Source organism: Pseudomonas arvensis (assembly GCF_056688935.1).
In genome coordinates, this window is sequence record NZ_CP162038.1 from 2,452,018 (window position 1) to 2,509,688 (window position 57,671).

The window sequence follows — 57,671 nt, forward strand, 5'->3', positions numbered from 1 at the left end:
GCCGCGACCACCTGGAGCGAGTACAAACAGTATTTTGAGCGCGACGCCGCCCTGGAACGGCGCTTCCAAAGGGTCAAGGTTGAGGAGCCGGATGACGCGAATGCTTGCCTGATGCTGCGAGGCCTGAAGGCGAGTTACGCCAACCATCACGGTGTGCACATCCAGGATACGGCGGTGCAGGCGGCTGTCAGCCTGTCGCGACGCTACCTGACCGGCCGGCAACTGCCCGACAAAGCGGTCGACCTGCTGGACACCGCCAGTGCCCGCGTGCGCATGAGCCTGGACTGCGAGCCGCAGGCGCTGGCCCACCTGGTCTCCCGGCAAGTGGCCCTGGAACTGGAGCGGCAAGCGCTGGAGCAGGATCAGCGCATGGGCGGCCAGGAGGCTGATGCGCGCCTGGCAGTGATCGCCGCACAACACGCCGAGCTGCAACGCCAGTACCTCGATCTGGAGCAGCAATACCGACAGGAACTCGACGTCACCCAACAGCTGATTGATGCACGTCAGGCCCAGCCACCGCAGCGTGAGACCTGCGAGCAACTACAGCAGCAGTTGAGCGAGATCCAGGGCAACCAACCGCTGCTGTCGCTGGATGTGGACGCGCGCAGCGTTGCGCACGTGATTGCCGATTGGACTGGCGTGCCGCTGGGCATTCTGCTCAAGGACGAACAGGCCAACCTGCTGATGCTGGAACAGCGACTGGCAGAACGTGTGATCGGGCAGGCTTCGGCACTGAACGCCATGGCGCAGCGCCTGCGGGCGGCCAAAACCGGGCTCACCGATGACAAGGCGCCGCTGGGTGTGTTCCTGCTGGTCGGCACCAGCGGCGTGGGCAAGACCGAAACGGCCCTGGCCTTGGCCGATAGCCTGTTCGGTGGCGAAAAATCGCTGATCACCCTCAACTTTTCCGAGTACCAGGAAGCCCACACCGTCAGCCAGCTCAAAGGTTCGCCACCCGGCTACGTCGGTTATGGCCAAGGCGGGGTTTTAACCGAAGCGGTGCGGCAAAGGCCCTACAGCGTCGTGCTGCTCGACGAAGTGGAAAAGGCTCATCGCGACGTGCTCAATCTGTTTTATCAGGTCTTTGATCGCGGCTTCATGCGCGATGGCGAAGGCCGTGAGATCGACTTTCGCAACACCGTCATTCTCATGACCTCCAACCTCGGCAGCGAGCTGTTGCACCGCTGTGTGCAGGCGCAACCCGACGCACCGGACAGCATGCTGTACGAACGACTGCGGCCGATCCTGAGCGACCACTTCCAGCCGGCGCTGCTGGCGCGCTTCCAGACCCTCATCTATCGCCCGCTCCAAGCCGATGCGCTCAAGCGCATCGTCGCCATCAAGCTGGCCCAGGTTGCCAAACGCCTGCAACGCCATTACGGCCTGGAGTGCCGGAGCGACGACGCCCTGAGCGACGCGCTGGTTGCCGCCTGCCTGCTGCCTGATTCGGGTGCACGCAATATCGACAGCCTGCTCAACGAGCAAATCCTGCCGGTACTCAGCCAGCAACTGTTGGAGCGTCGAGCAGCACAGCAACGCACCCAGGGTGTGCGCTTCGGTTATAGCGCCGAAGACGGTATCAGCCTGCACTTCGACGATCTTCCAGGCACGGTTCAGGCCGTCGCCTCGCAGGTGTGAACATGCTGACTTTCTTTGACCACAGCCGCCACACCCTGAGCGTTCGCAACGTCAACGCCCACCTCGACGTCCTGGCCTTCAACAGCCAGGAACGGCTAAGCGAACCCTTCGCCTACCACATCGAATTCACCAGCACCGAACGTGACCTCGCCGCCGAAACCCTGCTCGGCCAGCACGCCCGCTTCAGCCTGCACGCCCCGGCGCAAAAACTGCCCTTGCTGGGGCTGACGCCGCCCCCCATCAAGCCCCTGCGTACCCTGCGCGGCGTGGTCACCGGCTTCAGGCGCCAGTGCGGCTCCAACGACCAGGCCAGCTATGAAATCACCCTGCAGCCACGCCTGGCCCTGCTCGCGCGCGGTCGGCAGTTTCGCATCTACCAGCACCAATCGGTGCCGCAGATCGTCGACAGTCTCCTGCGCAGCCGCCACGACTTTGAAGGCCAGGACTTTCTGTTCAGCCTCAAACGCGACTACCCCAAGCGCGAACAGGTCATGCAATACGGCGAAAGCGACCTGGCGTTCATCACCCGCCTGTTGGCCGAAGTGGGCATCTGGTACCGCTTCAGCAGCGACGAGCGCCTGGGCATCGATGTGGTCGAGTTCTGCGACGACCAACGCTTGTACCAGTTCAACGTTGAGCTCCCATACCGCCCGCAGTCGGGCCTCGGCAGCACTGCCCAGGACGGCGTGTGGAACCTGCAATCGAACCACCAGGTGGTCGAGCAACAGGTGCATGTTCGCGCCTACCACCACCGCGAAGCCCACGCGCACCTGAGCGGCGAGATTGACCAGACTCGCGGCGCCAAAACCACCTACGGCGAGGCCTACCACTACGCCGAACCCTACACAGCGCTCGGCGACCGGCTGGATCAGGACGAAGACCTGCTCAGCGAAAGCGGCCACTTCTACGCACGCCTGCGCCACGAGCGCTACCTCAACGAGCAGACCCACCTCGCCGGCATCACCAGCAGCGCCACCCTGGCCCCAGGCCAGGTGCTCAACGTTACCGACGGCGCCCCACAGGCCTTCAAACCTGGGGCAGTCATCACCGGCCTGACCACCGTCGCCGCCCGTGACAGCAGCTTCATCGCCACCTTCGAGGCCATCCCTTATTCGCAAAGCGTGTGCTTTCGCCCAGAACTCAAGAACAAACCCCTGATCGCCGGCACTATCCCCGCGCGCGTAACCAGCAACCAGGCCAACGATGCCTACGCCCATATCGACCTGGAGGGGCGCTACCGAGTGAACTTCCTGTTTGACCGCGACACCTGGACGCTCGGTCAGGAAAGCCTCTGGCTGCGCCTGGCCCGGCCCTACGCGGGCGATACCCACGGCCTGCACCTGCCGCTGATCGCCGGCACCGAAGTGGCGGTGGCCTTCGAACAAGGCGACCCCGACCGCCCCTACATCGCCCACGCCTTGCACGACAGCCAGCACGTCGACCACGTGACCTTGCGCAACTACAAACGCAACGTCCTGCGCACCCCAACCAATAACAAACTGCGCCTGGACGACACGCGGGGGCAGGAGCACGTCAAGCTGAGTACTGAGCACAGTGGCAAGAGCCAGTTGAATCTTGGGCATTTGGTGGATGGCAAGAAGAAAAAGCGCGGGGAGGGGTTTGAGTTGCGCACCGATGGTTGGGGCGCGATTCGGGGGGGCAAGGGGGTGTTTATCAGTGCTGATGAACAGAGACAAGCTCAAGGTAATCAGTTGGATATGGCGGCAGCCATTACACAACTGGAGGGGGCGTTGTCGCTTGCGCGCTCCATGGCACAGGCAGCCAGCAGCGCCGAAGTGAACCCCGCAGACATCGATAGCCAGTTGGGTCTGCAGCAGCGGCTTAAAGGACTCGTACAGCCCTGTGTCCTGCTCCATGCGCCGGCAGGTATTGGCGTGCTCACCCCGAAGGCCCTGTGCCTGTCTTCCGGCGGCGAGAGCGTGGGCATTATGGCGGCACGCAACACCGATATCACCGCTGGTCACGACATAACCGCAGTCGCCGAGGCCAGCGTGAGCGTGTTCGCTCAACGTGGTGAGCTGCAACTCAAAGCAGATAAAGGCAAGGTCGAACTGCATGCTCGGGGCAATAGCCTTCACGCCCTGGCAAAGTCCGACCTCAAAATCGAAAGCGTTGAAGGACGTGTGGAAATCAGTGCGCCACGGGAGGTAGTGATCAATTGCGGTGGGGCCTATATCCGCCTCAAGGGCGGCGATATCGAGCTGGGTGCGCCCGGCAATATTTACCTCAAGGCCGCCCACGTGCAAAAACTTGGCAGCGCCAGTCTTCAGACGCCGGCATCAGTGTTGCCCACCGGATACGCCGGTGGCTATACCTTGAAAGACGCCACCCAGGCGGCGCTCCGATTCACTCGCTACCGAATAACCACTCAGCAGGGAGAGGTATTCAGCGGTGTGACTGACAAGGACGGCAAGACCATGAGCGTCCATACCTGGATGCCGGGTAGCTTGAAAATCGAACTGCAGCAGACCGAGAAGTGGATCAGCTTCTGTGCCCCTCCGGGATCAAATTACCAAGGCATGAAATGCACCGCGACGATGGACGATGGCGAGGTCTTGCAGGGTGAGTTCGATCGCGAAAGCAAAGTCAGTTTTTATGCTTTTACGGGTAACTCCTGTGTCGGGTTCAACGTGCAGAACCTGGAACTTCAGGAAGAATTACCCAGCGGCGCAGAACAACTATTAAGCGAATTGACGGAGTAACCGGTATGGATGCTTTTTATCGGAACTACCTGGCCCGACAAAGCCATCAGATTGATGATGATACGTTGGAGCGTGCTCTTGAGAGTTTTGAGGGGGCGGCGCTCAAATTCTCTTCGGACTTTATAAGTGATGCGAGGCTGCGTGATAACTACAACAGTAATGTCAAGCGGGTAAAAGCCCAGGTGCTGTCGCAAGTAACTGCGGGGAATATCTCAGTAAAGGAGGCCGCTGAGTTTTGCTATGAAGCACGCAATAAAATCATGGCGGAAACTCGGAAGAAAACCTCGGTGCCCGGACGGGCGATTGCCGAAAAAAGAAAGATTGTTTCTCCCGGTTTGGAAAAACTGCTGGATGAAAAAGCCGCCAGGAAGTTCGGCAAGACCTTCGTTGCGCTAAATCCTGAACAAAAGAATGCCATGTATTACGAGATTGTAGAGTCTTCGGCCAGGCCTAATGCCGGATTCAATACGTTAAACAAAGTGCTCAAGGTGTCAGGCAAGGTGTTGATCGTGGTAACGATCGTTTATGCAACTTACGAAATCGCCAATGCTGAGAATAAGAAGAAAGAGGCTATCAAGCAGGGCATTACGATAAGCGGCGGGGTCGCCGGTACTGCGCTGGCCAGCCTGGCCGTCTCTGCCGTCTGCGGGCCGGGCGCACCGTTTTGTGCAATCGGCTTAATGCTCGCGGGCGGGGCTGCTTCGGGCTGGGTTGCATCGAAACTTGCAGACTCTCTGGATGATGAGATTGAGGAATTTACCCAGTGGCAAATCAACTAGAACAACACCAGCTCTGGTCGGCGCTCTCTAGTTTGTTTGTAGGCAGTGAGGTTGACTATGAGTACGTTGCGAGGGTTGCAAAAAACTACTCCATCAGCGACGTGGAGTTTGCTCTGTTTGAGAGAGTGGCGCCGGTATGTATCAGTAACATGTTGGCGCCCGTACCACCGGTGTGGTGGTACTTCGATGAAGAGCAGTTAGTCGCGGATATTGAATGCCTGATCAAGAAGAGAGCCAGGCAGGGGTTGGCGGGTAAATGTTTATCCGCCATGGCCGGCCGCTTGATACGACTTGTCAGCGCCAGCGTCTGGTCTGAACTAAAGGCTGAAATTGAGTCGGCCAAGAGACACGGCTAGAGCCGGTTCAACTCGATCAATCTGATAATGACCTGAAAATATAATTTTTTATTGAGGCATGACATGAACGATCCAATGCACCGTACAGATACCCTTAATCCGTACAAGGATTTCATTGGCGGTGAACAGATAAAGCATTGGATTGAGTTCCAGTTGCTGGACGAGCAGGGCGAGCCCTTGGCAAACCTGCCCTATTACGCGAGGAATGAAGCCACTCGCGAGGGTTTTGTACCCGAGTTTGTTGGCTACAGCGATGCCGAGGGCGTGATTCGCATTGAAGGCCTGCATCCGCTGGCCATTACGCTTCTGATGCAGGCCAACCCGCTGGCCGAGCAACTGAAGAACCGTCGCTTGCGTGCCGAACGTGCCGAGCCCCCCCGGCCGGGTGTTGGAGACTGCACACCGATGTACGGCCCGCAACGCTCGGGCTTCTCGCCCGTCGAGCAGCAGGCGCTCGCTGCCGGGCATGGCTATCACTATTTGCGTATCGGCCAACTCTGCGACAAGTTGCCGACTCTTGACCCGCCTGTGCCAGATCCCGAGCGGCCCCCGGCCTTTCACTTTCCTGATCCAGGCTGGCGCGGCTTCACCGTCAGCGATGAGGAACTGGACCGTCGCCATGTGCTGGAAGTCTGCCCTTTTCGCGCCTGGTCTCTGGTGTTGCATCACCAGCCTGAGTACAGCCTGGTCAATGCCTACAACTTGGGGTTGATGAGTATTTTGTCGTATAGCAATCGGGATGAGCACGAACTGGGGTCCGTGAATCAGTTCTTCGAGCAGCAATGCCTGGATCTGTCTCGTACACCTCGGGTCTGGGATAACGGCCAGGCTTGGCCCTGTGTCGTGACGGATGTGCCTTTTAGTGATTGTTATGTCACGGTTGAACCCTTGGATACTGGTAAGGCAGATCCACCGGAAGGTCACACTCAGCTGTTTTACGCTATCAGTGCTTCTCAGGTTTTGGTGGCTTGGCGCGGTACTGAAATGGAAGGGGTCGCAGATTTAATTACTGATGCGACCTTTCGTCCCGTGAAGCCTGAAATCGCTGCGGTTTGCGAGCCGAAGGTTCCTTGTCCTAACCTTACTTCTGTGGGCAGTGTGCATCTTGGGTTTCGTGATGCCTTTGAGGTGGCGAGAAGAGTTTTTGATACGGATTTGGGCAAGACGATTCCTGGAGGCGCTCGTGCTAAAAAATTATTCATCTGTGGCCATAGTCTCGGCGGTGCTCTAGGCCTCATCCATGCTGCTTCGCTGAGAGACTACAATCCTCTGCTCTACACCTACGGCATGCCCCGCACTTTCACTCTCCACGCCGTGCAATTCCTGGGCGACCTCTGGCACTTTCGCCATGTCAACGACATGGACGCCATTCCTCGCGTGCCCCCCGAGGCCGCGCTGGACAACTACCTGTATGACATCTACGGCCCTATGGGCCTGCTGGCCGGGTTTAGTTGGTCGCTACGTCAAGCTGTTACCAGCGCCCTGTTCAAGCATGAAGACCCATACAGCCATCACGGTGAGATCGCCCTGTTTCTCCGTACCGAACAACACCAGCAACAAGAATTCACCCCATACCCCGCTTACCGCAGACCTGACGGCTCGCCTTATCGCAGCACGCTCACTTATGAACTGCCGATAAAAGCCAAGTTGTATTTGGTGCCAAGCTTGAGCGAGGACAGTGATCAGCAGGCTGAGCAGGCCACGCAGCGCCTCAATACCTCCCTGACTGCAGAAAGCCGGGCCCGGTTCTTCCCGCGCTACAGCCTCCCGACGACGTGGCGAATGCCGCGTATTGGCGATCATTACATGTCGCAATACCAACCCTATATCCACAACCAATTACTGGAATCGATTGACGCCGAGCGCGATCCGTTACTGGAGCGGCAGATAGAGAGGCACAAGTTCGAACAGCAGATAAAGGACTACTACGGGAGCATTCATGAAGACGAATTGGCCCGCAGTCGCATTTTTCTCGACTTGCAGGCCCTGGTAGACCAGGCCCTGCATGTCACCCAGCAAATGGAGGGCGGAGCGGAAGCGCTGCAACGCTTTAATGCCATTGCCGACCCCAAAGCGTATTACGAGAAAATTTATGGTTAAGCCTATCAGTTCGCTAAAGGTCGAAACCGGGTTTACCCGACTGCTCAGTTTCGCGTGCGTGATGTTTTTCAGCCTCAGCGGCTGTCGCCAGGACTACAGCCTGGCACCGCCGGCCAACAGCGAAACAATAACCGTCACCGTGAAACTGCCCAAGGAACTGAAAACCGAAACCATGTGGGTGATGTATCGCTCGCCCATCTGTAAGAGCATCAGACGCGGCCCCAGCGGCCAACGCATGGAACGGGATGGGCATCAGTCGGTTTACAAGGAGCTGGAGCGTCAGGGAGAGAGCGATCTTTACCAGGTTGAGCTGCCAAAAGATGGTGGAGGGGCGTGTCGCTGGCATTTGGCGAATGTGACCTTCGGTGTGGAGTATGCCGATCCAACGCGTTTTGGCGAGAACGTGACCGCTGGAGGCGGCGGCGGTGTGGTCGTGATATTTGACTACAACGACTCTCCACAGGGAGGAGCTGATATCAAGGCCGAAGGGGATTTGACAATCAAGAAGGAGTATTACCCTTGGTTACATGAGAATTTTTTAAGTGGCTACAGTAAACGTATTAGTTTGGCAGGTGAGGGCAGTACTTATCTCATGTATCAGGCGTTACAAGCTCGCTATGTGTATTTCGAACCCACACTGTATTCGAATTTTGTGGTGAGCTCAGAGGGGGCAAAGGTACATAAACTTGGAAATTTCATTAAATTCACCTACCCCGACGGCAGTGTCGTAGCCGACGGCCAATCGAAGCCAGACTTCTGGAAACTACAAAGCCTGCGCACAGGACGCGCCCGTGAATGTTTATCGGTTTGGCAATACGAAAGATGTCCAGACCGTCGCCCACGGTTATTACCCGAGTGGATTCCGTCCCCTGAAAAGCCTGGTTTCGGGCAGTACCTCATTGTGGATGAGTGGGGTAATGCGCTGCCGATATATGACTATCGACTGGTCGGTGCTGACGGGCGGATTTCCCGTGAAAGGACAACGAATAAGGGGCTCACGCAACCCTTGCCGAGCAGCGTTCATCCCTTGCGCGAAGTTGTTTTCCCTGTTGTATGGAAGTGATGAGGTCGACCATGCCAAGTTCGATTGTCGAGTCCGTGGGTGCCGCCAAGCGCAGGCCCATATTGCAGCGCCGGTTAATGGTTTTGTGCGTGATGTTTTTCAGCGTCAGCGGCTGCCGCCAGGACTACAGCCTGGCACCGCCGGCCAACAGCGAAACAATAACCGTCACGGTGAAACTGCCCAAGGAACTGAAAACCGAAACCATGTGGGTGATGTATCGCTCGCCCATCTGTAAGAGCATCAGACGCGGCCCCAGCGGCCAACGCATGGAACGGGATGGGCATCAGTCGGTTTACAAGGAACTGGAGCGTCAAGGAGAGAGCGATCTTTACCAGGTGGAGCTGCCAAAAGATGGTGGAGGGGCGTGTCGCTGGCATTTGGCGAATGTGACCTTCGGTGTGGAGTATGCCGATCCAACGCGTTTTGGCGAGAACGTGAGCGCTGGAGGTGGTGGCGGTGTGGTCGTGATATTTGACTACAACGACTCACCACGGGGAGGAGCTGATTTCAAGGTTGATGGTGATCTGACGATCAAGAAGGATTACTACCCTTGGGTCGATGAAGAGTTTTTGGGACCTTATAAAAAAACTGTGGGCTTGACCGGCGAGGGCAGCATCTACCTTAGTTATCGGGCTTTACAGGCGCGGCAAGTATATTTCGAACCGGTCATACACCCGGATTTCGTCGTCTATTCGGCGGGGCCAAAGGAAAAAAAAGAGGGAAACTACACCGTTTTCACCTATCCCGACGGCAGCGTCGTAGCCGACGGCCAATCGAAGCCAGACTTCTGGAAACTACAAAGCCTGCGCACAGGGCGCGCCCGTGAATGTTTATCGGTTTGGCAATACGAAAGATGTCCAGACCGTCGCCCACGGTTATTACCCGAGTGGATTCCGTCCCCTGAAAAGCCTGGTTTCGGGCAGTACCTCATTGTGGATGAGTGGGGTAATGCGCTGCCGATATATGACTATCGACTGGTCGGCGCTGACGGGCGGATTTCCCGCGAAAGAACAACGAATAAGGGGCTCACGCAACCCTTGCCGAGCAGCGTTCATCCCTTGCGCGAAGTTGTTTTCCCTGTTGTATGGAAGTGATGAGGTCGACCATGCCAAGTTCGATTGTCGAGTCCGTGGATGCCGCCAAGCGCAGGCCCATATTGCAGCGCCGGTTAATGGTTTTGTGCGCGATGTTTTTCAGCGTCAGCGGCTGCCGCCAGGACTATAGCCTGGCGCCGCCGGCCAACAGCGAAACAATAACCGTCACGGTGAAACTGCCCAAGGAACTGAAAACCGAAACCATGTGGGTGATGTATCGCTCGCCCATCTGTAAGAGCATCAGACGCGGCCCCAGCGGCCAACGCATGGAACGGGATGGGCATCAGTCGGTTTACAAGGAACTGGAGCGTCAAGGAGAGAGCGATCTTTACCAGGTGGAGCTGCCAAAAGATGGTGGAGGGGCGTGTCGCTGGCATTTGGCGAATGTGACCTTTGGTGTGGAGTATGCCGATCCAACGCGTTTTGGCGAGAACGTGAGCGCTGGAGGAGGTGGCGGTGTGGTCGTGATATTTGATTACAACGACTCACCACGGGGAGGAGCTGATTTCAAGGTTGATGGTGATCTGACGATCAAGAAAGAGTATTACCCTTGGATAAAAGAAGCCTTTTTGGGTGGATATAAGAAGCGAATTAGTCTTGTAGGTGAGGGCGATATCTATCTCACGTATCAAGCCTTACAAGCTCGGCGTGTCCATTTTGAACCCGTTCTGCATTCGGACTTTGCTGTTTACTCCACTGAACCAAAAGAGAAAAAAGAGGGTAACCACACCCAATTCACCTATCCCGACGGGAGCGTAGTGGAGGAACGTCAGTCGCAACCAGACTTCTGGAAACTACAAAGCCTGCGCACAGGGCGCGCCCGTGAATGTTTATCGGTTTGGCAATACGAAAGATGTCCAGACCGTCGCCCACGGTTATTACCCGAGTGGATTCCGTCCCCTGAAAAGCCTGGTTTCGGGCAGTACCTCATTGTGGATGAGTGGGGTAATGCGCTGCCGATATATGACTATCGACTGGTCGGCGCTGACGGGCGGATTTCCCGTGAAAGGACAACGAATAAGGGGCTCACGCAACCCTTGCCGAGCAGCGTTCATCCCTTGCGCGAAGTTGTTTTCCCTGTTGTATGGAAGTGATGAGGTCGACCATGCCAAGTTCGATTGTCGAGTCCGTGGATGCCGCCAAGCGCAGGCCCATATTGCAGCGCCGGTTAATGGTTTTGTGCGTGATGTTTTTCAGCGTCAGCGGCTGCCGCCAGGACTACAGCCTGGCACCGCCGGCCAACAGCGAAACAATAACCGTCACGGTGAAACTGCCCAAGGAACTGAAAACCGAAACCATGTGGGTGATGTATCGCTCGCCCATCTGTAAGAGCATCAGACGCGGCCCCAGCGGCCAACGCATGGAACGGGATGGGCATCAGTCGGTTTACAAGGAACTGGAGCGTCAAGGAGAGAGCGATCTTTACCAGGTGGAGCTGCCAAAGGATGGTGGAGGGGCGTGTCGCTGGCATTTGGCGAATGTGACCTTTGGTGTGGAGTATGCCGATCCAACGCGTTTTGGCGAGAACGTGAGCGCTGGAGGAGGTGGCGGTGTGGTCGTGATATTTGACTACAACGACTCACCACGGGGAGGAGCTGATTTCAAGGTTGATGGTGATCTGACGATCAAGAAGGATTACTACCCGTGGATAAGTGAGTCTTTTCTTGGTGGCTATAAGAAATACATCAGCTTGGCTGGTGAGGGACATATATATCTCAAGTATCAAGCGTTACAAGCTCGGCGTGTCCATTTTGAACCCGTTCTGCATTCGGGCTTTGCTGTTTACTCCACTGAGCCAAAAGAGAAAAAAGAGGGTAACCACACCCAATTCACCTATCCCGACGGGAGCGTAGTGGAGGAACGTCAGTCGCAACCAGACTTCTGGAAACTACAAAGCCTGCGCACAGGACGCGCCCGTGAATGTTTATCGGTTTGGCAATACGAAAGATGTCCAGACCGTCGCCCACGGTTATTACCCGAGTGGATTCCGTCCCCTGAAAAGCCTGGTTTCGGGCAGTACCTTATTGTGGATGAGTGGGGTAATGCGCTGCCGATATATGACTATCGACTGGTCGGCGCTGACGGGCGAATTTCCCGTGAAAGAACAACGAATAAGGGGCTCACGCAACCCTTGCCGAGCAGCGTTCATCCCTTGCGCGAAGTTGAGTTCCCTGTATGGAAGCCGTGATCTTTTTCACGCGCTTTCGGTGTCGACGATTACGCATTCAAGTTGTGTTTGCTTCGTTATAAGAAGTTGGCCCATTGCTTTTTAATTGGTGGCGACGTTCACCGAGTCAAGCGTTGAAGAAAGTTTGAGTGCATGGGGCACTTGAACACATGACCCATGGAGCGAAATGTTGATGTCCCAAGGCTTTGTTTTATTAGGTGATCAAACCACCCATGGTGGTGAGGTCATATCGGCCTCATCCACGACCATCGTTAATGGCAAACGGGTTGCATTGGTAGGCGATGAGGTGCGCTGCCCGCTGCCGGGGCATGGCGTCAACCGGATTGTTGACGGCAGCCCGGATTGGTCTGAGGGGGGGCGGGCGATGGTGGTCAATGGCTGTCGTTGTGAGTGCGGTTGCCAACTGATTTCCAGCGCTCCCGATTGCGGGGTGGGTTAGTCATGGGCTGGAATCGTCAGCCATCCGCGTTGGCGGATGTGCCGAAGCCACCCTTGTTGGGGCGTTGGTTATGGGCGGCCGTCGTCGCGTTGCTGGCGTGTGTGCTGTTGTTTTTTTTGCACTCCTCCGAACGTGTGTCGTTGCTGCATGCGCTCGATGTCCGGGTACTGTCCGGTATGCCGTTGTTGGTGTGGCTCTTGGCGTTCGGTGCCCGTGCCCATGTCTATGGCAGAGCGCTAAGCCATCACCAGCTTCTTGAGGAAAGCGCACACGAAGCGCAGCAATCCTGGCAAGGCTGGGCCCGGCGTCACATGGCGATTTGCGCCAGTTGTGTACTGCTGCCGGATCAGGTGTCTGCGCGTGTATTGACTCAAGCTCCTTCCGGCTTGCCTTCCCGTACCGGGCAAGCACGGCGTATTGCTGTCTTGCCTGTGGAAACGGAGCGAGCCCAGGCCGGGTTACAGATGCTGATCCACGCTGTGGCGTCGGCAATTAAAGCGCTGCCTTCAGGGCAGAAGTTGCGGGTGACACTGCTCAGCGATGTCGATCCCGGTTATTACGATGGCCTGAGCGATAGGTTACGGCGGGTCTGGAGTGACGCGATAAACCGAACGCCTCCCGCGATGATCTGCACGGCTGATGAATTGTCGTACAGCTGGATCGACGAAACCCTAAAGACCGGCAGCACGGTCATCGAGCTCATTCTGGTGCTACAGGTGCATGGCAAAGGTGCTTACTCCGACGGGCTCGCAGCCTTGCTCCTATGTCCGGACAGGCTGGCAATCGCTCTTGAACTTCCCATCACGGCGGGTCTGTCAAGGCCTATGCCATTGGATATCGGTGCGCTGGACAGCGAGCTACCGCTGTTGCTGCAAACCCAGGCAACTGCCTGCAAGGCAACCGGTCTGCTGGCCGACAGCGCGGCCTGGCAACCATTGACTGGTGAAATACTTGCTGTCGCTGGCGCCCATGGCGCTTCGCTGAGCGTCGAGCAGCAATGGATTCAGGAGGATTTAAGCGGGCTGCCGGGGCCGCTCGGTCACTGGCTGGTGAGCGCGCTTGCGGTGGAGGTGGCCCAGCATCAGCGCGCGCCTTTGTTGGTATTGGCCCGGGAACAATCAGGGCACTGGGTTAGTACCGTTACTACGGGAGAGTTGGCATGAACGCTTGGAGTCACTCGTGGCGATACGTGGGCGCAGCAATATGGGGCACCGCGTTTTTGCTACTGCTGGGCTGGCTGATCTGGACGTTCGGTGAGCGGGTCGGGTTGATTGAACATGCGCACAAGGTATTGGCTTTTTTATTGATCATCCTCCTCGCGCTGGCGGGTTATAACCTACCAAGGCTAGTGGCATTTTTAGAACGTCAGAATCGCCGGCGATATGGGCAAGCGAACAATGTCTATGCCCCGTCAGATGCACCGATGATGGCGCCTCGCCAAAAGAATCTTCATTTTTCAGAGTTGCGCGCCCGCCTGCGCACTCAATACGGCCTCTTCTGGCGCCAAAAAACCCGCCTGCTACTGGTCATCGGCGAGCCCGCTGAAATCGAAGCCCTCGCCCCAACCCTGACCAAGCACTTCTGGCTGGAAGGCCAACGTACCGTTCTGCTCTGGGGCGGCAGCGCCCAGGCGGCGTTGGATCAATCATTCTCCGAGCGCTGGAAAGGCCTGAGCCGCGGGCGGGCGCTGGATGGGGTGGTCTGGGCGCTGGATAAAAACCAGGCCGCCGACGATGCGGCAATGGGCGCGGGTGTGCGGCAGTCGCAACGCCTGGCCAAACGCGTTGGCTGGCAGTTGCCGCTGTACTTGTGGCAGGTCTGCGACAGCCAATGGCGTCAGGCCGGGCGCATGGCGCAACCGGTCGGCTGTCATTTGCCTGCTCGCTTTACGCCGGCGGTGTTGGAAAATGCGTTGACACGTCTGGTGGAACCCTTGCGCCGCGAGGGCCTGGCGCAGATGAACGCGGTCATGAACCATGACTTCCTGCTGCGCCTGTCGCGGGATCTGCAGGACGAGGGCATTGCGCGTTGGTGTCACACCCTGGCGCCCCTGGCTGGCGAGTTGGCCCCCGGTGTGCCGTTGCGTGGGGTGTGGTTCAGTCTGCCGGTGTTGCCGATCAACAACATGCCCGAACATTTCTGGCCGGTGGATGGCGCCTGGCAGGGTGTGCTCGATGACAAGCCCCTCAATCATCGTCGATTCGGCTGGAGTGTGCCGCGAATCGGGTATGTGCTGGCCCTCGGCGTGGCCATGCTGTGGAGCGCAGGGCTGCTGTTGGCCTTTATCAGCAATCGCGCCCAGATCCAGCAGGTTCGAGCCTCGGTTGAGGCCTTGCAGCACGCTTCCCAGGCTGACGAACAGCTCCAGGCCCTCAACGAACTGGTCCGCGAATTGGCGCGCTTGGATGATCGCGTTCAACACGGTGCACCGTGGTACCAGCGCTTCGGCCTGAATCAAAACCCGGCGCTGCTGGAAACGGTGTGGCCGCGCTACGTCGAGGCCAACAACCGCCTGATCCGCGACCCGGCCGCCGCAAGCCTTCGTCAGCAACTCAGCGCGCTGGTCCGGCTGCAAGCGGATAACCCAGAGCGTGCCGAGCGCGCCCGCGAGGCCTATGACCCGCTCAAGGCCTACCTGATGATGGCGCGTCCGGACAAAGCTGATGCCGACTTGTTGGTCAAAACCCTGGGCAGCGTTGAGCCCTCCCGCCCAGGAGTTACGCCAGGTCTTTTGCAAACCTTGTCGCCCGCGCTTTGGCGATTCTATGCCGAGCACCTGGCCGCCAACCCGACCTGGCGCATCGAACCTGACGCGCGGCTGATCGCGCACGTACGACAGATCCTGCTGGGCCAACTGGGCCAGCGTAATGCCGAGGCCAACCTGTACCAGCAACTGCTCGATGACGCCGCCACTCACTATCCGGCCCTTGACCTGCACCAACTGGTCGGCGACACCGATGCCTTTGCGCTGTTTTCCAGCGACGCCAGCGTGCCCGGCGTCTTTACCCGGCAAGCGTGGGAGGGGCAGGTGCGCCAAGCCATCGATGACATCGCCGACGCCCGTCGTGAGGAAATCGACTGGGTACTCAGCGACAAACCCGCCGACGTCGACACCCGATTACGCCCCGACCAATTACGCGAGCGCCTTGCCGAGCGCTACTTCCAGGACTATGCCAGCGCCTGGCTGGACCTGCTCAACAGCCTGCGCTGGCAACCGGCGGCGAGCCTTGACGAGTCCATCGACCAGTTGACGCTGATGAGCGATGTGCGCCAGTCACCGCTGATTGCGCTGATGAATACCGTGGCCTATCACGCGCAGGCTGGCACTCGCACCGAGGCCTTGGTCGATTCGCTGGCGGCATCCGCACACAGGCTGATTGGCCAGGACAAGGTCCCTGTGCGCGAAATCAAGGACCCGCTGTCGGCGACCTTCGGCCCGTTGTTGGCGCTGCTGGACAAGAACAACACGGACGGCCTGAGCCTCCAGGCGTTCCTGACCCAGGTGACGCGGGTGCGCTTGAAACTCCAGCAAGTCAGCACCGCGCCCGACCCGTTGGAAATGACGCAGGCGCTGGCGCAAACCGTGTTTCAAGGCCGCCGTGTAGACCTGACCGACACCCAGGCCTACGGCAGCCTGCTCGCCGCCAGCCTGGGCGCGCAGTGGAGCGGGGCGGCGCAGACGCTGTTCGTGCAGCCGCTGGAGCAGGCCTGGCAGCGGGTCTTGCAACCGTCGGCCGCCGGCCTGAACAGCCAATGGCAGCGCTCCATCGTCAATCCGTGGAACGCGGCCTTCGCCAGTCGCTACCCGTTTGCGGCCACGGCCAGCGATGCCTCGTTGCCGATGCTGGGGCAGATGATCCGCGCGGATTCGGGGCGCATCGAGCAGTTTCTACAGCGGCAACTGAGCGGTGTATTGCGCAAGGAGGGCAGCCAGTGGGTCGCCGATCCACGCCACAGTCAGGGGCTGCGTTTCAATCCGCAGTTTCTCGGCGCCATCAACCACCTCAGCAACCTCGCCGATTTGCTCTACACCGACGGCGGCATGGGGCTGAGCTTCGAGCTGCAAGGCAAAGCCGTGCGCGATGTGGTGCAGACCACGTTCATCCTTAACGGCGACCGGCATCAGTACTTCAACCAGAAGGAAAGCTGGCAGCGTTTTCAATGGCCCGGCCACAGCGACTATCCCGGCGTAAGCCTGAGCTGGACCAGCGTGCATGCCGGCGAGCGCCTGTTCGGCGATTACCCCGGCACCTGGGGCCTGATCCGCTGGCTGGAAAACGCCCAGGTCACGCCGCTGGACGACGCTGACAGTCGTTATCGCCTGCTGCTCACGGCGCCCGATGGCGTAAGCCTGACCTGGCACCTGCGCACCGAATTTGACGCAGGGCCGTTGGCGTTGCTCACGTTGAGAGGCTTCACGTTGCCCGCGCAGATATTTCTCAGCGAGCCCGACAGCCAGGCAGCCTACGCACAAAACGGGAGTTTCCCATGAGCCTTCGCACCTTGATCACCCGCTGCCTGGGCACCCGCGATGCCCTCTGCGTCGCCCACGAACAGGCCGACCACTGGCAACCCTGGCTGCAACCCATCAGCGCCGAGTTTCCCGTCGGCAAAGACCCTGGCTACGACGATGACTTCCAGCGCATGCGCGACGAAGTCAGCAAGCTCTCCGGTGCCGATGCCGGGCAGGTCGCCCAACTGGCGCAAAAGCTGCTGCACCAGAGCTGCAAAGATCTGCGTGTCGCCACTTACTACCTATGGGCGCGCTTGCACAAGGAGGGCGAAGCCGGATTGGCCGACGGCCTCAGCCTGTTGGCCGCGTTGATTGAGCGCTTTGCCGAAACGGTGCTGCCAGCCCGGCCCCAAAGCCGCAGGATGGCCCTGGAATGGTTGGCCAGCAGCAAGGTGCTGGACACACTGCTGCTGTACCCGGAGGTGGTCAAGGCCGAAGCCGAGCGTACCGCGGCGGCGCTTGCCTGGCTTGAGCGTGGTTTGAGTACATGGCCGCAGGGGCAAAGGCCAAACCTGGAACCGCTGTATACCGCCTTGTCCGCGCGGTTGGCACAGTCCGGCGGGACGGAGGCGCTGGTGCCGCAGAACACCGCCAGCCACGAGTCCTCGGCGCAAGCCAATGCCTTGCCCGTCACGTCGATCAAATCCGGACGCGACCTGCTCGACAGCGGTCGGGCCCTGGCTGTTTACCTGCGCGAGCAACCCTTGGGATGGCTGGCGGCTCATCGCCTGATGAAGAGCCTGCGCTGGGACACGGTGCATCAGGCGCCGCCTCAAGAGGAGAACAACCACACGCGGCTGGCACCGCCGAGAGGGGACTATCGGGCACAGCTCAAGCGCTTGTACCTGCAACAGAACTGGGCCGAGTTGATTGATCAGGTCGAGCGGATTTATGCCGAAGGTGTGAACCATTTCTGGCTCGATCTGCAGTGGTACCTGTACCAGGCCTTGAGCAAACAACCTGCGCCCCAGAACGGTTGGGGCGATATCACCAAGCGCGACCTGGGCATGTTTCTCGAACGCCTGCCGGGGCTGGAGGTGTTGTGCTGGAGCGACGGGAGTCCCTTCGCGGACGAAACCACCCGCGAATGGATCGTCCAGCATGTCAGCGGCAACCGACCCCAGCCGTGGCTGCCCGTTACCTCGGTGGCTGCGGCGGCAGACAACGGCGACGTCCTGTCGCTGGAAGGCGAGGCCATCGCCCAGGCTGACAGTGACGGCGTGGACCATGCGCTCGCCTGGCTGGCCGCGCGCCCTGGTATCCACACCGGTCGCCAGCGCTGGCTGCTGCGCCTGCTGATGGCGCGGGTGGCCGAACAGTATGGCAAGAGCGACTTGGCCGTCCACCTGCTCGGGGAGTTGGACGCCACCGCGCAACGCCAGGCGTTGGGCGAGTGGGAGCCCGAGCTGAATTTCGAGGTCAAGGCGCGCCTGCTCAAGCTCTTGCGCGTGAAAGCCCAGCGCAACGACGCCGACAAACCCACCCTGGCGCGGCGCATGGAAACATTGCTGGCGGCGCTCGTGGCCATCGACCCGGTACGCGCCGCAGTGCTCTGCGGCTGACCCTCATACACCAGGAGTTTTTCTGTGAGCATGGACAATCTGACGCTGCACTACTTCGACGCCGAAATGCGCTACCTGCGCGAGGCCGGCAAGGAGTTCGCAGAGGCGTTCCCGGATCGGGCCGCACAGCTCAACCTCGACAAACCAGGCGCGCAGGACCCTTACGTGGAACGCCTGTTCGAAGGTTTTGCGTTCCTCATGGGCCGCCTGCGGGAGAAACTCGACGATGACCTGCCGGAGCTGACCGAAGGGTTGGTCAGCCTGCTGTGGCCGCATTACCTGCGCACCATTGCGTCGCTGTCGGTGGTCGAGTTGGTGCCGGAACTGGCGCAGATGAAAGGCAGCGAGTTGATCGCCCAGGGTTTCGAAGTGCTGTCACAACCCATCGGGCCACACCGTACACGCTGCCGCTACACCACCACCCAGGACCTGACCCTGCGGCCACTGGCTCTGGTCGCGGTTGGGCGGGGCTTTGAGCCGGACGGCCGCTCAGTGTTGCGCCTACGTTTTTCCTGCGGAGCGTTGACCGACTGGAGCCAGATCGACCTCAGCCGACTGCCTCTGTACCTCAACGCCGATGCGCCCCTGGCCAGTGCGTTGCATCAGGCGCTCACCCTCAACACCCAGGCGATGTATGTGCGCTGGGCCGGCCACACCGAGCGCCAGCCCGTCACCGCGCATTTTGCGCCCAAGGGCTTTGCTGAAGAGGACCGGCTGTGGCCCAAGGGTGACAGCGCCTTCAGCGGCTATCAGTTATTGCTGGAGTATTTCAGCTTCCGCGAAAAGTTCATGTTCGTGACCCTGTGTGGTCTGGAGCACTTGCAGCTTGCCCCCGACACCGAGTGGTTCGAGCTTGAGGTGGTGCTGCGTGAACCCTGGCCCTCGACCTTCGAGCTGACCCGCGAGCACATCCGCCTGCACGCCGTGCCGGTGATCAACCTGTTCCCGCTGGAGGCCGACCCGCTGACCCTGGCGCCGTTGCAAACCGACTACCTGCTGCGCCCCATGCGCTTGCAGGATGGCCATATGGAGATTTATTCAGTGGACCGCGTGACCGCGTCGAGAAACGGCGAGCGCCAGGACTATGTGCCATTCACCAGTTTTCGGCACAAGGGCGGCATGCTGCGCGATGAAGCGCCGGAGCGCTACTTCCATACGCGTCTCAAGCGCGCGGCGAATGGCCTGCACGACACCTGGTTGGTCCTGGGTGGCGAAGGCTTCGACAAAGACCGCCTGCTTGAGCAGGAAAATCTCTCGTTGCGCCTGACCGGGACTCACGGTCAGTTACCGCGCAAGGCCCTGCAAAGCACGCTGCTCGATACCGCAGTGCAGTCCACTCAAACTGCTTTACGCGTGCGCAACCTGTGTGCGCCGACCTTGCCGTGCTATCCGCCGAATCGTGACCGCTTTCACTGGCGGGTGCTGAGCCACCTGGGGTCGAACTTCCTGCCGATGCTGGGCGATGCCGAGGTACTGAGGGGCACGCTCGCGCTTTATGACTGGACTGGCAGTGAGCTGAATCGGCGTCGCCTGGCCGCGATTGTCGAGGTCAGGCATCACCTGGTGCAGCGGTTCGAGAAAGGCTTTTTGCTGCGCGGGGTTGATATCGAAATCACCCTGGACGCCCATGGCTTTTCGGGGGAGGGCGACATCAGCCTGTTCGGCGAAATGCTCAACCGTTTCTTTGCTCTGTATGCCGATATTCATGTGTTCACCCAGCTCACGCTGATCCTGCAACCTACTGGAAAGTGCCTGCGATGGAACGAGAACCACAGTCAGCGTATTCCCGGCTGAAAGCCGTCGGTTTGCTGGACGCCCTGCAACCGCGAGTGGCCGAGGCCAATCTGTATCGGTTTTGCCAGTTGTTGGAGCAGGCGTTACCGGGGCAACCACCTTTGGGCAGCACCGCGCATCCCGCCGACGATGCCGTGCGCTTTCGGCCTGATCCGGGCATGGGATTTCCGGCCAGCGAGTTGAAGGCGATCGAAATCGATGACGTATGCCCTGAGCGGCCAGCGACGGTACGCACACGCTTGCTCGGTTTGTACGGGGTCGACTCGCCGATGCCGACGGCATTTCTGGATGACATCGCGCAACGCCGGGAAGGTCATGCTGCGCTGCAAGCGTTCCTGGACATGTTCAATCACCGGCTGTTCACCCAGCTCTACCGGATCTGGCGCAAGTATTCCTACCCGGCAACGTTCGAAGCCGGCGGCACCGATGCAACTTCGCAATGCCTGTTGGGCCTGATCGGCCTGGGCATTCCCGGCACTGCGCGACAGATCGCTACGCCGGTCTCGCGTTTCCTGGCATTGCTCAGTGTGATGCGCCTGCCCACGCGCAATGCCGAAGGCATCATGGCATTGGTCAAGTTGCTGGCCCCCGACACCCAGGCGCAGGTGACTGCGCACTGGGCGCAACGCATTACGTTGGCGCACCCGGCCAGCCTTTCCCGACAACGTCCGGTGAGCTTGTCCCAGGGTATGCCGCTGGGCAGCGTCGGCCAGGACGCCAACAGCCAGCTGCGCCTGGCGCTCTATACCGACGACCACCTGCAAGCCCGTGGTTGGTTGCCGGATGGCGAGTTGTATCGCGATTTGCTGGTACTGCTACGTGTCTACCTGGGTTGGCGATGCACGGTGAAATTGCAGTTGTCACTGCCGGTGCGCAGCCTGCCTTTACCGGTGCTGGGGCACGCGCCGATCCGGCTAGGCATGAACGGTGTGCTCGGGTGGCGCGGCGATGCCTGGCAGGCGCCGGTTGATGACAGCCTTTCGATCAACCTTGGCCGCTACCAGGGCCTTTCGATTAACCCGTGCAATAGGGAGACGCAGCATGTCGCGTACCGTTTCTAAGTCATTGATGCTGACGGCGACTGCGCTGGCGCTCGCGGGGTGTGGCCTGGCGCAGACGGTGTCGGACGGCACGGCGTCGACTGCCAGGGCGATCTTCTACAAGCAGGTCAAAACCCTGCACCTGGATTTCAGCGCGCGCACCGCGTTGAACACCCAGACCCGCGACATGAGTGGGTTGTCGGTGCCGACTCTGATACGGGTTTACCAACTGCGCGACAACAAGGCGGTGGAGCTGGCCACCTACGAAGGTTTGCTGGCCGATGATGATCAACTTCTGGCGAGCGCGTTGCTGGACAAACGCTCGGTAGTGCTGAGACCGGAGGAGGGGACGCAACTGAATGTGCCTATGGATGCGGACACACGGTTCGTCACGGTAGTGGCCTTGTTCCGAGACCCCGATACCCGGCTCAACACGTGGCGCCTGACCTTGGCGCGCGACGACCTGGACCCGGATCGGGCGCGGGTGATCGAGCTGGGAGACAACCGCCTGACGCTGCGGCCCCTGGGGAAGGACTGAGCCATGACCGAGCCCAACCCTTCGCTTTACGAACTGCTGCTGCAAAATTTCGAGGGTGAGCTCGAACTGCATCGCGTGAGCGAGCAGGACCAGCACACCCTGTCCGTACTGGATAACGTGCAACGCATCCTAAACAGCCGCGCGGGTGCGCTCAGCCATCTGCCGGATTACGGGTTGCCGGACATGGGCCTGATCCTGCAAGGGTTGCCCGCCACCGCCCATGGATTGATCAACACCATGACCGCCACTTTGCTGAAGTACGAACCGCGTCTGGCGGCGGTGGCGGTCGAACTGCTGCCCCAGACGTTGCCGGGGCATCTTGAATATGCCCTGGACCTGCAATTGAAAGACGGGCACCGCGTGAGCTTCGGCACCACCCTGGGCCCCGAGGGCAAAGTGCTGGTGCGTCACTTGAAGCGCGAGCAGTACCTGTCCAGGTCTTGAAGCGATAACGCAAGGGTAACTCGATGACGACAGTGTTTGGGATGGGTATTCAAGTGGGCGGTGATCCGCGCAGTTTCAGCGAATTCACGGACGTGCGCGATGAGCTGGCCAAGCTCGGCCATCCCGCCTGTCCGGATGTGGATTGGGTGAAGATCGAGCGGTGGTGCATGAGGCTGTTCGAGCGCAACGGCGCAGACCTGCAAACCGCGTGCAACTACACCCTGGCGTGCGCCCAGCGTCAGGGTATGGAGGGGATGGCCCACGGCATTGCAATTATCCAGGCGTTGGTCAGCGAGTGGCCACATGTATGGCCGCCAATGGAGTCCTCCCGGCTCGACCTGTTGGGGTGGCTGTTCGATCAACTGCACGTGCTGCTGCGCCGCGCGACAATTACGCCGTACAGCGTGCCTGTCCTGGCCCACCTGCACGCCGAGCTGGGCCGGTTGCAGCCACGCTTTTCGCCCCACGGCACGTTGCCGTCGCTCCAGGCGCTGCGTCAACAGGTCGGCCAGCGCTTGGAACAGCTCGGCTCATCCAGTGAAGCGCTACCGGTGCCATTGAGGGTGATAAGTCCGGCATTGATGACACCTGTCGTGATCCTGCCGCCTCCTGAAGCGCCGCTGCGGCGCCACTCACTAGTGCCCTGGCTGTTGGTATCGGGGCTTATCCTTGCCTTGTTTTCGATGTTCGCCTGGCGGACGTGGCTGGTGGTGCCTGAGCCTGAAACCCACCTGCCCGAACCGGTGCGACTGGACAGCCTGGCGCTGTTCGATGCCGGCAGTGCAACGCTGAAACCGGATTCCACCAACGTGTTGATCAACGCCTTGGTCGGCATCAAAGCCCGGCCGGGCTGGCTGATCGTGATTGCCGGGCACACCGATGCAACCGGTTCTGTCGAGCAGAACCAGGCCCTGTCCCAGGCGCGCGCATCCGCTGTGCGTGACTGGATGCAACGCATGGGGAGCATTGCCGACAGCTGCTTTGCCGTGCAGGGTGTTGGGGCCAGTCAGCCAATCGCCAGCAACGGCACCGAGGTCGGGCGTGCTGCCAACCGGCGTGTCGATATTCATCTGGTGCCGCAGAGGGGGGCCTGTAAAGATGTCACGTTGGCGCTGGAATAAACTGAACCCTCGTCGATTCCCCTTGTCCCCGCTTCCCATGTCACCCCCCACCCGCCAAATCCCTTAATTTCCCACCCCTACCGGAAGCCTCTCCAGGCCCCCGGCTGTGCCCGCTTTTTTCAAGGCGAGGCGCCCAGCGCATCCGATGCAAACGGCAGCTGAAAACGGACTTTTCTCCTTCACCGTGACTTACCAGGCAGGTTACCCCCATGCAGTTCAGCGAATTATTGGCAGCGATTTCCACCCATGCGATCCGTCTGCAACTGGAGGAGGGCGACCTGATCATCCTCGGTGACGACGAGGCATTGGATGATCGGCTGTGGGATCAGTTGATCGCCCACAAGCCCCGACTGCTGGCACTGGTGGCGGAGCATGGCGGTGACTGGCTCAGCCCGGCCTACCGCATCACGCCTGAGATGTTGCCGTTGGTGAGCCTCGACCAGGCGGCCATCGACCGTATCGTCGCGGCCATCCCCGGTGGTGCGGCGAATGTGCAGGACATCTACCCGTTGGCGCCGTTGCAGGAGGGCATGCTGTATCACCACCTCTCGGCCGGGCAGGGCGATCCTTACGTGCTGCATGCGCAGTTTGCGTTCGACAGCCGTGTGCGCCTGCATGCCTTTGCCGAGGCGCTGCAATGGGTGATCGACCGTCACGATATTCTGCGCACGTCCATGGTCTGGGAGCGCTTGGACGAGCCACTGCAAGTGGTGTGGCGCAAGGCAAGCCTGGCCTGTGAGGAAGCGCACTTTGACGGTGGCGACGTACTTGCACAGCTGCAACAACGCTACGACGCCCGCAGCTATCGCATGGACCTCGGCCAGGCGCCGCTGTTGCGCCTGGTGTTTGCCGACGATCGCGCCAACCAGCGTGTCGTGGCCATGCTGTTGTTCCACCACACCATCCTCGACCACACCGCCCTGGATGTGGTGCGTCATGAGATCCAGCTGTACCTGGCCGGCCAGCAAGCCCAGGCCGCTGAGCCGGTGGCGTTTCGCAGCTATATCGCCCAGGTGCGCCATGGCGTCAGCGAGCAGGTTCATGAAGGGTTTTTCCGCGAGATGCTCGCGGATATCGATGAGCCGACCCTGCCATTTGGCTTGCAGGATGTGCAGGGCGATGGCCAGGGGATCGACGAGGCGCGCCTGCCGGTCGACGCTGAGCTGAGCCGCCGCCTGCGCAGCCTGGCGCGGCCATTGGGGGTGAGCGTGGCAAGCATGATGCACCTGGCGCTGGCTCGGGTATTGGGCGTGGTCTCGGGCCGTGAGGCGGTGGTGTTCGGCACGGTGATGCTCGGCCGCATGGGCGCGGGCGAGGGCGGTGAGCGGGCGCTCGGGATGTTCATCAACACCTTGCCGTTGCGCGTGGACGTGGGCGAGCAGGGCGTGCGCGCCGGGGTCAAGGCCACCCACGCGCGGCTCACCACGTTGCTCAACCATGAGCATGCCTCCCTGGCGCTGGCCCAGCGGTGCAGCGGGGTTGCCGCGCCGACGCCGCTGTTCAGCGCAATGCTCAACTATCGCCACAGTGCCGCCACGGATATGGCCGAGGTGATCGAGGTCGCCGAAGGCATCCAGGTGCTGGGCGCCGAGGAGCGCACCAACTACCCGCTGACGGTGAATGTGGATGACCTGGGCGAAGGCTTCGCGCTGACGGTGATGGTCGACGCCTCCATCGGCGCAGCGCGCGTGGCGAACTACCTGCACACGGCGCTCCACAGCCTGGCCGACGCCCTTGAGCAGCGACCGGAGATGCCGCTGAGCGGCCTGAATATCCTGCCTGAGACCGAGCGTCATCACCTGCTGCACAGCCTCAACCACACCCCGCATACCTACGCCGACACCGCGCTGATCCACCAGCAAGTCGAAGCCCACGCCGCCGTCCACCCCGAAGCCATCGCCCTGCGCTATGAGCAACAACGCCTCACCTATCGCCAACTCAACGAACGCGCCAACCAGGTCGCCCATCGCCTGCTGGCCCAGGGCGTGCGCCCCGATGACCGCGTGGCGATCTGCGTGGAGCGCGGCCCGGAGATGATCATCGGCCTGCTGGGCATCCTCAAGGCCGGCGCGGGGTATGTGCCGATCGACCCGGCGTATCCGCTGGAGCGCATCGCCTACACCCTGCACGACAGCCAACCGCTGGCGGTACTGGTGCAAGCCAACACCCGTCACTTGGTGGGCGAACTGGCGCAGGTCGACCTCAATGGCCTGCGCGGCGAGTCCCTGGTCAATCCGCGTGTCGTGGTCAGCCCGCAGCACCTGGCCTATGTGATCTACACCTCCGGCTCTACCGGCCAGCCCAAGGGTGTGATGATCGAGCATCGCCAGGTGGCGCGACTGTTCAGCGCCACCGAGCAGTGGTTCGGCTTCAATCACACGGATGTGTGGGCACTGTTTCATTCCTTTGCGTTCGACTTCTCGGTGTGGGAAATCTGGGGGGCATTGATGCACGGCGGTCAGTTGCTGATCGTGCCGCAACTGGTCAGCCGCTCGCCGGACGAGTGCTACACGTTGCTGTGCGAAGCCGGTGTGAGCATCCTCAACCAGACGCCCAGCGCCTTCCGCCAGTTGATTGCGGCCCAGGGCAACAGCCCCCAGGCCCACTCGCTGCGCCAGGTGATTTTCGGCGGCGAAGCCCTGGAACCGGGCATGCTCAAACCGTGGTACGCCCGTGCGATCAATGCCGGTACGCAACTGGTGAACATGTATGGCATCACCGAAACCACCGTGCATGTGACTTATCGCCCGTTGGAAGCGGCGGATGCGCAGTTGGTGGGCGTGAGCCCGATTGGCGTGCGCATTCCCGACCTGCAACTGTATGTGCTGGACGCGCACCGCGAGCCGCTGCCATTGGGTGTGGTCGGCGAGTTGTACGTCGGCGGCGCCGGGGTGGCGCGAGGGTATCTGAACCGCGCCGAACTGACTGCCGAGCGCTTCCTGACCGACCCAACCACCGGCCAGCGCCTGTACAAGACCGGCGACCTCGGCCGCCTGTTGGCCGATGGCAGTGTGGACTACCTGGGACGCAACGACGACCAGGTAAAAATCCGTGGGTTTCGTATCGAACTCGGCGAAATCCAGGCGCGCCTCGCCACCGCTCAAGGTGTGCGCGACGCGGTGGTCATCGCCCGTGAAGACGCGCCGGGTGACCAGCGCCTGGTGGCCTATGTGATCGCCGAGGGCGACATCAGCGTCGCGGTGCTGCGCGATCACTTGCGCCTTAGCCTGGCCGACCACATGGTGCCCAGCGCCTTCGTAGTGCTGGACGCCTTCCCGCTGACCGCCAACGGCAAACTCGACCGCAAGGCCTTGCCCGCGCCGGATGCCGACGCGCTGGCCCGGCGTGGCTACGAGGCGCCACACGGCCCCGTCGAAACAACCATCGCGACGATCTGGCAAGACCTGCTCAAACTCGACCGCATTGGCCGCGACGACAACTTCTTCGAACTGGGCGGCCATTCCCTGTTGGCGGTCAAGCTGATCGAGCGCATGCGCCAGGCCGACCTCAGCGCCGATGTGCGCGTGTTGTTCGGCCAACCCACCCTGGCCGCGCTCGCCGCCGCAGTGGGCGGGCAGCGGGAAGTGCAGGTGCCGGTCAACCGGATCCACGCAGACAGCGCCGTCATCACGCCGGACATGCTGGCGCTGATTGAGCTCGATCAGGCCGCCATCGACCATATCCTGCAACAGGTGCCCGGCGGCATTGGCAATGTGCAGGACATCTACGGCCTCGCGCCGTTGCAGGCAGGCATCCTGTATCACCACCTGGCAACCGTCGAGGGCGATCCCTATGTGTTGCAAGTGCAGTTGGGCTTTGATGATCAAGCAGCGGTGGACGCCTTTATCCAGGCGCTGCACAGCGTGATCGAGCGCAATGACATCCTGCGCACCGCGATCCTCTGGGAAGGCCTGGACGAACCGGTGCAAGTCGTACTGCGCGAGGCGCCGCTGGTGGTCGAGCGCATCGACCTGCCCATGGCCGACCTGCAACACCGCTTCGACCCACGCCACTACCGCCTCGACTTGTCCCGTGCCTCGCTGATGCGCCTGGCTTACGCCGAAGCGCCGGGCGGCTTCGTCGGCATCTTGTTGCTGCACCATATCCTGCTCGACCACACCGCCCTGCACGTGCTGGTGCAGGAGATGAGCGCCAGCCTGTCCGGGCGCGGCGCGCAGTTGCCCGACGCGGTGCAGTACCGCAACTACGTGGCCCAGGCGCGCCTTGGCGTGAGCCAGGCGCAGCATGAAGCGTTCTTCAGCGAGATGCTGGGCGATATCGACGAGCCGACCCTGGCCTTCGGGTTGCAGGACGTGCATGGCGACGGCAGCGGCATTGTCGAGGCGCACCTGCCGCTGGAACCGGCCCTGAGCCAGGGCCTGCGCGAACAGGCGCGGCAACTGGGCGTGAGCACCGCAAGCCTGGTGCACCTGGCCTGGGCCCAGGTGCTGGGGCAAGTCTCCGGTCAACAGGACGTGGTGTTCGGCACCGTGCTGCTGGGCCGCATGCAGGGCGGCGAGGGCGCCGACCGCGCCCTCGGCATGTTTATCAATACCTTGCCGCTGCGGGTCAGCGTTGGCGCGGTCGGCGTACAGGCCGCCGTACGCGCCACCCATGCGCGCCTGGCGCAGTTGCTTGGGCATGAACACGCATCGCTGTCCCTGGCCCAGCGTTGCAGCGGGGTACCGGGTTCGTTGCCGTTGTTCAGTACGCTGCTCAACTATCGCCACAGCGCGCCGGATGAAGCGCCGGGCGACAGCCCGTTTGCGGCGTCCGGCATCCGGATCCTGAGTTCCGAAGAGCGCAGCAATTACCCGCTGGTGCTCAATGTCGATGACCTGGGCTCAGGCTTCGCGCTGACCGTGCAAGGTGTGGCGTCGCTGGACGTGCTGCGCGTCGGCGACTACATGCTCACCGCCTTGCGCCACCTCGTGACTGCGCTGCAACAGGCACCGACCACGCCGGTGCACGGCGTGTCGATTGTGCCGCCTGCCGAGCGCAACCAATTGCTGGTGGATTTCAACGCGACTGCCCGCGATTACCCATCGCACCTGACCGTGCACCAGTTATTCGAGGCCCAGGCCCTGGCGCGTCCCGAAGCCGTGGCGGCCGTGCACGGCCAACTGTCCTTGAGCTACCGCGACCTCAACCGCCGCGCCAACCGCCTGGCCCATCACCTGATCAACCAGGGCGTGCAGCCGGGGGAAAGCGTGGCGATTGCGTTGCCGCGCAGCCTCGACCTGCTGATCTGCCAACTGGCGATTCTCAAATGCGGCGCCGTGTATGTGCCGCTGGACATCAATGCGCCGGTGGAGCGTCAGGCGTTTATCGTGCAGGACAGTGGCGCGCAGCGGGTGCTCAACAGCCTGGCCGACCTGAACCTGGACGCGCTGTCCCCGCGCAACCCTGACGTGGAGCTTTCGTCGCAAAGCGTGGCGTACATCCTCTACACCTCCGGCTCCACGGGCGCGCCCAAGGGCGTGCAAGTGCCGCACCGTGCGATCTCGCGCCTGGTGCTCAACAACGGCTATGCCGAGTTCAACCCGCAGGACCGCGTGGCCTTCGCCTCCAACCCGGCGTTCGACGCCAGCACCCTCGACGTGTGGGCGCCGTTGCTCAATGGCGGCTGTGTGGTGGTGGTCGAGCATGCTGTGCTTTTGTCCCAGGCCGCGTTTGCCGCACTGTTGCAGGAGCAATCCGTCAGCGTGTTGTGGATGACCGCCGGGCTGTTCCACCAGTACGCCGATGCGCTGCTGCCGGTGTTCGCGCAGTTGCGTTACCTGATTGTCGGCGGCGATGTGCTCGACCCGCAGGTGATCGGCCGTGTGCTCAAGCATGGCAAGCCCCAGCACCTGCTCAATGGTTACGGACCAACCGAAGCCACGACCTTCTCCACCACCCATGAAATCACCCAGGTGGGCGAGGGCGGTATCCCGATTGGCCGGCCAATCGCGAATGCCCAGGTCTATGTGTTGGATGTGCGCCAGCAACTGTTGCCATTGGGCGCAGTCGGCGAGCTGTATATCGGTGGCGCGGGCGTGGCCACGGGGTATTTGAACCAGCCGCAACTGACCGCCGAAAAATTTATCCCGAACCCGTTTGGCGAAGGCGTGCTGTACCGCACGGGCGACCTGGCGTGCTGGCAGGCCGACGGCACTTTGCTCTACCAGGGACGCAATGACCTGCAAGTGAAAATTCGCGGGTTCCGCATCGAGCCGGGTGAAATCGAAGCCTGCCTGGCCGCCTTCGCCGGCGTGAACGACGCCGTGGTGCTGGTGCGCGAAGACGAACCCGGCGACAAGCGCCTGGTGGCGTACTACACCGCCGCCGCGCCGCTGCCGATCGACGCGCTGCGTGCCCATCTGCAAGGCCAGTTGCCCGATTACATGGTGCCGTCGGCCTATGTCTGGCTGGCGCTGCTGCCGCTCACCGCCAACGGCAAGCTGGACCGCAAAGGCCTGCCGGTGCCGGATGCAGGCGCGCTGCTCAGCCGCGGTTATGAAGCGCCGGAAGGTGAAGTGGAACGCCAGTTGGCGCAGATCTGGCAGGACCTGCTCAAGCTCGACCGCGTGGGCCGGCATGACCATTTCTTTGAGTTGGGCGGGCATTCGTTGCTGGCGGTCAGTTTGATCGAACGCATGCGCCAGGCGGGCTTGAGCGCGGATGTGCGGGTGCTGTTCAACCAGCCAAGCCTGGCGGCGTTGGCGGCGGCGGTGGGCAGTGGCCGGGAGGTTGTGGTGCCGGCCAATGGCATTCCATCGGGCTGCACGCGGATTGTGCCGCCGATGCTGACGCTGGTGGACCTTGACCAAAGCGCCATCGACCGCATCGTCGCCAACGTCCCCGGCGGCGCGGCGAATGTGCAGGACATCTACCCGCTGGCGCCGTTGCAGGAGGGCATTCTGTACCACCACATCAGTGCCGAGCAGGGTGACCCGTACCTGCTGCAATCGCGCATGGCCTTCGACAGCCTGGAGCGGTTGCACGGTTTTATGGGCGCGCTGCAACAGGTCGCCGCCCGTCATGACATCCTGCGCACCGGTGTGGTCTGGGAAGGCCTGGACAGCCCGGTGCAGGTGGTCTGGCGCGAGGCGCAACTGGTGGTGCAGGCGGTGACCCTTGATCCGGCCGACGGTGACCTCATCGGGCAACTGCACGCCCGGTTCGATGCGCGCCATTACCGCCTGGACATCACCCAGGCGCCGCTGCTGCGCATGGTCTACGCCCAGGACCCCGTGAATGGGCAGGTGGCGGCGATCCTGCTGTTCCACCATTTGGCACTGGACCACACCGCCATGGACGTGGTCGGCCGGGAGATGGGCGCATTTCTGTTCGGCCAGGCTCATGACTTGCCGGCGGCCGCGCCATTTCGCAACTACGTGGCCCAGGCGCGCCTGGGGGTGAGCGTCGACGAGCACGAGCGGTTCTTCCGCGGGATGCTGGCCGATATCGATGAGCCCACCTTGCCCTTCGGCGTACAGGACGTGCAGGGCGACGGCCGCGAGATCGAAGAGGCCGAGCAGGCCCTGGACACGCTGCTCGCCCAGCGCGTACGTGAACAGGCACGGCGCCTGGGCGTGAGCGCGGCGAGCCTGATGCACCTAGCCTGGGCCCAGGTGCTGGGGCTGGTCAGCGGGCGTGACGAGGTGGTGTTCGGCACCGTACTGATGGGCCGTATGCAGGCCGGTGACGGCGCGGACCGGGCCTTGGGCATGTTCATCAATACCTTGCCGCTGCGGGTGGATACCGCCGTCAGCGCGGTCGCCGCCGTCAAGGCCACCCATGCACGCCTGAGCGCCTTGCTCGGCCATGAACACGCGTCCCTGGCCCTGGCCCAGCGTTGCAGTGGCGTGGCGGCCTCGACGCCACTGTTCAGCGCGCTGCTCAACTATCGCCACAGCAGCCCCGAAACCCTGGCCCGTGACGGCCACGGCATTTGGGAAGGCGTGCAGCTGCTGGGCGGTGAAGAACGCAGCAACTACCCGCTGACCCTGAGCGTGGATGACCTGGGCGATGGTTTCGGCCTGACGGTGCTGGCCCTGCCTCGCATCGGCGCCCAGCGCTTGTGTGCGTACATGGCAAATGCCATCGAACGGTTGGTCGATAGCCTGGAACACAGCGTGCACACCGCGCTCAATCAGCTCGACATTCTCCCGGCCGGCGAACGTGAAACCCTGCTGCGCGAGTTCAACGCCACCGTCGCGGATTTCCCCAGCGGTCACACGCTTCACGGCGCTTTCGAGATCCGCGCCGACCGCCAGCCCCACGCCATTGCGCTGGTGCAGGACGGCGAATCACTGACTTATCAGCAACTCAACCAACGCGCCAACCAATTGGCCCATCAACTGATTGCACAGGGTGTGCAGCCAGACGACCGCGTCGCCCTGTGCTGCCGCCGTGGCCCGCAGATGCTGGTGGGGATGCTGGGGATTCTCAAGGCCGGCGCCGGCTACGTGCCGATTGACCCGGCGTATCCCGCCGAGCGCATTGCCTACTTGTTGCAAGACAGCGCGCCAGTGGCGGTGCTGGCCGAAGCGAGCACCCGCGACCTGCTGGGCGCCGTCACCAGCATCGATGTGCACGCCACCTGGCGCCACCCCGTCAGCAATCCACAACTCGCCGCCCTGACCCCGGCCCACCTGGCCTACGTGATCTACACCTCCGGCTCCACCGGCCAGCCCAAGGGCGTGATGGTGGAACACCGCAGCGTGGAAAACCTGGTGCATTGGCATTGCGAAGCCTTTGGCCTGAGCGCCGTCAGCCACACCAGCAGCGTCGCCGGTTTCGGTTTTGATGCCATGGCCTGGGAGGTCTGGCCGGCGCTGTGCGTGGGCGCCACCCTGCACCTGCCGCCTGTCGATGTGGGCAACGACAACATTGACGCATTGCTCGCCTGGTGGCTGGCGCAGCCCCTGGACGTGAGCTTCCTGCCCACGCCGGTGGCCGAATACGCATTCAGTCAGGAGTTGCAGCACCCCACCTTGCGCATGCTGCTGATCGGCGGCGACCGCCTGCGCCAGTTCAGCCAGGAGCGGCGCTTTGCGGTGATCAACAACTACGGCCCCACCGAAGCCACGGTGGTCGCCAGCTCGGGCCGCGTGCGTGTCGGGCAGGCGCTGCATATCGGCCGGCCTGTCGCCAATGCCAGCGTCTACGTGCTGGACGCGCAGTTGCGCCCAGTGCCGGTGGGCGTGGCCGGTGAGCTGTATGTGGGCGGCAGCGGCGTGGCGCGGGGTTACCTCAAGCGCCCGGACTTGACTGCCGAACGCTTCCTGCAAGACCCGTTCAATGCAGGGCGCATGTACCGCACTGGCGACCGGGTGCGCTGGTTGCCCGAGGGCAATATCGAGTACCTGGGGCGTAACGATGACCAGGTGAAAATCCGTGGCGTGCGCGTCGAACTGGGCGAAATCGAAAGCCGGCTGGCGGCGTTGCACGGCGTCGGCGAAGCGGTGGTATTGGTGCGCGAGGGCCGCCTGATCGCGTGGTTCACCGAACAACAGCCCTTGCTGATCGAAAGCCTGCGCGAGCAGTTGCAGGCGCACTTGCCGGAGGCCTTGGTGCCGGTGGCCTACGTGAAGCTCGACGCATTGCCTCTGACCGCCAACGGCAAGCTCGACCGCCGGGCCTTGCCGGCACCGGATCAGGCCGCGCTGCTGACCCGTGACTACGAAGCGCCACAGGGTGAAGTGGAAACCACCCTGGCCGGCATCTGGGCCGAGGTGTTGCAGGTGGAGCAGGTGGGGCGTCACGACCATTTCTTCGAACTGGGCGGCCATTCGTTGCTGGCGGTCAGCCTGATCGAACGCATGCGCCAGGTCGGCCTCAGTGCCGATGTGCGCGTGCTGTTCAGCCAGCCGACCCTGGCCGCCCTGGCGGCAGCGGTGGGCAGTGGCCGTGAAGTGCAGGTGCCCGTCAACCGCATCCCGGTCGACTGCCAGCGCCTGACCCCGGACCTGTTGTCACTGGTGCAACTCGACCAATCCACCCTGGATCAAGTGGTTGCTCAAGTGCCCGGCGGTGCGGCCAATGTGCAGGACATCTACCCGTTGGCGCCGTTGCAGGAAGGCATTCTCTACCACTACCTCACCGCCGAGCAGGGCGACCCGTATTTGCTGCAATCGCACCTGGCGTTCGACAGCATCGAGCGCCTGCGCGCCTTTGCCCAGGCGCTGCAACAGGTGATCGATCGCCACGATATCCTGCGCACCGGCGTGGTGTGGCAAGGGTTGGTGCAACCACTGCAAGTGGTGTGGCGCAAGGCCCGGTTGCCCCTCGAACAGTTGCACCTTGAAGGCGATGTACTCGCCGGCCTGCATCAACGTTTTGATGCGCGGCGCTACCGCCTGGACATCAGTCAGGCGCCGTTGATTCGCCTGGCCTATGCCGAAGATCCGGCCAACCAGCGCGTGGTCGTGGTGCTGCTCTATCACCATATCGCCCTCGACCACACCGCCTTCGACGTGGTGCTGCGGGAAATGCAGGGTTACCTGCTGGGTCATCCGGCGCCGACGGCTGCGCCGATGCCGTACCGCAACTACGTGGCCCAGGCGCGCTTGGGTATCAGCGAGCAGGAGCACGAGGTGTTCTTCCGCGAAATGCTCGGTGATGTCGACGAACCGACCCTGCCATTCGGTCTGCAAGACGTACGCGGCGACGGCACCGCGATCCAGGAGCACCGCCTGCACCTGGACAGTGACCTCAACCGCCGCCTGCGTGCCCAGGCCCGCTTGCTTGGCGTGAGCACCGCGAGCCTGTTCCACCTGGCCTGGGGCCAAGTGCTGGCGGCCACCTCCGGGCGCCACAGCGTGGTGTTCGGCACCGTGCTGGTGGGCCGTCTGCAAGGCGGCGAAGGTGCCGACCGGGCGCTGGGTGTATTCATCAATACCTTGCCGCTGCGCCTGGATATCGACGCTCAGGGCGCCCGCTCGGCGGTGCGCGCCACCCATGCCCGACTCACCGCGTTGCTCGGCCATGAACACGCCTCCCTGGCGCTGGCCCAGCGTTGCAGCGGTGTGGCCGCACCGGCGCCATTGTTCAGCGCGATGCTCAATTATCGCCATCGCGGCGCCGCCACCCGTTCCCAGGAGGCGCAACACGCCTGGGAAGGCATGCAGACCCTGGTCAACGACGGGCGCACCAACTACCCGCTGACCCTGAACGTGGACGACCTGGGCGATGGCTACGATGTGACCGCGTTGGCCCAGGTCGATGCGCAACGCGTCTGCGGGTACATGCATGTGGCCCTGGCCGGCTTGGTCGAGGCCCTGGAACAGGCACCGAACCAGGCGCTCAATCGCCTGCCCATCCTCAGCGCCGAGGAGCGTCAGCAATTGCTGGTGGCGTTCAACGCCACCGAGGTGAACTACAACCTCGACCAGACCCTGCACGGGATGTTCGAAGCCCAAGTCCAGCGCACGCCCCACGCCATCGCGGTGAAGGCGGGCGAGCAGCACCTTACCTACCAGCACCTCAACGAGCGGGCCAACCGCCTGGCCCATCATCTGCGCGGGCTGGGTGTGCAACCCGATGCGCGGGTGGGGATTTGCCTGGAACGTGGCCTGGACATGGTCATCGGCCTGTTCGCCATCCTCAAGGCCGGCGGCGGTTATGTGCCGCTGGACCCGGCGTACCCGCTGGAGCGGATCGCCTACATGCTGCAAGACAGCGCCCCCGTGGTGGTGCTGGCCCAGGACGCCACCGTGGCCTTGCTGGGCGACGTGCCGCTGCTCAATCTGGACCAGGTCACCTGGCAGCATCAGCCGCCGAGCGACCCCGAGGTCGCGGGCCTGACCGCCCGGCACCAGGCCTACGTGATTTACACCTCCGGCTCCACCGGCCAGCCCAAAGGCGTGATCAACGAGCACGCCGGGGTGGTCAACCGGCTGTTGTGGATGCAGGACGCCTATGGCCTCACGGCCGAGGATGCGGTGTTGCAGAAAACCCCGTTCAGCTTCGACGTGTCGGTGTGGGAATTCTTCTGGCCGCTGTTCACCGGCGCACGCCTGGTAATGGCGCGCCCCGGCGGGCATAAAGACCCGGCCTACCTGTGCGAGGTCATCGAAGCGGAACAGATCACCACGCTGCACTTTGTACCGTCGATGCTGGATGTGTTCCTGGCCCATGGCGACGTGAGCCAGGCGGCGGGGCTGCTGCGGGTGATGTGCAGCGGTGAAGCACTGCCGGGCAGTCTGGTGCGCCGCTTCAAGACGCAGTTGCCGGGGATCGGCCTGTACAACCTGTACGGCCCCACCGAAGCGGCGGTGGACGTGACGGCCTGGAATTGCGCACGCCCCGATGTGCCGGACAACACGCCCATCGGCAAGCCCATCGCCAATACGCGCATGTACGTGCTGGACGCGCAGTTGCAGCCGGTGCCGCTGGGCGTGGTCGGCGAATTGTTTATCGGCGGCGTGCAAGTGGCGCGGGGTTACCTCAACCGTCCTGAACTGACCGCCGAGCGTTTCCTTGAGGACCCGTTCCGCGCCGCACGGATGTACCGCACCGGCGACCTTGGCCGCTACCTGCCCGACGGCAACATTGAATACCTGGGCCGCAATGACGACCAGGTCAAGATCCGTGGCCTGCGTATCGAGTTGGGAGAGATCCAGGCGCGGCTGCTTGAGCATCCCCAGGTCAGCGAAGCGGCGGTGGTCGCCCGTGAAGATCGCCTTGTCGCCTACTACACCGGTACGCACACCGATATCGAACACCTGCGCGCCCACCTGCTGCACCACCTGCCGGATTTCATGGTGCCGGCGCTGTTTGTGCACCTCGACGCGCTGCCCCTGAGCCCCAACGGCAAACTCGACCGCAAGGCCTTGCCGGCGCCCGGCCTGCAAGCCCTGAACCTGCGTGAATACGAGGCACCGCAAGGCTATACCGAAATCCTGCTGGCGCGCTTGTGGGCCGAGTTGCTCAACGTCGAGCGGGTCGGGCGCCAGGACAATTTCTTTGAACTGGGCGGGCACTCGCTGCTTGCCGTGAGCTTGATTGGGCGCTTGCGCCAGGAAGGTATGGAAGCCGACGTCCGGGGGCTGTTCGAACAGCCGACCCTGGCCGGCTACGCCGCAATGACCGAACGAATGGAGATCGTCCTGTGAGCCTCTTTGAGCTGCTGGCAACCCTGAAAACCAAGGACATCCAACTGGCGCTCAAGGGCGAGCAGTTGTCGGTGCAAGGCAACAAGCAGGCCTTGAGCGACCCTGTAATCCTGGCCGCCTTGCGCGAGCACAAACCGGGGCTGATCGAGTTGATCAAGGCCGGCGAGTATTGCGCGACCAAGGCCGGTGAAGTCGAGGTGCCGGCCAATGGCATCCCGCCTGGCGCCGAGCGCATCACACCGGCCATGCTGACCCTTTCAAGCCTGAGCCAGGACGAGATTGATCGCGTCGTCGCCACGGTCGACGGCGGCGTGGCGAATATCCAGGACATCTACCCGCTGGCGCCGTTGCAGGAAGGCATCCTGTTCCACCATGTCAGCGCCGAGCAGGGCGACCCGTACGTGATGCAGTCGCAGTTCGCGTTCGACAGCCTGGCGCGTTTCGACGCATTTGCCCAAGCACTGCAAACGGTGATGGACCGCCATGACATCCTGCGCACCGGCGTGGTCTGGGATGGCCTGCAGGAGCCGTCGCAAGTGGTGTGGCGCACTGCGCGCCTGCCGGTGCAGGCCCTGCAACTCGATCCGGCGGATGGCGAGATCGCCGCCCAACTGCACGCCCTGTTCGATGCCCGCCACTATCGCCTCGACGTGACCCAGGCGCCGCTGCTGCGCCTGGTGCGTGCCGACGACCCGGCCAATGGGCGCATCGTCGCCACGTTGTTGTTCCACCACATGGCCCTGGACCACAGCGCCCTGGAAGTGGTATGCCATGAAATGCAGGCGTGCCTGCTGGGGCAGGGCGCGGCGTTGGGTCAGGCGGTGCCGTTTCGCAACTACGTGGCCCAGGCGCGGTTGGGCATCAGTGAACAGGAGCACGAAAGTTTCTTTCGCCAGATGCTCGGCGATATCAGCGAGCCGACCTTGCCGTTTGGCTTGCAGGATGTGCAGGGCGATGCGCGCGGCATCAGCGAACTCAGCCTGCCGTTGGCGGCGCCGTTGAGCTTGCGCTTGCGCACCCAGGCGCGGCAGTTGGGGGTGAGCGCGGCGAGCCTGTTTCACCTGGGCTGGGCGCAGGTGCTGGGGGTCTTGGCGGGCAAGCAACAGGTGGTGTTCGGCACGGTGTTGATGGGCCGCATGCAAGGCAGCCATGCCACGGATCGCGCCTTGGGCATCTTTATCAACACCTTGCCGTTTCGCGTGGACGTCGATAGCCAGGACGTGCGCGCCGGGGTCAAGGCCACCCATGCCCGACTCACCACGTTGCTGCGCCACGAGCACGCGCCGTTGGCCCTGGCCCAGCGCTGCAGTGGCGTGATTGCGCCGACCCCGTTGTTCAGTGCGCTGCTCAACTATCGCCACAGCGCGCCTGCCGCCAGCGCCGAAGCCGTCTCGGCGTGGCAGGGCATCGCCGCCCTCAGTGCCGAAGAGCGCACCAACTACCCGCTGACCCTGAGCATCGATGACCTCGGCGACGGCTTTGGCCTGAGCCTGCTGGCCAGCACCCAGGTGGACCCGCAGCGGGTCTGCGCCTACCTGCACACCGCCCTGGAAAACCTGGTGACGGCCCTGGAGCAGGCGCCCGACACTGCGCTCAATCACGTGCCGGTGGTGCCCGCCGTCGAGCAGCGGTTGCTGCTGGAACAGTTCAACGCCACCCAGGCCGATTTCCCCCAGGGCAGCACCGTGCACGGGCGCATCGAAGCCCAGGCCGCGCTTACGCCGCATGCCATTGCGGCGGTGCAACTGGGGCACTCACTGACCTACGCCGAACTCAACGGGCAAGCCAACCTGCTGGCCCATCACCTGCTGGCGCTGGGCGTCAAACCTGACGACCGCGTGGCTATCGTCGCCCGTCGTGGCCTGGACACCCTGGCCGGGTTGCTGGCGATCCTTAAAGCCGGCGCCTGTTACGTGCCGGTGGACCCATCCCACCCGGCCGAGCGCCTGGCCTACCTGCTCAGCGACAGCGCCCCGGTGGCGGTGCTGACCCAGCACGCCTTGCTCGAACGCCTGCCCGAGCTGGACGTGCCGGTGATCAACCTGGACCGCTACACTTGGCACCACCACGCGGCGAGCAATCCCAGCGTCGCCGTAACCCCGGCGAACCTCGCCTATGTGATCTACACCTCCGGCTCCACCGGCCTGCCCAAGGGCGTGATGGTGGAGCACCACACCGTGACCAACCTGGTGGACTGGCATTGCCGCGCCTTCGACCTGTGCGCCGGGCGCCACACCGCCAGCGTCGCCGGGTTCGGCTTTGATGCCATGGCCTGGGAAGTGTGGCCGGCGTTGTGTGTCGGCGCGACCCTGCACCTGCCACCGGCCCATGACGGCCCCGAAGACATCGACGCACTGCTGGCCTGGTGGTGCGCGCAGCCGCTGGATGTGTGTTTCCTGCCCACGCCCGTGGCCGAGTACGCCTTCAGCCAGCACATCGAGCACCCGACCCTGCGCACCTTGCTGATCGGCGGCGACCGCCTGCGGCAGTTCGGGCGGGCGCAGCGTTTTGAACTGATCAACAACTATGGCCCCACCGAGGCTACGGTGGTCGCCACCTCCGGCAAGGTCGAGGCCGGGCAGCCGTTGCATATCGGCAAGCCCATCGCCAATGCCACGGTATACCTGCTGGACGAGCAACAACGCCCGGTGCCGCTGGGCGTTGCGGGTGAGGTGTATGTCGGCGGCAAGGGCGTGGCGCGGGGTTACCTGAACCGTGCGGAACTGACGGCCGAGCGTTTCCTGCAAGACCCGTTCAACGCCGGTCGCATGTACCGCACCGGCGACCTGGCGCGCTGGTTGCCCGATGGCAATCTCGACTACCTGGGCCGCAATGACGATCAGGTAAAAATCCGTGGCGTGCGCATCGAACTGGGGGAAATCGAAACCCAGCTCAACCACCTGCCAAGCGTTCAGGAGGCTGTGGTGCTGGTGCGCGAAGAGCGCCTGGTGGCGTATTACACCGAAAATCCGCAACTCGACGCGCTGGCGGTGGGCGATATCCGCGCCCATCTGGTGGCACACCTGCCGGACTACATGGTGCCGGTGGCCTTCATGAAGCTCGACACGTTGCCCTTGACCGCCAACGGCAAACTCGACCGCAAGGCCTTGCCGGCGCCGGATATGGCCGCGCTGTTTACCCGCGAATACGCCGCGCCCGAGGGCGAGATCGAAAACAGCCTGGCGCAGATCTGGGCCGATGTGTTGCAGGTGGAGCGCGTCGGCCGTCACGATCACTTCTTTGAGCTGGGTGGGCACTCGCTGCTCGCCATGCGCATGGTGTCCCAAGTGCGTCAGCGCCTGGGTGTGGAACTGTTGCTCGGCGACCTGTTTGCCAACGCCGAACTGGCCGCCGTCGCCGAGGTGCTGGCCCAGGCCGGTCGCAGCACCTTGCCGGCGATCCTGCCGGCCAACCGCGATGAGCCGGTGCCGCTGTCGTTTGCCCAGCAGCGCCTGTGGTTTCTGGCATTGATGGAAGGCGCCAACACCGCCTACAACATTCCCATCGGCTTGCGCTTGCGTGGGCAGTTGCATGTGCAGGCCTTGCAACGGGCGCTGGCGCGGATCGTGGCGCGGCATGAAACCCTGCGCAGCCGCTTCGCCCAGCACGGCGACGACGCCCAGGTGCTGATCGTCGCGGCCGACGACGTGCTGCCGCTGCAGGTGCAGGACTTGCGCCGCCACCCGCAACCGCAACAGGCGCTGGATGCGTTGATCCACGGCGAAGCCTCGGCGCCGTTCGACCTGGAGCGCGGCCCGCTGCTGCGCGGGCGCCTGGTGGTGATGGGGCACGAACACCATGTGCTGTTGCTGACCCTGCACCACATCGTCTCCGACGGCTGGTCCATGGGCGTGCTCACCCGCGAGCTGATGGCGCTGTACCAGGCCTTCAGCCAGGGCCAGCCCGACCCGTTGCCGCCATTGCCGATCCAGTACGGCGACTTCGCCGTGTGGCAACGCTTGTGGCTCAGCGGCGACGTCCTGCAGCGCCAGAGCAGCTATTGGCAACAGGCCCTGGCCGGGGCGCCGGCGTTGCTCAGCCTGCCCACCGACCGCCCGCGCCCGGCGCAGCAGGACTACGCCGGCAGCAGCGTGGACATCCGCCTCGACGAGCGCCTTACCGCCGGGCTCAAGGCCTTGAGCCAGCGCCATGGCAGCACGCTGTACATGACCGTGATGAGCGCCTGGGCCTCCTTGCTCGCACGGCTTTCGGGGCAGGCGGATGTGGTGATCGGCTCGCCGGTGGCCAACCGTACGCGCAGTGAAGTCGAAGGCCTGATCGGCCTGTTCGTCAACACCCTGGCCGTGCGCATCGACACCTCGGGTGGGCTGAGTACCGAAGCGCTGCTGGCGCGGGTCAAGGCGCTGACCCTGGCGGCCCAGGCCCATCAGGACCTGCCCTTCGAGCAAGTGGTGGAACTCACCCGACCGGTGCGCAGCCTGGCCCACAGCCCGTTGTTCCAGACGCTGCTGGCCTGGCAGGACAGCAGCGCGCCGACCCTGGCCCTGGGCGACCTGGCTCTGGAGGGCATCGTCGAGAACAGCCACTTTGCCAAGTTCGACCTGTCGCTGAACCTGGGCGAAGTACAGGGCACGATTCTCGGCGCGCTGGAATACGCCGTGGCGCTGTTTGATGAAGCGACGGTGCAGCGTTACGTCGGCTACTTCACCCGCGTGTTGCAGGCCATGGTCGATAACGACCAGGCGGTGCTGGAGCACGCGCCGCTGCTGGACGAGCGCGAGCGCCAGCACCTGCTGTTCGACTTCAATGCGACACAGCTGGATTACAACCTCGACCAGACCTTGCACGGAATCTTCGAGGCTCAGGTGGCACGCACGCCCGACGCGATTGCGCTTAAAGCCGGGGAACAGCAACTCACGTATGCCGAACTGAATACACGGGCCAACCAACTGGCCCATCACCTGCTGGAACGGGGCGTACAGCCCGATTCGCGGGTGGCGATCTGCGTGGAACGTGGCCTGGACATGGTCATCGGCCTGTACGCGATCCTCAAGGCCGGCGCCGCCTATGTGCCGCTGGACCCGGCATACCCGCTGGAGCGCATCGCCTACATGCTGGAGGACAGCGCGCCCGCCGTGGTGCTGATCCAGGACGCTACCCGTGCGCTGGTGGGCGCGGTGCCGGTGGTTGATCTGGACCAGCCGAGCTGGCACCGGCAATCCGTGGAGAACCCCGGTTTAGCCGGCGTGAGTGCCTACGTGATCTACACCTCCGGCTCCACCGGCCAGCCCAAGGGCGTGATCAATGACCATGGCGGCGTGGTCAATCGCCTGCTGTGGATGCAGGACGAATATGGGCTCACGGCCCAGGACCGGGTCTTGCAGAAAACCCCGTTCAGCTTCGACGTGTCGGTCTGGGAATTCTTCTGGCCGTTGTTCACCGGCGCTTGCCTGGTGATGGCGCGTCCCGGCGGGCATAAAGACCCGGCGTACCTGTGCGAGGTGATCGAGGCCGAACACATCACCACGTTGCACTTTGTGCCGTCGATGCTCGAAGTGTTCCTGGCCCATGGCGATGTCAGCCAGGCCGCCGGGCTGGTGCGCGTAATGTGCAGCGGCGAAGCCTTGCCGGGCAGCCTGGTGCGGCGTTTCAAGCAGCAGTTGCCAGGCAGCGGGCTGCATAACCTGTATGGCCCGACCGAAGCTGCTGTCGACGTGACGGCGTGGAACTGCGCAGGCCCGGTGACGCCGGACAACACCCCCATCGGCAAGCCCATCGCCAACACCCGCATGTACCTGCTGGACGGGCAATTGCAGCCGGTGCCGCTGGGCGTGGTCGGCGAGCTGTTTATCGGCGGCGTGCAAGTGGCGCGGGGTTACCTGAACCGCCCGGAACTGACCGCCGAACGCTTCCTCCAGGATCCCTTTACCCATGGGCGGATGTACCGCACCGGCGACGTCGGACGCTACCTGCCCGATGGGAATATTGAATACCTGGGCCGCAACGACGACCAGGTGAAAATCCGTGGCTTGCGCATCGAACTGGGCGAGATCCAGGCGCGCCTGACCGAGTGCCCGGCGGTCAACGAGGCCGCCGTGATCGCCCGTGAAGACCGCCTGGTGGCGTACTACACCGGCGCCTTTACCGACATCGATGTGCTGCGCAGTCAACTGCTGCATCACCTGCCTGAGTTCATGGTGCCGGCGGTCTTCGTCCACCTCGACGCGTTGCCCTTGAGCCCCAACGGCAAGCTCGACCGCAAGGCGCTGCCCGCGCCGGGCCTGGAGTCGATGGTGGTGCGCGAATACGAAGCGCCCGAGGGCGACACGGAAATCGCCCTGGCCAGCCTGTGGGTCGAGTTGCTCAAGGTGGAGCGTGTGGGGCGTCACGACAACTTCTTTGAACTGGGCGGGCATTCGTTGCTGGCGGTGAGCCTGATGGGGCGCATGCGCGGCCTGGGTTTGTCGGCGGACGTGAAAGTGCTGTTCGGTCAGCCCACCCTGTCGGCCTTGGCGGCGGCGTTGGGCGGTGGCCGCGAAGTGGTGGTGCCGGCCAATGGCATCGTCGACGGCTGCACCTCGATCACCCCAGCGATGTTGCCGCTGATCGCGCTGGAGCAGGCCGCCATCGACCGCCTCGTCGCGTGTATCCCCGGTGGCGCGGCGAATGTGCAGGACATCTACCCGCTGGCGCCGTTGCAGGCCGGCATGCTTTATCACCATCGCGCCGTGCAGGCCGGCGATGCCTATGTGCTGCAGGCGCAGTTTGCCTTTGACAGCCGCCAGCGCCTGGATGCGTTTGCCCTGGCGTTGCAGGCGGTGATCGAGCGCCATGACATCCTGCGCTCGTCGTTCCACTGGGACGGCCTGGAAGAACCGGTGCAGGTGGTCTGGCGCAAGGCGTCGCTGCGGGTTGAAAGCGGTCCGTTGCCCCCGCGCCTGGACCTGTCCGAGGCGCCATTGATGCGCCTGGTGTGCAGCGAAGAAACCCCGCGTGTGGTCGCCACCTTGCTGTTCCATCACCTGGTCATGGACCACATCGCCCTGGAGATCCTGCAACACGAGCTGCAGGCGTTCCTGCTGGGCACGCAACACACCTTGGGCACGCCTGTGCCGTATCGCAACTATGTGGCACAGACGGTGGCACAGACGGTGACGCAGACGCGCGTGGACGATCACGAAGAGTTTTTCCGCGACATGCTTGGTCAGATCGACGAGCCCACGGAGGTGGCCAACCTGGGCATCGATGAACAGGTACGCCTGGCGATTGCTCCTCAATTAAGCCAGCGCCTGCGCACTCAGGCGCGCCAGTGCGGCGTCAGCGCCGCCAGCCTGATGCACCTGGGGTGGGCCCAGGTGCTGGGCAAGGTGTCGGGCCGTGAGCAGGTGGTGTTCGGCACCGTGATGCTCGGCCGCATGCAAGGCGGCGAAGGCGCCGAGCGGGCCATGGGTGTGTTCATCAACACCTTGCCGTTGCGGGTCGACCTCGGCGAGCACTCGGTACGCAGCGCCGCTCGCGCCACCCATGCGCGGCTGAGCCAACTGCTCAGCCATGAACACGCACCGCTGACAGTGGCCCAGCGTTGCAGTGGGGTGCCGGTGACCACGCCGCTGTTCAGCGTGCTGTTCAACTATCGGCACAGCGCGCGGCAGGTCGGTGGAGTGGCTGAGGCGTGGCAGGGCATTGAGTTGCTCAAGGCCGAGGAACACAGCAACTACGGCCTGTCGATGAGCGTGGATGACCTGGGCGATGGCTTCACCTTCAAAGCCTCGGGGCAGGGCGCCCGGCGGCTGTGTGATTACCTGAGTGTGGCCCTGGAGCAGTTGGTGCAGGCGCTGGAACAGGGCAGCGATACCGCCATCAGCCGCTTGCCGATCCTGCCCGTCGCCGAACAGCACCAACTGCGGCTGGCGTTCAACGCCAGCACCCGCGACTTCCCCCGTGAGCACACGGTGCAGCGCCTGTTCCAAGCCCAGGCCCAGGCACGTCCCGACGCAGTGGCCGTGGTGCAGGGCGAGCAGCGCGTGAGCTACGGCGAGCTGAATGCCAGCGCCAACCGCCTGGCCCATCACCTGGCGGGCCTGGGCGTAAAACCGGGCGACAACGTGGCGATCCTGCTGCCGCGTTCTGTCGCGCTGCTGGTCGGTCAACTGGCCGTGTTGAAGTGCGCGGCCGCCTATGTGCCGCTGGACATCAACGCACCCGCCGAACGCCAGGCGTTCATGGTGCAGGACAGCGATGCGCGCTGGTTGTTGACCCGCAGTGATGCGCTGATCGACTACGCGGCGCAGCGCCTTGACCTGGACACCCTGGTCCTCGATCCACAGCCGAGCCATAACCCGGACCTGTCGCAAGCCTCGGACAGCGTGGCGTACATCATGTACACCTCCGGCTCCACCGGCATTCCCAAGGGCGTGCGGGTGCCCCATCGCGGCATCACGCGGTTGGTGCTCAACAACGGCTACGCGGACTTCAACTCCAGCGACCGCGTGGCCTTCGCCTCCAACCCGGCGTTCGACGCCAGCACCATGGATGTCTGGGGGCCGTTGCTCAACGGTGGGCAGGTGCAGGTCATCGATCACGCCACCTTGCTTGACCCTGCGGCATTCGGCGCGGCGCTGCGTGGCGCGACGGTGCTGTTTGTCACCACGGCGTTGTTCAACCAGTACGTGCAGCTGATTCCCGACGCATTGGCCGGTTTGCGCATCCTGCTGTGCGGCGGCGAGCGTGCCGATCCTGCGGCGTTTCGCAGCCTGTTGGCCCAGGCGCCGGCGTTGCGCCTGGTGCATTGCTATGGCCCGACGGAAACCACCACCTACGCCACCACCTATGAAGTGCGCGCGATTGCCGACGACGCCGACAGCGTGCCGGTGGGGCGACCGATCTCTAACACCCAGGTGCATGTGCTGGATGCGTACTTGCAGCCGGTGCCCCAGGGCGTGACCGGTGAAATCTGCATCGGAGGTGACGGCGTGGCCCTGGGTTATTTGAATCGACCGGAGCTCACCGCTGAAAAGTTTGTGCAGGATCCCTTCAATCCGCAGGCCTTGATGTACCGCACCGGCGACCTCGGCCGCTGGACCGTGGATGGCCTGCTCGAATGCATCGGACGCAATGACGATCAGGTGAAAATCCGGGGTTTCCGCATCGAGTTGGGCGAGATCGAAGCGCGCCTGATGACTTGCGTGGGCATTCAGGACGCGGTGGTGTTGGCCCGTGAAGACGCGCCGGGGGATAAGCGTCTGGTGGCGTATTTCACCTGGGCGGCGCAGCCCGTTGGTATCGACGGCATCCGCGCCCATCTGCAAGGGCAACTGCCGGACTACATGCTGCCTTCGGCCTATGTGCCGCTGGACCAGCTGCCGTTGACTGCCAATGGCAAGGTTGACCGCAAAGCCCTGCCGGTGCCGGCCCTGGACGCGCAGGTCAGTCGCGAGTTCGAAGCACCGATCGATGCTCTGGAACAGACCCTGGCGCAGTTATGGGCCGAGGTGCTGAAGCTGGAACAGGTTGGCCGGCATGACAGTTTCTTTGAGCTGGGCGGGCATTCGCTGTTGGCGATTCGCCTGGTCAACCTGATGGAAACCGCAGGGTTGGCGGTGAGCCTGGCCGAGTTGTTCCAACACGCCAGCGTCGCCTCGGTGGCCGTCATGCTGCGCCAGCGCACCGACGAGCCGGTACGCGACGCTTCGGTGATCACGGTGCGCAGCAGCGGCAAGCAAGCGCCATTGTTCCTGGTGCATGAATTCAGCGGCATGGACGTGTACTTCCCGGCGCTGGGCCAGCATCTGCCGGGTGACTACCCGATCTATGGCCTGCCGGGGCTGGCGCTCGGCGAGTCGCACCTCAACACCCTGGAAGGCCTGGCGGCACGCATGGTCGGCCTGATTCGCGGCCTGCAACCCCATGGGCCGTATCGCATCGCGGGGTGGTCATTTGGCGGGGTGCTGGCCTATGAAGTGGCGATGCAATTGCTGGGGCTGGATGAACCGGTGGCGTTCCTCGGCCTGATCGACAGCTACGTGCCGCGCCTGACCGACCAGGGCAAGGCGCGCTGGAGCGGGCCGGATGCGCTCAAGCGGCATTTGCTGTTGCAGTGCCGCGCCTATTGGAACGCACAGGGAGGTGTGGATGAGCTGGCGAGGATTGAACAGCTGGACGCGCAGATTGGACAGCTGGACTTTGCAGGTCTGCTGCAACGCTGTCGCGATCAAGGTTTGCTATACGCGCAAATGGCGGCGGCTGCGGATGCGGACCTCTTGAGCTTTATCGAGCGCGAAGTCGGCCACGGGCATGCGCTGGCGCATTACAGCCTGTTCCCGTTGCCGATACCGGTGCATCTGTTCAGCGCTGTGGAGCGGCCGACCGAGTTGTCGCGGCGCAGTGTATCGCTCGGTTGGGAGGACGCCCTGGCGCCTGGGCAATTGCGCCAGGTGGACGTGCCGGGTGATCACCAGAGCATGATGCAGGCGCCGCACATCCGTGCATTGGGCGCGGCGATGACAGAGGCCTTGGCGGGGTGTTCAGCGGTGCTGGAAACCGCGCATCAACCGTTGCTGCGGATCCAGGGCGGACGGGCCGGCTATGCGCCGGTGTTCTGCGTGCCGGGGGCAGGGGACAGCGTCACCGGGTTTGTCGGCCTTGGCGAAGCGCTAGGGCGAGACTGGCCGTTGTTCGGCTTGCAGCCGCGCGGGCTGGACGGCGAGGCGGTGCCCCATAGCCAGGTGGAAGCGGCGGCGCGTTGTTATCTGCTCGCGCTGGAGCATGAGTGTCCGCATGGGCCGGTGCATCTGGTGGGGCATTCGTTTGGCGGTTGGGTCGCCCTGGAGATGGCGCTGCGGTTGCAGGCGGCGGGGCGGGAAGTGGCGTCGTTGACGGTGATCGACAGCGAGGCGCCGGGGGGTGCGGGTCGGGCTTATACGACGACGGCGGCGTTGTTGCGGTTGATCGAAGCGATGCAGCTGGCGGCGGGTAAACCCCTCGGAATTGACCGTGAGGACTTCGCGGCTGGCGATGAAGTGGCGCAGCGCCAGAGCCTGCATGCCGGGATGGTGGGGGTGGGGTTGTTGCCGGCCCGTGCCAGTGTTGACGCGATGGCGGGGCCGGCGCGCACTTACGCGGTCGCATTGCGCACAGTGTATCGCCCGGCACAGCGCTATCGCGGGGTGGTGCGGTTGGTGTTGGCCGAGGATCCGGCGTTGGATGCAGTGGGGAACCAGCGCGAGCAGGGGGGGATGGTGGAGGGCTGGAAGCGCCAGGGCAGTGGCTTGGAGGTTTGGTATGGCGGGGGGAATCATTTCACTTTGCTCAAGGCTCCGAATATTCAGGGGTTGGCTGTGTGGTGGTTGGAAGGCGTTGCGGCGGAGGTGGTGTCGTGACGGGAAGGCTTGTTGGGGCGAGGGAGCTTGCTCCCGATGAGGGGGTGTCAGTTGATGCAACTTTGACTGAGCCACCGTTATCGGGGGCAAGCCCCCTCCCACATTTTGATCTCCATACATCAGGTGGGCCTCAGGTTGGCTCTGGCTCTGGCTCTGCTTTTGATTTTGATTTTGATCTCAAGCGCCCCGTCAAACACGCTGGCCGAACGCAGGCTTGAATCCGTGGGTAACCCGGCAGGACGCCGGGTTAGCCGCGCTGGGCCATGGATGGCCCATCGCGGCGGCCCACGGATTCAAGCCGGAGTGAGGGCACACCGAGCCTAGGCGAGGTGCCGAGTGTTGGGGCAAGAGCCCTTTGGTTACTTTGGGGCTTTTCCAAAGTGACCCGCCGTAAGGGCGGAACCAATAGCCGCCGTTACCCCAGAAACGGATATACACCCGATCCAAAAAAGCCCAACCCAATAGGCCGGGCCAAACCAATTTCTATGGTCATTTATGCAAAACTCTAAATTCCGCAAAATCGGCATATTCACCGTACTGGCCGTCGCCATCGGCCTGATCATCTACACCGTCCAGGCCCCAGCCGACGCCCCGCTGTACCTCACCGCCACCGCCGAACGCGGCGATATCGAAAACGCCGTCCTGGCCACCGGCCTGCTCGAAGGCATCAAGCAGGTCGACGTCGGCGCCCAGGTCTCTGGGCAGTTGAAGTCGCTCAAGGTCAAGGTCGGCGACAAGGTCAAAAAGGGCCAGTGGCTTGCGGAAATCGACCCGCTGATCCTGCAGAACACCCTGCGCAAGGCCCAGGTGGATGAGGAAAACCTCCAGGCCCAGCGCCGGGCCACGGCGGCGCAGCTCAGGCAGGCCAAGTCGGTGTATGAGCGCTACAAAGGCTTGCAGAATGACGAGTCGGTCTCACGCCAGGATTTCGAAGACGCCGAATCGAGCTATCAGGTACAGCAGGCCAACCTGTTGGCCCTGGATGCGCAGATCAAAAGCGCGCATATCCAGATCGACACCGCCAAGATCAACCTGGACTACACCCGCATCAATGCGCCTATCGACGGCGATGTGGTGGGCATCGTCACCCAGGAAGGCCAGACGGTGATCGCCAGCCAGTTGGCACCGGTACTGCTCAAGTTGGCGGACCTCGACACAATGACGGTCAAGGCCCAGGTGTCGGAGGCGGATGTGATTCATATCAGCCCCGGCCAGCAGGTGTATTTCACCATCCTCGGTGAGGCCGACAAACGCTACTACGCCAAGCTGCGCGGTACCGAGCCGGCGCCGCAGAACTTCCTCGAAACCCAGACCGCCGGCACGCCCAAGCAGAACACGGCGGTGTTCTACAACGCGTTGTTCGATGTGCCCAACCCCGACCACCGCCTGCGCATCGCCATGACCGCCCAGGTGCGCATCGTGCTCGACACCGCCGAGGCCGCGTTGATGGTGCCGGTGGCCGCACTCGGGGCTCGCAACCAGGACGGCAGTTACACGCTGCGGGTGCTGGATACCAAGGGCAGGGCGGTGTCGCGGGATGTGAAGACCGGCATCAACAACAACGTCAAGGTGCAGATCCTGGACGGCCTGGCCGAGGGCGATAAAGTGGTGATCGGTGATGCGTCGCCTGCCGTGGCGGGGAACTGACGGATGAGCCAGCCACTGTTGGAACTCAAGGGCATCACCCGCAGTTTCATGGCCGGCGAGCGTGAATTCATTGCGCTCAAGGGTATCGACCTGACGATTCAGGCCGGGGAAATGGTCGCGATCATCGGCGCGTCCGGGTCCGGCAAATCCACCTTGATGAACATCCTCGGCGGCCTGGATTACGCCACCGCCGGCAGTTACAAAATCAATGGCATCGAAACCCGCTCGTTGGGCGATGAGCAACTGGCGGAGCTGCGCCGCGATTACTTCGGGTTCATCTTCCAGCGCTACCACTTGCTGGCGCACCTCAGTGCCTTGCACAACGTGGAAATGCCGGCGATTTATGCCGGCACGCCGGAGACCCAACGCCACAGTCGCGCACGGGAATTGCTCGAACGCCTGGGCCTGGCCAGCCACACCACCCACCGACCCAGCCAGTTGTCGGGCGGGCAGCAGCAACGGGTGAGTATCGCCCGGGCCTTGATGAACGGCGGTGAAGTGATCCTCGCCGACGAACCCACCGGCGCTCTCGACACCCACAGCGGCAAGGAGGTGATGCGCATCCTCGCTGAACTGCACGCGGCGGGGCACACGGTGATCATCGTCACCCACGACCCGAAAGTGGCGGCGAATGCCCAGCGCATTGTCGAGGTGTGCGACGGCGAGATCATCAGTGACAAGGCCAACGCCAGCAGTGGCCTGGACGTGCCGGCCGAGACGCCGATAGAGCCGCGGCGCAGCGGCGCACGGCGCCTGGTGGCGAGCCTGGGGCTGTTCAAGGAAGCGTTCAACATGGCCTGGGTCGCGCTGGTGTCCCATCGCATGCGCACCTTGCTGACCATGCTCGGCATCGTCATCGGCATCACCTCGGTGGTGTCGATCTCGGCGATTGGCGAAGGCGCCAAGCGCTATGTGCTCAAGGACATCCAGGCGATCGGCAGCAACACCATCGATATCTTTTCCGGCACCAGTTTCGGCGACAGCCGCGCCTCGGCCATCGAAACCCTGATGCCATCGGATGTGGACGCGCTGAACCAGCTGTACTACGTGGACAGCGCCACGCCGGTGGTGGGCCGCAGTCTGTTGCTGCGCTACGGCAATATCGACCTGGACGCCCAGGTCAACGGTGTCAGCGACCGCTATTTCAAGGTCAAGGGCCTGAAGCTCGAAGCCGGTATTGCCTTCAGCGAAAGCGATGCCCGGCGCCAGGCCCAGGTGGTGGTGATCGACCACAACACCCGCCACCGCCTGTTCGGCCCGAACGTGGACCCGCTGGGCCAGGTGATCCTGGTGGGCAACCTGCCGTGCACGGTGATCGGCGTGACGGCCGACAACAAAAACATGTTCGCCGCCAGTAAGGCGCTCAACGTGTGGGTGCCTTACGAAACAGCGGCGGGGCGCCTGTTGGGCCAGCGTCATCTGGACAGCATCACCGTGCGCATCAAGGACGGCCAGCCGAGCAAGGTGGTCGAAGACAACGTCAACAAACTCATGCTGCAACGCCACGGCACCAAGGATTTTTTCACCAACAACCTCGACAGCATCATGCAGACGGTGCAGAAAACCAGCCGCTCCCTGGCGTTGCTGTTGTCGTTGATTGCCGTGATTTCATTGTTGGTCGGCGGCATTGGCGTGATGAATATCATGCTGGTGTCGGTCACCGAGCGTACCCGCGAGATTGGCATCCGCATGGCGGTGGGCGCGCGGCAGTCGGACATTCGCCAGCAGTTTCTGGTGGAAGCGGTGATGGTGTGCCTGATCGGCGGTTTGATTGGTATCTCACTGTCCTACGCGCTGGGGTTTCTGTTTTCGCTGTTTGTGAAGGAATGGGAGATGGTGTTTTCGGTCGGCTCAATCGTCACGGCCTTTGCCTGTTCGACGCTGATCGGCATTGTGTTTGGCTTTGTGCCGGCGCGGAACGCCGCGCGGCTGGACCCGATCGAGGCACTGGCGAGGGATTGACGCTCACGGGCAAGTGCAAGCTTCGGGTCGTAGCAGCTGCCGAGCCTTGGCGAGGCTGCGTAGCGGACGTATTGACACCCCGCGATCTGCGGGGCGCCAACGCAGCCTCGCTTGCGCTCGACAGCTGCTACGGGGCGACGGGAGGCTTAGCTGGCGATGTCGTCCGTGGCGTACATCCACCGCAACAGCGAATGCCGCCCGCTGATCCCCAACTTGATCGCCGCTCGCTTGAGGTAGCTTTCAATCGTGTTGACCTTCAACGCCAGTTGCTCCGCCAACTCTGGCGCGGTGCGCCCGGCCAGCAGGCCCACGCACACTTCCAGCTCGCGGTTGGACAGGGTCAGGCCCGATTGCACCAGGCGCTCTTCAATGCGCCGGCGCAGGGTGTCGATGCCCTGGTTTTGCGGCGCCTTCGGGTCGCTGTCCTGGCAGCAGGGTTGGATCGCGGTGATGTGTTTTTCCACCATGGGCAGCAGCAGGGTGGAGAAGTCCTGCAGCATGCTGCGTTCCTGGGGCGAAAAGCTTTCGGACTGGTGCGAGCGGTACACCGACAGCACATACCGCACGTCGTCTTTGCGGCGCGTGAGGTGCAGTTGTGCGGCGGGCTGTGCTTCGCCCAGGGCCGCCACCGAGTCGGTATAGACCGGGCTGATCTTGCGGCGGGTGTGCCCGTCGGGGCTCACGTGCAATTGGGTGATATGGGTGGCGTCCACTGCCAGTTGGGTGAGGATCAGGTCATGCAGCATGCGTGGGAAATGGCGACTGCCGGTGCTGGCGATGACCTTGCCTATATGTGGGAACAGGTGTGAGTTCATCAGTTCGTCCATGAATGTCGAGTGCAGGACGTATGCTAGTACAGCCTGGCGGCGGCATGGGGATCCAATTGCCAAAAAAACCAGATTAACCACGGCCAACGGCGGCCGGAACTGTCCGACCGCCGCGAGGGGAGCACGGCACTTATCTCACGGCATGCGCCGCCATCAGCGTTTGGCGTGGCACGGCGCGAGCACATTTGGCCAGCGCTTGTTGCACATCCGCCAGCAGGTCGGCCACATCCTCCAGCCCGACCGATAAACGCACCAACCCCTCGCTGATGCCATGGTGCGCACGCTCTTCGGGGGTGTAGGTGGAGTGGGTCATGCTCGCCGGGTGCTGGGCCAGGGATTCGGCGTCCCCGAGGCTGACCGCACGGGTGAACAGCTTGAGGGCGTTCATAAAGCGTCGACCGCTGTCGATCCCCCCCTTGAGTTCGAACGCAATCATGCCGCCCGCCTGGCTCATTTGCCGCGCTGCCAGCTCGTACTGCGCGAAAGCGCGCAGCCCCGGATACGTGACCCACTCCACCGCCGGGTGCGCCTGCAAGGCTTCGGCCACCGCCTGGGCGTTGCTGCAATGGCGGTCCATGCGCAGGGCCAGGGTCTTGAGGCCGCGCACCAGCAGCGCGGCGTCCTGGGGCGACATCACCGCGCCGGTCAGATCCTTGAGGCCTTGCAAGCGAATGCGCTGGGCCGTGGCCAGGTTGCTCACGGCGATGCCGGCGGTGATATCGCCGTGGCCGCTGAGGTATTTGGTGGCCGAGTGCACCACCACATCCGCGCCCAGTTCCAGCGGGCGTTGCAGGTACGGCGTGCAGTAGGTGTTGTCGATCACGACCGTGACATTCGGCTGTTGATGGGCGAGGGCGGCCACGGCGGCGATGTCCACCAATTGCAGGGTGGGGTTGGCCGGGGTTTCACAGTAGATCATGCGGGTGGCGGGGCTGAGCGCCGCTTGCAGGGCGGCCAGGTCGGTGAGGTCCACATGGCGCACCTTGATGCCGAACTCGCCGATGCCGTGGTGCAACAGGGCGAAGGTGCAGCCGTAGAGGGTCTGGCTGACGATCACTTCATCGCCTGGCCGCAGCAAGGTCCAGAATGTCGCGGCAATCGCGCCCATGCCGGAGCTGAACGCCACCGCCGCCTCGCCGTTTTCCAGGGTGGCCATGCGCGACTCCAGCAGCGCCAGGGTCGGGTTGGAAATGCGTGTGTAGAAGTGGCCGCTGGCTTCGCCGGCAAAACACGCGGCGCCGTATTCGGCAGTCGGGAAGGCAAACGTGGCCGAGAGGTAGACCGGTGGCACGAGCGCGCCATGGTGGTCCTTGGGGTCGTAGCCGTGGTGGATGGCGCGGGTGGAAAAGCCGAATGCATGGTGTTTATTGTTCATGTCGGGCGCTCCTTATTTCCTACAATGCTATGCTCATAACCACAGATGGATTTTGCAAACTTTGCCGACAAATCCCGCGTTAAGGGATGAAAAACCCCTAAAAACAACAAACAGAGGCACATCATGCCCGTCACTCTGGACCGCACCGACAAGGCGTTGTTAAACGCCCTGCAAGGCAATGCCCGTCTCACCGTGGCCGAACTGGCCGACCGCGTGTCCCTGACCACCTCACCGTGCTGGCGTCGCGTACGTAACTTGGAAGAGAGCGGGGTGATCAGCGGTTACCAGGCGATTCTTTCGCCCAAGGCGCTGGGGTATGGGGTGACGGCGTTTGTCAGCATCATGATGGAGAGCCACACCCAGGACATCGCCCGGGCGTTCGAGCAGCGCTTGTTGGAGATTCCGGAAATCGTGGCGTGTCACAACGTGTCCGGGCGCTATGACTTTTTGCTCGAAGTAGTGGCCAAGGACCTGGAGTCGTTTGGCGAGTTTGCGCGGGAGGTGTTGCAGACGCTGCCGTGCGTCAAGGAGATCTATTCGAGTTTTTCCTATAAGTCGGTGCGGCCGTTGCGGGTGATTCCATTGCCGGGCTGACGCATTGGCTACCTGATCTTCTCCACAATTGGATATTTCTCGCGGCTGCGACGGTGACTAACCTAGCCACCAATCCCACCGTCCTGGAGTTCCACCATGCAAGCCCGTACCGATTTCTACACCGCATCCCCAGACGCCATGAAAGCCATGCTTGCCCTGGAAGCGGCGGTCGGCAAACTCTCCATCGAGTTGCCGTTGCTGGAGCTGATCCGCCTGCGCGTGTCGCAGATCAACGGCTGTGCCTTCTGCCTCGACATGCATACCGCCGATGCCCGCAAGGGCGGCGAGACCGAGCGGCGCCTGTACACCCTGTCGGCCTGGCGTGAAACGCCGTTCTTCACCCCGCGCGAACGTGCGGCGCTGGCCTGGGCCGAAAGCCTGACGCTGATCAGCCAGACCCACGCCCCGGATGAAGATTTCAATGCACTGGCGGCCGAGTTCAGCGCCCAGGAACAGATCGACCTGAGCGTCGCGATTGCCACCATCAACAGCTGGAACCGGTTGGCGGTGGGTTTTCGCAAGATGCCCAAGTAAGCCTCAGAAGTTGACCGACGCACTCAGCCGCGCCGTCAGAGGCGCGCCCTGGAACAGATAGTCATCGCCCATGTACTCGCCCGCGTCGCGCCAGTAGCGCTTGTCGAACAGGTTGTCGACGCTCAGGCGAAACACCGTTTCATAGCCGTCCACCTTGGTGGTGTAGCGGCTGCCGACGTTGACCACCGCGTAATCCCCCACCTCTACATTGCCGTTGCGGTTGGCGTATTTCTTGGCGCTGTATTGCACACCGCCCAGCACCGCCAACCCATTCACCCACGGCAACGCATAGTCGGCGTAGACACTGGCGCGCAGCTTCGGCACGTTGATCGCCTGATGCGCTTCGTATTCCGGCGTGCCGCTGCCGGTCACCCGCGCGCGAATGGCTGCCACGCTGCTGGAGATTTGCAGGCGCTCAGTGGCCCAGCCGTTGGCCGAGAGTTCCACGCCGGTGTTTTTCTGCTCGCCCTGCTGCACATAGGTGAAGTCGCCGGCAGCGTCGGGCTTGGCGTACTGATAGGCCTGGCGGGTCTGGAACACGGCGGCGGCGAAGCTGATGCGGCGCCAGTCGTATTTCACGCCGGCTTCGATTTGGCGGGAGGTGGTGGGGGCGAGGGTTTCATCGGCGTTGGTGGCGAACCACGGCGCCGTGCCGCCCAGGGACAGGCCCTTGCTGTAGCTGGTGTAGAGCGAGACGTTTTCAATCGGTTTGTAGATCAGCGACGCCTGGGGCAGGAACACGTATTGCTGGGTATGGCGGGTCTGGTTGCCAGTTTCGCCGTCGAAGGCCTTTTCATCCAGGCGCACCTCACGACCACCGAGGATGGTTTGCCATTGCTCGTTGAAGCGGATGCGGTCGGTGACGAACACGCCGTATTGGCGGCTGTCGAGGTTGCGGTGGCTGTCATTCAGCGGTTTGTCGGTGGGGGTGAATGTCGGCGTGTCTTCGTCGATGTTGCTGGTGCCAATGTACTCGTTGACCGGCTTGCGCTTGTCGACCACCCGGCGGAACGCACTGGTGCCGACGGTCAGCTCATGGCCGATACCTGCGGTGTCGAACAGCCCGGTCATGGCCGCCTGGACTTCATCGTCGCGGCGGGTGTCGTCGGGGCTGCGGTAGTCGTAGACGTCGTAGCTGCCCTCGGGGCTGAAGGTGTTTGGCACCTTGGCCGTGCAACTGGTCGAGCCGTAGCAGCCCCAGGCAAACGAACTGTAGTCGTCGATCACCACCTTGCTGCGCGCCGCGCTGACGCTGCCTTGCCACTGGTCGCTGAAGCGGTATTCAAACTTGCCGTTGAGGTTCAGCGAGTCGATGCCGACCTGCCTGGAACCGCTCTGATGGCCGAGCAGTTTTTTCGGCGAGGCGTCGTGGGGCAGTTCGGTGCCGCCGAGCAATTGATAACCCGGTACCGAACGTTGTTGCTTGTTCTGGTACTCGGCGTCGAGTTGCAGCACGGCGTCGGGGCTGATGTTCCAGTCGAAGGCCAGGGACACAAAGTCGCGCTGGCCATTGGCGTGCTCGACATAGGAGTTGAGGTCTTCGTGGGCCACGTTCGCGCGCAGGCCGAATTGCTGCTCAGTGCCAAACCAACCGCCGACATCGGTTGCGATATAGCCGCTGCCACGATCATCGGTGGAGACCGTGACCGAACGCACATCCTCCGGGCGCTTGGTCACGTAGTTGATCACGCCGCTGGGTTCGGAAATCCCGCTTTGCAGGCCCGCCAGGCCCTTGAGCACTTCGACCTGCTGCTTGTTTTCCAGGGCGACGTTTTGCTCGCCGGTGATGGTGCGCCCGTTGATCTTGTAGCTGCTGGCCGCGTTCAGCGAAAAGCCGCGCACCACAAAGTTTTCGTAGTAGCCAATCGGCGCATAGCTGTCGCCCACCGAGGCGTCGTTGCGCAGCACTTCACTGAGCAGGCGCGCTTGCTGGTCCTTGATCAGGGCGGCGTTGAGCACGGTGATCGAGGCTGGGGTGTCCAGCAGCGGTGTTTCGCTGAAGCCACCGACCGAGGCGGTATCGGCGCGATAACCGGCCTCATCCTGGCCCTGGACCTTCACCGCCGGCAGTTCGATCTCTGCCGCGAGGCTGTTGCCGATACCGCCGCTGAGCAGCAGGCCGAGGGCGAAACGGGAAGTGACGACGGGACGAAAACGCAAAACCATGGGGGCAAGGCCTTAAAGCGCAGGGCGGGGGGCGCATAAGCTAGGCATAACGGCGCGGTTTTACAAGTTATTGAGAATGGCCGCACAGACATCACAGAAGTCCGCTCACCATAAAAACCTGATGTCCTCAGGAGCGCTTGAGGGTCTCGCTTGGCAGCTCGTTGAACAGCGCACGGTAGCTGTGCGAGAACCGCCCCAAATGCCAGAACGACCAGTTCATCGCCACTTCAGCCACGGTGCGGTCGACTGCGGTCAGCAACTCCCGCCGTGCGCCATTCAAGCGGCGCAGCCTCATCCACTGCGCCGGGCTCATCCCGGTGTAGGTCTTGAAGCCTTGCTGCAGCTGGCGCAAGGACACGCCGGCGATCTGTGCCAGTTCCAGCAGGTTGACGGTTGCATCCGGCGCATCCGCCGCCCACTCACCGATGCGCGCCATCAACTGGCGTTCTTCACTGCGTCTTCGCAATGAGCTGCGATCCAGGCAGACACAGGCGTTGTCGAGGATGAACAGGCAGTCGTCAAGCAGTTGCCGGGTGAGGGAGACCGGGTCGGCGACTGTGGACAAGCGCGTCAGCGTGCCACTGAGCCAGCGGCTGAACAGCGCGTTCTGCTGGGAGGTCAGCGGGGCCATGAACAGGCCTTCCAGCTTCGTCACATCCAAGCCATGGCGCTGCACGAATTGCGGGCCGAACACCACCGCCACTTCGCGGTAGTTTTCCGGGGTGATCCAGG

General features: G+C 62.8%; 28 protein-coding genes (2 of these 28 only partly in view). 24 read left to right on the plus strand and 4 right to left on the minus strand.

Annotated features, from left to right (window positions below; genetic code table 11):
* The 22 genes from tssH to AB3G88_RS11310 all read left to right on the plus strand — a co-directional run.
* Window positions 1-1,638, plus strand: partial view of a type VI secretion system ATPase TssH gene (gene tssH, locus AB3G88_RS11205; RefSeq protein ID WP_480454035.1) — the 3' portion only. Its footprint begins 1,029 nt before the window's first position; only the last 1,638 of its 2,667 coding nucleotides appear in the window; its start codon lies beyond the left edge, outside the window; it ends in the stop codon at window positions 1,636-1,638.
* Between the two features lie 2 nt (window positions 1,639-1,640).
* A complete protein-coding gene (locus tag AB3G88_RS11210; protein ID WP_480454036.1) occupies window positions 1,641-4,361 on the plus strand; it encodes a type VI secretion system Vgr family protein in 2,721 nt (906 codons plus the stop codon).
* A gap of 5 nt (window positions 4,362-4,366) precedes the next feature.
* Window positions 4,367-5,140 carry a hypothetical protein gene (locus tag AB3G88_RS11215; RefSeq protein WP_112194897.1) on the plus strand — a complete coding sequence of 258 codons (774 nt, stop codon included), beginning with the start codon at window positions 4,367-4,369 and terminating at the stop codon, window positions 5,138-5,140.
* The gene (locus tag AB3G88_RS11220) at window positions 5,125-5,496 is read left to right on the plus strand and encodes a DUF7079 family protein (protein WP_480454037.1); all 372 of its coding nucleotides are present in this window, start codon (window positions 5,125-5,127) and stop codon (window positions 5,494-5,496) included. Before AB3G88_RS11215 ends, AB3G88_RS11220 begins: the two co-directional genes overlap by 16 nt.
* A gap of 63 nt (window positions 5,497-5,559) precedes the next feature.
* Window positions 5,560-7,596 carry a lipase family protein gene (locus AB3G88_RS11225; RefSeq protein WP_480454038.1) on the plus strand — a complete coding sequence of 679 codons (2,037 nt, stop codon included), beginning with the start codon at window positions 5,560-5,562 and terminating at the stop codon, window positions 7,594-7,596.
* Window positions 7,589-8,659: a hypothetical protein gene (locus tag AB3G88_RS11230; RefSeq protein WP_480454039.1), complete on the plus strand. Its 1,071-nt coding sequence runs from the start codon at window positions 7,589-7,591 to the stop codon at window positions 8,657-8,659. Before AB3G88_RS11225 ends, AB3G88_RS11230 begins: the two co-directional genes overlap by 8 nt.
* Window positions 8,660-8,670: 11 nt before the next feature.
* Window positions 8,671-9,753, plus strand: a complete 1,083-nt coding sequence (locus AB3G88_RS11235) for a hypothetical protein (protein WP_480454040.1) — start codon at window positions 8,671-8,673, stop codon at window positions 9,751-9,753.
* 11 nt (window positions 9,754-9,764) lie between these two features.
* A complete protein-coding gene (locus AB3G88_RS11240; RefSeq protein ID WP_480454041.1) occupies window positions 9,765-10,847 on the plus strand; it encodes a hypothetical protein in 1,083 nt (360 codons plus the stop codon).
* Between the two features lie 11 nt (window positions 10,848-10,858).
* Window positions 10,859-11,941 carry a hypothetical protein gene (locus AB3G88_RS11245; RefSeq protein WP_480454043.1) on the plus strand — a complete coding sequence of 361 codons (1,083 nt, stop codon included), beginning with the start codon at window positions 10,859-10,861 and terminating at the stop codon, window positions 11,939-11,941.
* Between the two features lie 172 nt (window positions 11,942-12,113).
* Window positions 12,114-12,380, plus strand: a complete 267-nt coding sequence (locus tag AB3G88_RS11250; protein ID WP_112196948.1) for a PAAR domain-containing protein — start codon at window positions 12,114-12,116, stop codon at window positions 12,378-12,380.
* A 2-nt stretch (window positions 12,381-12,382) separates the two neighbouring features.
* On the plus strand, window positions 12,383-13,543 hold the full coding sequence (locus tag AB3G88_RS11255) for a KPHS_23130 family T6SS system protein (RefSeq protein ID WP_480454044.1): 1,161 nt from the start codon (window positions 12,383-12,385) through the stop codon (window positions 13,541-13,543).
* The gene (locus tag AB3G88_RS11260; RefSeq protein WP_480454045.1) at window positions 13,540-16,872 is read left to right on the plus strand and encodes an ImcF-related family protein; all 3,333 of its coding nucleotides are present in this window, start codon (window positions 13,540-13,542) and stop codon (window positions 16,870-16,872) included. The genes AB3G88_RS11255 and AB3G88_RS11260 overlap by 4 nt, the downstream gene beginning before the upstream one ends.
* Window positions 16,869-18,455, plus strand: a complete 1,587-nt coding sequence (gene tssA, locus AB3G88_RS11265) for a type VI secretion system protein TssA (protein ID WP_480454046.1) — start codon at window positions 16,869-16,871, stop codon at window positions 18,453-18,455. The genes AB3G88_RS11260 and tssA overlap by 4 nt, the downstream gene beginning before the upstream one ends.
* A 24-nt stretch (window positions 18,456-18,479) precedes the next feature.
* Window positions 18,480-20,249 (plus strand): type VI secretion system baseplate subunit TssF, encoded by a 1,770-nt coding sequence (tssF, locus tag AB3G88_RS11270; protein ID WP_191948439.1) that lies wholly within the window; start codon window positions 18,480-18,482, stop codon window positions 20,247-20,249.
* A complete protein-coding gene (gene tssG / locus AB3G88_RS11275) occupies window positions 20,213-21,310 on the plus strand; it encodes a type VI secretion system baseplate subunit TssG (RefSeq protein WP_480454048.1) in 1,098 nt (365 codons plus the stop codon). The genes tssF and tssG overlap by 37 nt, the downstream gene beginning before the upstream one ends.
* A complete protein-coding gene (tssJ, locus tag AB3G88_RS11280) occupies window positions 21,291-21,827 on the plus strand; it encodes a type VI secretion system lipoprotein TssJ (protein WP_480454049.1) in 537 nt (178 codons plus the stop codon). Before tssG ends, tssJ begins: the two co-directional genes overlap by 20 nt.
* 3 nt (window positions 21,828-21,830) lie before the next feature.
* Entirely contained in the window at window positions 21,831-22,271 is a 441-nt protein-coding gene (gene tssE, locus AB3G88_RS11285) for a type VI secretion system baseplate subunit TssE (protein ID WP_099585136.1), read from the plus strand.
* A 23-nt stretch (window positions 22,272-22,294) separates the two neighbouring features.
* The gene (locus AB3G88_RS11290; RefSeq protein ID WP_480454051.1) at window positions 22,295-23,392 is read left to right on the plus strand and encodes an OmpA family protein; all 1,098 of its coding nucleotides are present in this window, start codon (window positions 22,295-22,297) and stop codon (window positions 23,390-23,392) included.
* A gap of 209 nt (window positions 23,393-23,601) precedes the next feature.
* Entirely contained in the window at window positions 23,602-36,495 is a 12,894-nt protein-coding gene (locus AB3G88_RS11295) for a non-ribosomal peptide synthetase (RefSeq protein ID WP_480454052.1), read from the plus strand.
* Window positions 36,492-47,834, plus strand: a complete 11,343-nt coding sequence (locus AB3G88_RS11300; RefSeq protein WP_480454053.1) for a non-ribosomal peptide synthetase — start codon at window positions 36,492-36,494, stop codon at window positions 47,832-47,834. Before AB3G88_RS11295 ends, AB3G88_RS11300 begins: the two co-directional genes overlap by 4 nt.
* Window positions 47,835-48,329: 495 nt before the next feature.
* Window positions 48,330-49,481, plus strand: coding sequence for a macrolide transporter subunit MacA (macA, locus tag AB3G88_RS11305; RefSeq protein ID WP_480454054.1), 1,152 nt, complete (start codon window positions 48,330-48,332; stop codon window positions 49,479-49,481).
* Between the two features lie 3 nt (window positions 49,482-49,484).
* Window positions 49,485-51,443 (plus strand): MacB family efflux pump subunit, encoded by a 1,959-nt coding sequence (locus AB3G88_RS11310; protein ID WP_099585131.1) that lies wholly within the window; start codon window positions 49,485-49,487, stop codon window positions 51,441-51,443.
* A 146-nt stretch (window positions 51,444-51,589) separates the two neighbouring features.
* On the opposite strand, the gene AB3G88_RS11315 is transcribed toward AB3G88_RS11310, so the two are convergent.
* Both AB3G88_RS11315 and AB3G88_RS11320 read right to left on the minus strand, forming a co-directional pair.
* Entirely contained in the window at window positions 51,590-52,258 is a 669-nt protein-coding gene (locus tag AB3G88_RS11315; protein WP_177411529.1) for a helix-turn-helix transcriptional regulator, read from the minus strand.
* A 142-nt stretch (window positions 52,259-52,400) separates the two neighbouring features.
* Window positions 52,401-53,645 carry a methionine gamma-lyase gene (locus AB3G88_RS11320; protein ID WP_400526835.1) on the minus strand — a complete coding sequence of 415 codons (1,245 nt, stop codon included), beginning with the start codon at window positions 53,643-53,645 and terminating at the stop codon, window positions 52,401-52,403.
* Window positions 53,646-53,768: 123 nt separating this feature from the next.
* On the opposite strand from AB3G88_RS11320, the gene AB3G88_RS11325 reads away from it, so the two are divergent.
* Window positions 53,769-54,239: an Lrp/AsnC family transcriptional regulator gene (locus tag AB3G88_RS11325; protein ID WP_099585128.1), complete on the plus strand. Its 471-nt coding sequence runs from the start codon at window positions 53,769-53,771 to the stop codon at window positions 54,237-54,239.
* Between the two features lie 96 nt (window positions 54,240-54,335).
* On the plus strand, window positions 54,336-54,773 hold the full coding sequence (locus AB3G88_RS11330) for a carboxymuconolactone decarboxylase family protein (RefSeq protein WP_099585127.1): 438 nt from the start codon (window positions 54,336-54,338) through the stop codon (window positions 54,771-54,773).
* 3 nt (window positions 54,774-54,776) lie between these two features.
* Here AB3G88_RS11330 and AB3G88_RS11335 read toward each other — a convergent pair whose 3' ends face one another.
* Window positions 54,777-56,939: a TonB-dependent siderophore receptor gene (locus AB3G88_RS11335; protein WP_480454056.1), complete on the minus strand. Its 2,163-nt coding sequence runs from the start codon at window positions 56,937-56,939 to the stop codon at window positions 54,777-54,779.
* A 127-nt stretch (window positions 56,940-57,066) separates the two neighbouring features.
* Window positions 57,067-57,671, minus strand: the 3' portion of a protein-coding gene (locus AB3G88_RS11340) for a helix-turn-helix domain-containing protein (RefSeq protein ID WP_480454057.1). Its footprint extends 280 nt past the window's final position; only the last 605 of its 885 coding nucleotides appear in the window; its start codon lies beyond the right edge, outside the window; it ends in the stop codon at window positions 57,067-57,069.

Bases quoted from the DNA above. Each gene is read 5' to 3' on its own strand.
- AB3G88_RS11310 (WP_099585131.1), top strand. From the start codon at position 49,485: ATGAGCCAGCCACTGTTGGAACTCAAGGGCATCACCCGCAGTTTCATG.
- tssJ (WP_480454049.1), top strand. From the start codon at position 21,291: ATGTCGCGTACCGTTTCTAAGTCATTGATGCTGACGGCGACTGCGCTG.
- AB3G88_RS11330 (WP_099585127.1), top strand. From the start codon at position 54,336: ATGCAAGCCCGTACCGATTTCTACACCGCATCCCCAGACGCCATGAAA.
- AB3G88_RS11295 (WP_480454052.1), top strand. From the start codon at position 23,602: ATGCAGTTCAGCGAATTATTGGCAGCGATTTCCACCCATGCGATCCGT.
- AB3G88_RS11320 (WP_400526835.1), bottom strand. From the start codon at position 53,645: ATGAACAATAAACACCATGCATTCGGCTTTTCCACCCGCGCCATCCAC.
- tssE (WP_099585136.1), top strand. From the start codon at position 21,831: ATGACCGAGCCCAACCCTTCGCTTTACGAACTGCTGCTGCAAAATTTC.
- AB3G88_RS11240 (WP_480454041.1), top strand. From the start codon at position 9,765: ATGCCAAGTTCGATTGTCGAGTCCGTGGATGCCGCCAAGCGCAGGCCC.
- AB3G88_RS11325 (WP_099585128.1), top strand. From the start codon at position 53,769: ATGCCCGTCACTCTGGACCGCACCGACAAGGCGTTGTTAAACGCCCTG.
- AB3G88_RS11245 (WP_480454043.1), top strand. From the start codon at position 10,859: ATGCCAAGTTCGATTGTCGAGTCCGTGGATGCCGCCAAGCGCAGGCCC.
- tssA (WP_480454046.1), top strand. From the start codon at position 16,869: ATGAGCCTTCGCACCTTGATCACCCGCTGCCTGGGCACCCGCGATGCC.
- AB3G88_RS11250 (WP_112196948.1), top strand. From the start codon at position 12,114: ATGTCCCAAGGCTTTGTTTTATTAGGTGATCAAACCACCCATGGTGGT.
- AB3G88_RS11235 (WP_480454040.1), top strand. From the start codon at position 8,671: ATGCCAAGTTCGATTGTCGAGTCCGTGGGTGCCGCCAAGCGCAGGCCC.
- AB3G88_RS11210 (WP_480454036.1), top strand. From the start codon at position 1,641: ATGCTGACTTTCTTTGACCACAGCCGCCACACCCTGAGCGTTCGCAAC.
- AB3G88_RS11225 (WP_480454038.1), top strand. From the start codon at position 5,560: ATGAACGATCCAATGCACCGTACAGATACCCTTAATCCGTACAAGGAT.
- AB3G88_RS11255 (WP_480454044.1), top strand. From the start codon at position 12,383: ATGGGCTGGAATCGTCAGCCATCCGCGTTGGCGGATGTGCCGAAGCCA.
- macA (WP_480454054.1), top strand. From the start codon at position 48,330: ATGCAAAACTCTAAATTCCGCAAAATCGGCATATTCACCGTACTGGCC.
- AB3G88_RS11230 (WP_480454039.1), top strand. From the start codon at position 7,589: ATGGTTAAGCCTATCAGTTCGCTAAAGGTCGAAACCGGGTTTACCCGA.
- AB3G88_RS11215 (WP_112194897.1), top strand. From the start codon at position 4,367: ATGGATGCTTTTTATCGGAACTACCTGGCCCGACAAAGCCATCAGATT.
- AB3G88_RS11315 (WP_177411529.1), bottom strand. From the start codon at position 52,258: ATGAACTCACACCTGTTCCCACATATAGGCAAGGTCATCGCCAGCACC.
- AB3G88_RS11335 (WP_480454056.1), bottom strand. From the start codon at position 56,939: ATGGTTTTGCGTTTTCGTCCCGTCGTCACTTCCCGTTTCGCCCTCGGC.
- AB3G88_RS11290 (WP_480454051.1), top strand. From the start codon at position 22,295: ATGACGACAGTGTTTGGGATGGGTATTCAAGTGGGCGGTGATCCGCGC.
- AB3G88_RS11260 (WP_480454045.1), top strand. From the start codon at position 13,540: ATGAACGCTTGGAGTCACTCGTGGCGATACGTGGGCGCAGCAATATGG.
- tssG (WP_480454048.1), top strand. From the start codon at position 20,213: ATGGAACGAGAACCACAGTCAGCGTATTCCCGGCTGAAAGCCGTCGGT.